Annotated in this window: 52 protein-coding genes and 1 pseudogene (1 of these 53 only partly in view); 30 read left to right on the top strand and 23 right to left on the bottom strand. The window is 66.7% G+C overall.

The annotated features are described in order from the left end of the window. On the bottom strand, positions 1–4 hold the start of the coding sequence (locus tag ACFZCE_RS24850) for a hypothetical protein (protein WP_390943200.1). The gene continues 410 nt to the left of window position 1, outside the view; only the first 4 of its 414 coding nucleotides appear in the window; it begins with the start codon at positions 2–4; its stop codon lies beyond the left edge, outside the window. A 186-nt stretch (positions 5–190) separates the two neighbouring features. Between ACFZCE_RS24850 and ACFZCE_RS24845 the strand changes: the two genes are divergently transcribed. The 6 genes from ACFZCE_RS24845 (at position 191) to ACFZCE_RS24820 (ending at position 9,578) form a co-directional block, all read left to right on the top strand. Then, a complete protein-coding gene (locus ACFZCE_RS24845; protein WP_390943199.1) occupies positions 191–3,415 on the top strand; it encodes an efflux RND transporter permease subunit in 3,225 nt (1,074 codons plus the stop codon). Continuing rightward, a complete protein-coding gene (locus tag ACFZCE_RS24840; RefSeq protein WP_390943198.1) occupies positions 3,405–4,556 on the top strand; it encodes an efflux RND transporter periplasmic adaptor subunit in 1,152 nt (383 codons plus the stop codon). The genes ACFZCE_RS24845 and ACFZCE_RS24840 overlap by 11 nt, the downstream gene beginning before the upstream one ends. Then, positions 4,549–5,940: an efflux transporter outer membrane subunit gene (locus tag ACFZCE_RS24835; RefSeq protein ID WP_390943197.1), complete on the top strand. Its 1,392-nt coding sequence runs from the start codon at positions 4,549–4,551 to the stop codon at positions 5,938–5,940. Before ACFZCE_RS24840 ends, ACFZCE_RS24835 begins: the two co-directional genes overlap by 8 nt. Positions 5,941–6,324: 384 nt before the next feature. Next, the gene (locus ACFZCE_RS24830; RefSeq protein ID WP_390943196.1) at positions 6,325–7,494 is read left to right on the top strand and encodes an alpha/beta fold hydrolase; all 1,170 of its coding nucleotides are present in this window, start codon (positions 6,325–6,327) and stop codon (positions 7,492–7,494) included. 68 nt (positions 7,495–7,562) lie between these two features. After that, positions 7,563–8,576, top strand: a complete 1,014-nt coding sequence (locus ACFZCE_RS24825; protein ID WP_390943195.1) for an aldo/keto reductase — start codon at positions 7,563–7,565, stop codon at positions 8,574–8,576. Positions 8,577–8,810: 234 nt separating this feature from the next. Beyond that, positions 8,811–9,578, top strand: coding sequence for an RHS repeat-associated core domain-containing protein (locus ACFZCE_RS24820; RefSeq protein WP_390943194.1), 768 nt, complete (start codon positions 8,811–8,813; stop codon positions 9,576–9,578). A 10-nt stretch (positions 9,579–9,588) separates the two neighbouring features. On the opposite strand, the gene ACFZCE_RS24815 is transcribed toward ACFZCE_RS24820, so the two are convergent. Next, positions 9,589–9,930, bottom strand: a complete 342-nt coding sequence (locus tag ACFZCE_RS24815) for an FKBP-type peptidyl-prolyl cis-trans isomerase (RefSeq protein ID WP_390943193.1) — start codon at positions 9,928–9,930, stop codon at positions 9,589–9,591. Positions 9,931–9,996: 66 nt separating this feature from the next. Continuing rightward, complete coding sequence (locus ACFZCE_RS24810; protein ID WP_390943192.1) at positions 9,997–11,310, bottom strand: MFS transporter; 1,314 nt, start codon at positions 11,308–11,310, stop codon at positions 9,997–9,999. A gap of 154 nt (positions 11,311–11,464) precedes the next feature. Here ACFZCE_RS24810 and ACFZCE_RS24805 point away from each other — a divergent pair, with 154 nt between their 5' ends. Together ACFZCE_RS24805 and ACFZCE_RS24800 are read left to right on the top strand one after the other, a co-directional pair. After that, positions 11,465–12,574 carry a sugar diacid recognition domain-containing protein gene (locus ACFZCE_RS24805; RefSeq protein WP_390943191.1) on the top strand — a complete coding sequence of 370 codons (1,110 nt, stop codon included), beginning with the start codon at positions 11,465–11,467 and terminating at the stop codon, positions 12,572–12,574. 88 nt (positions 12,575–12,662) lie between these two features. Next, on the top strand, positions 12,663–13,799 hold the full coding sequence (locus ACFZCE_RS24800; protein ID WP_390943190.1) for a glycerate kinase: 1,137 nt from the start codon (positions 12,663–12,665) through the stop codon (positions 13,797–13,799). Between the two features lie 210 nt (positions 13,800–14,009). Here ACFZCE_RS24800 and ACFZCE_RS24795 read toward each other — a convergent pair whose 3' ends face one another. The 4 genes from ACFZCE_RS24795 to ACFZCE_RS24780 all read right to left on the bottom strand — a co-directional run bounded on the left by ACFZCE_RS24795 (position 14,010) and on the right by ACFZCE_RS24780 (position 18,694). Next, complete coding sequence (locus tag ACFZCE_RS24795; RefSeq protein ID WP_390943189.1) at positions 14,010–14,507, bottom strand: DUF934 domain-containing protein; 498 nt, start codon at positions 14,505–14,507, stop codon at positions 14,010–14,012. After that, the gene (locus ACFZCE_RS24790; protein WP_390943188.1) at positions 14,491–16,149 is read right to left on the bottom strand and encodes a nitrite/sulfite reductase; all 1,659 of its coding nucleotides are present in this window, start codon (positions 16,147–16,149) and stop codon (positions 14,491–14,493) included. Before ACFZCE_RS24790 ends, ACFZCE_RS24795 begins: the two co-directional genes overlap by 17 nt. 352 nt (positions 16,150–16,501) lie before the next feature. After that, positions 16,502–17,707 (bottom strand): MFS transporter, encoded by a 1,206-nt coding sequence (locus ACFZCE_RS24785; protein ID WP_390943203.1) that lies wholly within the window; start codon positions 17,705–17,707, stop codon positions 16,502–16,504. A gap of 84 nt (positions 17,708–17,791) precedes the next feature. After that, complete coding sequence (locus tag ACFZCE_RS24780) at positions 17,792–18,694, bottom strand: bestrophin family ion channel (RefSeq protein ID WP_390943187.1); 903 nt, start codon at positions 18,692–18,694, stop codon at positions 17,792–17,794. Positions 18,695–18,802: 108 nt separating this feature from the next. Here ACFZCE_RS24780 and ACFZCE_RS24775 point away from each other — a divergent pair, with 108 nt between their 5' ends. From ACFZCE_RS24775 to ACFZCE_RS24735, 9 genes are all read left to right on the top strand, one after another. After that, on the top strand, positions 18,803–19,351 hold the full coding sequence (locus ACFZCE_RS24775) for a DUF924 family protein (protein WP_390943186.1): 549 nt from the start codon (positions 18,803–18,805) through the stop codon (positions 19,349–19,351). A 4-nt stretch (positions 19,352–19,355) separates the two neighbouring features. Continuing rightward, the gene (locus tag ACFZCE_RS24770; protein ID WP_390943185.1) at positions 19,356–20,024 is read left to right on the top strand and encodes an HAD-IA family hydrolase; all 669 of its coding nucleotides are present in this window, start codon (positions 19,356–19,358) and stop codon (positions 20,022–20,024) included. A gap of 326 nt (positions 20,025–20,350) precedes the next feature. Then, a complete protein-coding gene (locus ACFZCE_RS24765; protein ID WP_390943184.1) occupies positions 20,351–20,767 on the top strand; it encodes a hypothetical protein in 417 nt (138 codons plus the stop codon). A 167-nt stretch (positions 20,768–20,934) separates the two neighbouring features. Then, positions 20,935–23,304 (top strand): outer membrane protein assembly factor BamA, encoded by a 2,370-nt coding sequence (bamA, locus tag ACFZCE_RS24760; RefSeq protein WP_390943183.1) that lies wholly within the window; start codon positions 20,935–20,937, stop codon positions 23,302–23,304. A gap of 346 nt (positions 23,305–23,650) precedes the next feature. Next, the gene (locus ACFZCE_RS24755) at positions 23,651–24,316 is read left to right on the top strand and encodes an ABC transporter permease subunit (protein ID WP_390943182.1); all 666 of its coding nucleotides are present in this window, start codon (positions 23,651–23,653) and stop codon (positions 24,314–24,316) included. After that, positions 24,297–24,953: an ABC transporter permease subunit gene (locus ACFZCE_RS24750; RefSeq protein WP_390943181.1), complete on the top strand. Its 657-nt coding sequence runs from the start codon at positions 24,297–24,299 to the stop codon at positions 24,951–24,953. The genes ACFZCE_RS24755 and ACFZCE_RS24750 overlap by 20 nt, the downstream gene beginning before the upstream one ends. Beyond that, positions 24,953–25,714 carry an ATP-binding cassette domain-containing protein gene (locus ACFZCE_RS24745; RefSeq protein ID WP_390943180.1) on the top strand — a complete coding sequence of 254 codons (762 nt, stop codon included), beginning with the start codon at positions 24,953–24,955 and terminating at the stop codon, positions 25,712–25,714. Before ACFZCE_RS24750 ends, ACFZCE_RS24745 begins: the two co-directional genes overlap by 1 nt. After that, on the top strand, positions 25,711–26,598 hold the full coding sequence (locus ACFZCE_RS24740) for a transporter substrate-binding domain-containing protein (protein WP_390943179.1): 888 nt from the start codon (positions 25,711–25,713) through the stop codon (positions 26,596–26,598). The genes ACFZCE_RS24745 and ACFZCE_RS24740 overlap by 4 nt, the downstream gene beginning before the upstream one ends. A gap of 105 nt (positions 26,599–26,703) precedes the next feature. Further along, entirely contained in the window at positions 26,704–27,333 is a 630-nt protein-coding gene (locus ACFZCE_RS24735) for a DsbA family protein (RefSeq protein WP_390943178.1), read from the top strand. On the opposite strand, the gene ACFZCE_RS24730 is transcribed toward ACFZCE_RS24735, so the two are convergent. Next, positions 27,330–28,652 carry a solute carrier family 23 protein gene (locus ACFZCE_RS24730; protein ID WP_390943177.1) on the bottom strand — a complete coding sequence of 441 codons (1,323 nt, stop codon included), beginning with the start codon at positions 28,650–28,652 and terminating at the stop codon, positions 27,330–27,332. The two genes, ACFZCE_RS24735 and ACFZCE_RS24730, sit on opposite strands and share 4 nt — an antisense overlap. Positions 28,653–29,056: 404 nt before the next feature. Between ACFZCE_RS24730 and ACFZCE_RS24725 the strand changes: the two genes are divergently transcribed. Continuing rightward, positions 29,057–29,554, top strand: coding sequence for a hypothetical protein (locus ACFZCE_RS24725; RefSeq protein ID WP_390943176.1), 498 nt, complete (start codon positions 29,057–29,059; stop codon positions 29,552–29,554). Between the two features lie 34 nt (positions 29,555–29,588). Here the strand turns inward: ACFZCE_RS24725 and ACFZCE_RS24720 are convergent, their stop codons facing one another. The 3 genes from ACFZCE_RS24720 to ACFZCE_RS24710 all read right to left on the bottom strand — a co-directional run bounded on the left by ACFZCE_RS24720 (position 29,589) and on the right by ACFZCE_RS24710 (position 31,272). Continuing rightward, the gene (locus ACFZCE_RS24720) at positions 29,589–30,185 is read right to left on the bottom strand and encodes a helix-turn-helix domain-containing protein (RefSeq protein WP_390943202.1); all 597 of its coding nucleotides are present in this window, start codon (positions 30,183–30,185) and stop codon (positions 29,589–29,591) included. 17 nt (positions 30,186–30,202) lie between these two features. Next, a complete protein-coding gene (locus tag ACFZCE_RS24715; protein ID WP_390943175.1) occupies positions 30,203–30,367 on the bottom strand; it encodes a hypothetical protein in 165 nt (54 codons plus the stop codon). Between the two features lie 116 nt (positions 30,368–30,483). After that, positions 30,484–31,272, bottom strand: a complete 789-nt coding sequence (locus ACFZCE_RS24710) for a class I SAM-dependent methyltransferase (protein WP_390943174.1) — start codon at positions 31,270–31,272, stop codon at positions 30,484–30,486. Positions 31,273–31,484: 212 nt separating this feature from the next. On the opposite strand from ACFZCE_RS24710, the gene ACFZCE_RS24705 reads away from it, so the two are divergent. Beyond that, on the top strand, positions 31,485–32,312 hold the full coding sequence (locus tag ACFZCE_RS24705; protein ID WP_390943173.1) for a CmcJ/NvfI family oxidoreductase: 828 nt from the start codon (positions 31,485–31,487) through the stop codon (positions 32,310–32,312). Between the two features lie 127 nt (positions 32,313–32,439). Then, positions 32,440–34,908 carry a PAS domain-containing protein gene (locus tag ACFZCE_RS24700; protein WP_390943172.1) on the top strand — a complete coding sequence of 823 codons (2,469 nt, stop codon included), beginning with the start codon at positions 32,440–32,442 and terminating at the stop codon, positions 34,906–34,908. Here the strand turns inward: ACFZCE_RS24700 and ACFZCE_RS24695 are convergent. After that, on the bottom strand, positions 34,905–35,495 hold the full coding sequence (locus ACFZCE_RS24695; RefSeq protein WP_390943171.1) for a LysE family transporter: 591 nt from the start codon (positions 35,493–35,495) through the stop codon (positions 34,905–34,907). The genes ACFZCE_RS24700 and ACFZCE_RS24695 overlap by 4 nt on opposite strands. Before the next feature lie 101 nt (positions 35,496–35,596). Between ACFZCE_RS24695 and ACFZCE_RS24690 the strand changes: the two genes are divergently transcribed. Next, positions 35,597–36,442 carry a LysR substrate-binding domain-containing protein gene (locus ACFZCE_RS24690; RefSeq protein ID WP_390943170.1) on the top strand — a complete coding sequence of 282 codons (846 nt, stop codon included), beginning with the start codon at positions 35,597–35,599 and terminating at the stop codon, positions 36,440–36,442. Here ACFZCE_RS24690 and ACFZCE_RS24685 read toward each other — a convergent pair. Continuing rightward, entirely contained in the window at positions 36,439–37,647 is a 1,209-nt protein-coding gene (locus ACFZCE_RS24685; RefSeq protein WP_390943169.1) for an MFS transporter, read from the bottom strand. The two genes, ACFZCE_RS24690 and ACFZCE_RS24685, sit on opposite strands and share 4 nt — an antisense overlap. 290 nt (positions 37,648–37,937) lie before the next feature. Between ACFZCE_RS24685 and ACFZCE_RS24680 the strand changes: the two are divergent. The 3 genes and pseudogenes from ACFZCE_RS24680 (at position 37,938) to ACFZCE_RS24670 (ending at position 40,495) form a co-directional block, all read left to right on the top strand. Beyond that, positions 37,938–38,462 (top strand): annotated as a pseudogene (locus tag ACFZCE_RS24680) (cysteine hydrolase family protein). A gap of 17 nt (positions 38,463–38,479) precedes the next feature. Then, positions 38,480–39,547: a DUF1615 family protein gene (locus ACFZCE_RS24675; protein WP_390943201.1), complete on the top strand. Its 1,068-nt coding sequence runs from the start codon at positions 38,480–38,482 to the stop codon at positions 39,545–39,547. Positions 39,548–39,664: 117 nt separating this feature from the next. Beyond that, the gene (locus ACFZCE_RS24670) at positions 39,665–40,495 is read left to right on the top strand and encodes a hypothetical protein (RefSeq protein ID WP_390943168.1); all 831 of its coding nucleotides are present in this window, start codon (positions 39,665–39,667) and stop codon (positions 40,493–40,495) included. Positions 40,496–40,509: 14 nt separating this feature from the next. Here ACFZCE_RS24670 and ACFZCE_RS24665 read toward each other — a convergent pair whose 3' ends face one another. Further along, positions 40,510–41,676 carry an amidohydrolase gene (locus tag ACFZCE_RS24665; protein ID WP_390943167.1) on the bottom strand — a complete coding sequence of 389 codons (1,167 nt, stop codon included), beginning with the start codon at positions 41,674–41,676 and terminating at the stop codon, positions 40,510–40,512. Positions 41,677–41,764: 88 nt separating this feature from the next. Here ACFZCE_RS24665 and ACFZCE_RS24660 point away from each other — a divergent pair, with 88 nt between their 5' ends. Next, on the top strand, positions 41,765–42,709 hold the full coding sequence (locus ACFZCE_RS24660) for a LysR substrate-binding domain-containing protein (protein ID WP_390943166.1): 945 nt from the start codon (positions 41,765–41,767) through the stop codon (positions 42,707–42,709). Here the strand turns inward: ACFZCE_RS24660 and ACFZCE_RS24655 are convergent. The 3 genes from ACFZCE_RS24655 to ACFZCE_RS24645 all read right to left on the bottom strand — a co-directional run bounded on the left by ACFZCE_RS24655 (position 42,663) and on the right by ACFZCE_RS24645 (position 45,610). After that, entirely contained in the window at positions 42,663–43,457 is a 795-nt protein-coding gene (locus ACFZCE_RS24655) for a class II aldolase/adducin family protein (RefSeq protein ID WP_390943165.1), read from the bottom strand. The two genes, ACFZCE_RS24660 and ACFZCE_RS24655, sit on opposite strands and share 47 nt — an antisense overlap. Positions 43,458–43,488: 31 nt before the next feature. Next, complete coding sequence (locus ACFZCE_RS24650; RefSeq protein ID WP_390943164.1) at positions 43,489–44,814, bottom strand: MFS transporter; 1,326 nt, start codon at positions 44,812–44,814, stop codon at positions 43,489–43,491. Between the two features lie 193 nt (positions 44,815–45,007). After that, complete coding sequence (locus tag ACFZCE_RS24645) at positions 45,008–45,610, bottom strand: hypothetical protein (protein ID WP_390943163.1); 603 nt, start codon at positions 45,608–45,610, stop codon at positions 45,008–45,010. Positions 45,611–45,864: 254 nt separating this feature from the next. Between ACFZCE_RS24645 and ACFZCE_RS24640 the strand changes: the two genes are divergently transcribed. Beyond that, positions 45,865–46,263 carry a response regulator gene (locus ACFZCE_RS24640; protein WP_390943162.1) on the top strand — a complete coding sequence of 133 codons (399 nt, stop codon included), beginning with the start codon at positions 45,865–45,867 and terminating at the stop codon, positions 46,261–46,263. On the opposite strand, the gene ACFZCE_RS24635 is transcribed toward ACFZCE_RS24640, so the two are convergent. The 4 genes from ACFZCE_RS24635 to ACFZCE_RS24620 all read right to left on the bottom strand — a co-directional run bounded on the left by ACFZCE_RS24635 (position 46,260) and on the right by ACFZCE_RS24620 (position 47,948). Then, positions 46,260–46,592, bottom strand: a complete 333-nt coding sequence (locus tag ACFZCE_RS24635) for a hypothetical protein (protein ID WP_390943161.1) — start codon at positions 46,590–46,592, stop codon at positions 46,260–46,262. The genes ACFZCE_RS24640 and ACFZCE_RS24635 overlap by 4 nt on opposite strands. Beyond that, positions 46,573–46,845, bottom strand: coding sequence for a hypothetical protein (locus ACFZCE_RS24630; RefSeq protein WP_390943160.1), 273 nt, complete (start codon positions 46,843–46,845; stop codon positions 46,573–46,575). Before ACFZCE_RS24630 ends, ACFZCE_RS24635 begins: the two co-directional genes overlap by 20 nt. Positions 46,846–46,943: 98 nt before the next feature. Continuing rightward, positions 46,944–47,345, bottom strand: coding sequence for a response regulator (locus ACFZCE_RS24625; protein WP_390943159.1), 402 nt, complete (start codon positions 47,343–47,345; stop codon positions 46,944–46,946). A 135-nt stretch (positions 47,346–47,480) separates the two neighbouring features. Beyond that, positions 47,481–47,948, bottom strand: coding sequence for a hypothetical protein (locus tag ACFZCE_RS24620; RefSeq protein ID WP_390943158.1), 468 nt, complete (start codon positions 47,946–47,948; stop codon positions 47,481–47,483). 268 nt (positions 47,949–48,216) lie between these two features. Between ACFZCE_RS24620 and ACFZCE_RS24615 the strand changes: the two genes are divergently transcribed. Together ACFZCE_RS24615 and ACFZCE_RS24610 are read left to right on the top strand one after the other, a co-directional pair. After that, positions 48,217–48,645: a pilin gene (locus ACFZCE_RS24615; RefSeq protein ID WP_390943157.1), complete on the top strand. Its 429-nt coding sequence runs from the start codon at positions 48,217–48,219 to the stop codon at positions 48,643–48,645. A gap of 276 nt (positions 48,646–48,921) precedes the next feature. Further along, positions 48,922–49,596 (top strand): NAD(P)-binding domain-containing protein, encoded by a 675-nt coding sequence (locus ACFZCE_RS24610; protein WP_390943156.1) that lies wholly within the window; start codon positions 48,922–48,924, stop codon positions 49,594–49,596. A gap of 355 nt (positions 49,597–49,951) precedes the next feature. Here the strand turns inward: ACFZCE_RS24610 and ACFZCE_RS24605 are convergent, their stop codons facing one another. Beyond that, on the bottom strand, positions 49,952–51,289 hold the full coding sequence (locus ACFZCE_RS24605; protein ID WP_390943155.1) for an MFS transporter: 1,338 nt from the start codon (positions 51,287–51,289) through the stop codon (positions 49,952–49,954). A gap of 414 nt (positions 51,290–51,703) precedes the next feature. Beyond that, positions 51,704–52,600, bottom strand: coding sequence for a LysR substrate-binding domain-containing protein (locus tag ACFZCE_RS24600; protein ID WP_390943154.1), 897 nt, complete (start codon positions 52,598–52,600; stop codon positions 51,704–51,706). A 100-nt stretch (positions 52,601–52,700) separates the two neighbouring features. Here ACFZCE_RS24600 and ACFZCE_RS24595 point away from each other — a divergent pair, with 100 nt between their 5' ends. Both ACFZCE_RS24595 and ACFZCE_RS24590 read left to right on the top strand, forming a co-directional pair. Then, positions 52,701–53,759 carry a tartrate dehydrogenase gene (locus tag ACFZCE_RS24595; protein WP_390943153.1) on the top strand — a complete coding sequence of 353 codons (1,059 nt, stop codon included), beginning with the start codon at positions 52,701–52,703 and terminating at the stop codon, positions 53,757–53,759. 78 nt (positions 53,760–53,837) lie between these two features. Beyond that, a complete protein-coding gene (locus tag ACFZCE_RS24590; protein WP_390943152.1) occupies positions 53,838–55,133 on the top strand; it encodes a C4-dicarboxylate transporter DctA in 1,296 nt (431 codons plus the stop codon). The last annotated feature ends 187 nt before the right edge of the window (positions 55,134–55,320 follow it).

The following is a 55,320-nucleotide window of genomic DNA, read 5'->3' as shown; positions in this document are numbered from 1 at the left end:
TCATGGTGCGGGCCTCGAAAGTAAGCGAAGTGGACGTGGCGCTACGGTGCGCCGCCGGCCACCCCAGGCCAAGTGAAGCCGCCTGAAACCGCTTTCACCGTTTGCGTAAATGATCTTTCACCGCGCTGAAAGGTTCGTGTTAGAGCGCTTGGCGGATGCTGCGGGGCTTCGCATAAGGGAGCCTTTCGCCATGCTTGGTCTGGTCCGTACCGCCTTGCACAAACCCTATACCTTCGCCGTGTTGGCGCTGTTGATCTGCCTGGTCGGCCCACTGGCCGCGCTGCGTACCCCCACCGACGTGTACCCCGACATCGGCATCCCGGTGGTGGCCGTGGTGTGGCAGTACACCGGGCTGTCGCCCGAGCAGATGGCCGGGCGGGTGATCTACCCCTACGAGCGTGCGCTGAGCACCACGGTCAACGACATCGAACATGTGGAGTCGCAGTCGCTGCCGGGCATGGGCATCGTCAAGGTGTTCTTCCAGCCGAGCGTGGACATTCGCACCGCCAACGCCCAGGTCACGGCGATCTCGCAAACCGTGCTCAAGCAGATGCCTCCGGGCATCACCCCGCCGTTGATCCTCAACTACAGCGCCTCGACGGTGCCGATCCTGCAGATGGCGTTTTCCAGCCCGACGCTGTCGGAGGCGCGTATCCGCGACCTGGTGCAGAACGCCGTGCGCCTGCCGCTGACCGCCGTGCCGGGGCTGGCCATGCCTACGCCGATGGGTGGCAAGCAGCGGCAGATCACCCTCGACCTCGACCCCCAGGCGCTGGCCGCCAAGGGCTTGTCGGCGCAGGACGTGGGCAACGCCCTGGCCGCGCAAAACCAGATCGTACCGGTGGGGACCGCCAAGTTCGGCGGCGATGAGTACACCATTTTGCTCAACAACAGCCCCACGGCCATCGACGAGCTCAACAGCCTGCCGATCAAGACCGTCGACGGCGCAGTGGTGACCATCGGCCAGGTGGCCCACGTGCGTGACGGCTCGCCGCCGCAAACCAACATCGTGCGGGTCGATGGCCACCGCGCGGTGCTGATGCCGGCGCTGAAGAACGGCAACACCTCGACCCTGGCGGTGATCGGCGCCATACGCGGGATGTTCCCGCGCATCGACGAGGCGCTGCCGCCGGCACTGAAAACCTCGTTCCTCGGCGATGCCTCGGTGTCCGTCAAGGCGTCGGTGGGCAGCGTGGCCCGTGAGGGCATCATTGCCGCGTTGCTGACCAGCGCGATGATCCTGTTGTTTCTCGGCAGTTGGCGCTCCACGCTGATCATCGCCGCGTCCATTCCGCTGGCGGTGCTCTCGGCGCTCGGTTTGCTGGCGCTGAGCGGGCAAACCCTGAACGTGATGACCCTGGGTGGCCTGGCGCTGGCGGTGGGCATTCTGGTCGACGACGCCACGGTGACCATCGAGAACATCAACTGGCACCTGGAGCAGGGCAAGGGCGTGCGCGCGGCGATCCTTGACGGCGCCCGGCAGATCGTCGGCCCGGCGTTCGTCTCGCTGCTGTGCATCTGCATCGTGTTCGTGCCGATGTTCATGCTGCAGGGCATCGCCGGCTACCTGTTCCGGCCGATGGCGCTGGCGGTGATCTTCGCCATGGGCAGCTCGTTCCTGCTCTCGCGCACCCTGGTGCCGACCTTGGCCCAGGCGCTGCTCAAGCCCCATGTGACCGAAGGCGGCGCCGGCCACCACCCGGAAAACCGTTACCTCAACCACCACGAAGGCGACCGCCAGGGCCCGGCCCATGGCCGCCTGGCCAGCGCGCTGCTGGCCTTCCAGCAGGGTTTCGAGGCGCGCTTCTCGCGCCTGCGCGATGCCTACCACCGCCTGCTGGGCGTGGCCGTGGCGCGCCGCGCGGTGTTTTTGCCGGGCTTTTTGCTGGCGGTGCTGGCCTCGTTTGCCTTGCTGCCGAGCCTGGGCGAGGACTTTTTCCCGGCCGTGGACGCTGGGGCGATGGCGCTGCACGTGAGCCTGCCCGAGGGCACCCGCATCGAAGAGAGCGCGGCGGCCTTCGACCGGATCGAGGCGCGTATTCGCCAAGTGATCCCGCCGGCCGAACTGGGCGATGTAATCGACAACATCGGCATCCCGCTGTCGGGCATCGACGTGGCCTACAGCAACAGTGGCACCACCGGCCCGCAGGACGGCGACATCAGCCTCAGCCTGAACCCCGGCCACAGCCCGACTGCGGCCTGGATGCAGCGCCTGCGCGAGGTTTTGCCGCGCAGTTTCCCGGGCACCACGTTCTCGTTCCTGCCGGCCGACACCAGCAGCCAGATCCTCAACTTCGGCGCGCCGGCGCCGCTGGACGTGAAAATCGCCGGGCCCGATGACGCCGCCAACCGCGCCTACGCCGCCGCCTTGCAGCGCCGCCTGGCGGCAGTGCCAGGGCTGGTCGACCTGCACCTGCAGCAGCGCAACGGCTACCCGACCTTCAACGTCAACGTGAACCGCCAACTCGCCGACGGCCTGGGCATCACCGAAAAAGACGTGACCAACGCCATGGTCGCCTCGCTGGCTGGCAGCGGCCAGGTGGCGCCCACCTACTGGCTGAACCCGGCCAATGGCATCAGCTATTCGATCGTCGCCGCCACCCCGCAGTACCGCATGGGCAGCCTGGCCCAGCTCGAGGCGCTGCCGATCACCGGCAGCGACGGCCGCGCGGTGACCCTCGGCAGCATCGCGCGGATCGTGCGCAGCCAAAGCCCGGCGGTGGTCAGCCACTACAACATCCAGCCCACCCTGGACCTCTACGCCAACGTGCAGGGGCGCGACCTCGGTGCGGTGGCCAACGGCGTACAACAGGCCATCGATGCCATGGCCGGGCAACGGCCCAAGGGCGCCAGCGTGACCCTGCACGGGCAGATCAGCGCCTTGCATGAGGCCTTCAGCGGCCTCGGCCTGGGGCTGCTGGGGGCGGTGCTGCTGATTTACCTGCTGACCGTGGTGAACTTCCAGTCGTGGCTCGACCCGTTGGTGATCATCAGCGCCTTGCCGGCGGGCCTGGCCGGGATCACCTGGATGCTGTTTTTGTCGGGCACCCCGTTGTCGGTGCCGGCGTTGACCGGGGCGATCCTGTGCATGGGCGTGGCCACCGCCAACTCGATCCTGGTGGTGAGCTTTTGCCGCGAGCGCCTGGCCGCCCACGGCGATGCCTTCAAGGCCGCGCTGGAGGCCGGCTACACCCGGTTCCGCCCGGTCTGCATGACCGCCCTGGCGATGATCATCGGCATGCTGCCGCTGGCGCTGTCGGCCGAACAGAACGCCCCCCTGGGCCGCGCGGTGATCGGCGGCCTGCTGCTGGCCACGCTGGCCACGCTGTTGTTCGTGCCGGCGCTGTTCAGCCGGGTGCACGGCCGCCACCAACCCCATTCCCGTTCCGTTGGAGACACCGCCCATGCCCACTAACACCCTTTCTCGGCGCAGCCTGCTGTGGCTGGCCGGCGGCTTGAGCCTTGCCGCCGTGCTGGTCGCCAGCGGCCTGCATGCCCGCGCCGCCCAGGCCCAGGCGGTGGCCGCCTGGGGCGTGCGCCAGGCCACCCCGACGGTAAGCGTGATCCAGCCCAGCCAGGGCCAGGGCAGCGAGCCGCTGCAACTGCCCGCGCGCCTCGAAGCCTGGGCGCGGGCGCCGATCCATGCGCGGGTCAGTGGCTACCTGAAAAGCTGGAACACCGACATCGGCAGCACGGTCAGCGCCGGGCAGGTGCTGGCCACTATCGACAGCCCCGACCTCGACCAGCAACTGGCCCAGGCCCACGCGCGCTGGCTGCAAAGCCAGGCCACCGCGCGCCAGGCGCGGCTCACCGCGCAGCGCTGGGCGCATTTGCTCGATACCCACGCCGTGGCCCGCCAGGACGCCGACCAGAAGGCCGCCGACGCCAGCGCCGCCGAGGCCACCGAGCAGGCCGCCCGCGCCGACTGGCAACGCCTGCGGGACCTGGCCAACTACAAAACCCTGCGCGCGCCGTTCGCCGGCACCGTGACCGCGCGCAACACCGACGTTGGCCAGTTGATCCAGGCCGGCAACGACCAGGGCCCGGCGCTGTTCGAGGTGGCCGACACCCATAGCCTGCGCCTGTACGTGCCAGTGCCGCAAGCCGCCGCCGGGGCGCTGCACCCGGGCGTGCACGCCACCCTGCGGGTGCCGGAGCACCCCGGGCGCAGTTTCGACGCCGTGTTGCTCGGCGACTCCGCCCAGGTGGACGCGAAATCCGGCACGTTGCTGGCGCAGTTCGCCGCCGGCAACCCCGACGGCGCGCTGCTGCCGGGCGACTACGCCGAAGCCACGCTCAATGTGCCGCCCACCGGCGCCGGCCTGAGCATCCCGGCCAGTGCGTTGATCTTCCGCGGCGCCGGTACCCAGGTGGCGCTGCTCGACGGCCACCAGCGGGTGCACCTGCAACCGGTGCACATCGGCCAGGACCGCGGCGCCACGCTGTACATCGACCAGGGCTTGAAGCCCGGCGACCAGGTGATCGACAACCCGCCCGACGCCCTCGGCGAGCATGACCGCGTAGTGCCGGCAAAAGAGGAGGGCAGCCATGCTTAAGCCCCTGGCCTTGTTGATCAGCCTGGCCGCCCTCGGCGGCTGTTCGCTGGCGCCGGCTTACCAGGCGCCGCCCGTGGCCCTGCCGGCGCACTACAGCGCCGGCCCCTGGCAGCCGGCGCAACCGGCCGATGGCCTGCCCAGCCAGTGGTGGCAAGGCTTTGCCGACCCGCAGTTGGATGGCCTGGAGCAGCGCCTGCTGGCCGCCAACCCGACCCTCGCCGCCGCCGTGGCCCACAACGACGCCGCCCAGGCCTACGCCGCCGGCCTGCATGGCAGCCTCTGGCCGCAACTGGGCGCCGCCGGCAGCGCCGTGCGCCAGCGCCAGTCCGACCGCAAACCGCTGCGCGGCACTGCCCAGCCGGATGAATACAACACCGATACCGTGGGGCTGAACCTCAGCTTCGACCTTGATCTCTGGGGCCGCCTGCGCAACCAGGTGGCCGCCGGCGACGCCCAGGCCAACGCCTCGGCCGACGACCTCGCCGCCGCCCGCCTGGCCCTGCAGGCGCAACTGGCGCAGTTGTACTGGAATGCTCAGGGCTTGGCCCGGCAAGGCCAGGTGGTGGCCCAGGCACTCGCGGCCTACCGGCAGGCGCTGAAGCTGACCCAGCAGCGTTATCAGGGCCTGATCGCCAGCCAGTTGGACGTAGCCCGCGCGCAAACCCAATTGGCCGACGCCCAGGCCCAGGCCGCTGACCTCACCCGCCAGCAGGCCCTGGCGCGCAACGCCATCGCCGAACTGGTAGGCGCGCCGGCCAGTGGCTTCAGCCTGGGCCCGGCCAGCGCCAGTGCGCTGCCGCAGCTGCCGGCCAGCCTGCCGAGCCGCTTGCTGCAACGGCGGCCCGACATCGCCGCCGCCGAACGCCGTGTGTATGCCGCCAACGCCGGCATCGGCGTGGCGCGCGCGGCGTTCTACCCGGATTTCAGCCTGGGTGGGCTGGCCGGCGGGCAAACCGCTGGCAGCGGCAACCTGCTGGCGGCCGGCAACCGCATCTGGGCGCTGGGCCCGCAATTTACCTTGCCGCTGTTCGACGGTGGCGCGCGCAACGCCGCCGAGCGTGCTGCCCGCGCGGAATTCAGCGCCGCCAGCGCGCAGTACCGCGGCCAGGTGCTCAAGGCGGTGCGCGAGGTGGAAGATGCCCTGGCCAACCTGCGCGGCTGGCAACAGCAAGCCGAAGACGAACGCCACGCGGCGGCGGCCGGCCAGCAGGCCCTGGCCCTGGCCAACAGCAGTTACGCCGTGGGCACCGCCAGTGGCCTCGACGTGGTCACCGCGCAAACCGCGGCCCTGCAGGCCCAGCGGCAGTTGGAAGCGGCACGCAGCCAAGGCTTGCAGGCCAGCGTGCAGTTGATGGCGGCGCTGGGTGGGGGGTGGCGGCAGTAGCGCCTGGGAGGGCCCATCGCCCGGCACAGCCGGAGTGCCGGACCACGGCCTCCCACCAGTTTTGTGTAAGCCATTAATTTAATGGCAATACAGAACCCGTAGGAGGCCGGCTGTGCCGTAATGCTGTTCACTTAAGCAATCAGAGCGCTAAATCGGGTGTTAAAAAGCCCTGATTTCTTCAAATGGTTTTACTGAGCGCATGACCTGACTGGCCCCTCGCCCGGCACAGCCGGCCTCCCACGAGGTCTGTGTTGCGTCTGAAATCAATGGCTTACACAAATCTGGTGGGAGGCCGGCTGTGCCGGGCGAAGGGCCCTGCAGCCTTATGCAAAGCCCCGGCGCATCCACTACCCTTAACCCCCTGCCTACCCACCCGGTGCCGCCATGCCTATCCGCCCCTACACCCTGGCCATCCCCGACGCCGCCCTGGCCGACCTCGCCCAGCGCCTGGCCAACGCCCGCTGGGCCGACGCGCTGGACTCGGACAGTTGGGCCGACGGCACCAACCCGGCTTACCTGGCGCGGGTGATCAGCCATTGGCGCGAGCGCTTCGACTGGCGTGCCCAAGAGCAGCGCCTCAACCGCCTGCCGCAGTTCATCACCGAGGTCGACGGCCAGGGTATTCACTTCATCCACCAGCGTGGCCGGGGCCCGGCGCCGTTGCCGCTGGTGATCACCCACGGCTGGCCCGGCTCGTTCATCGAGATCGAGCCACTGCTGCCGCTGCTGGCCGACCCCGCCGCCCATGGCGGCGATGCCGCCGATGCCTTCGATGTGGTGGTGCCGTCGCTGCCCGGCTATGGCGCCTCGCCGGCGCCGCGCCAGGCGGGCACCGGCTCGCGGCGGATCGCCAGCCTGTGGCAGGGCCTGATGGCCCAGCTCGGTTACCCGCGCTTCGGCGCCCAGGGCGGCGACATCGGCGCCGGTGTCGGCCTGTGGCTGGCCCGCGAACATGCCGAGCAGGTGCTCGGGGTGCACCTGAACTACGTGCCGGCCAGCTTCCGCCCGCCGCTGGGCGAGGGCCAGCCGCCGCTAAGCAGTGAGGAGCAGGCCTACCTCGAGCGCCTGGCCGCGTTTGCCGCCAGCGAAGGCGCCTACGCCCTGCTGCAAGGCACCAAGCCGCAAACCCTGGCCTTCGCCCTGGCGGATTCGCCCCTGGGCCTGGCGGCGTGGATCATCGAGAAATTCCACGCCTGGAGCGACCACGGCGGCGACCTGGAACAGGTGCTGGACCTCGACACCGTACTCACCGACATCAGCCTGTACTGGTTCAGCGCCAGCCTGCAGGCGAGCCTGCGGCTGTACAAGGAAAACCGCCAGCAGCCGCTGGCCTTCTACCCCGGCGAGCGGCCCCAGGTGCCGTTGGGCGTGGCGTTGTTTCCCAAGGAGTTGCCCATGCCGCCGCGCAGTTGGCTGGCGCGCAGCTTCGACGTGCAGCGCTGGGCCTACCAGCGCAAGGGCGGGCACTTCGCCGCGCTGGAGCAACCACAACTGCTGGCTGAAGAAATCCGCGCGTTCTTCCGCCCATTGCGGTCTAGCCTTATAGCCGTTTGAACTAACCCTTCAGCGCGCCGGCCGGCTAGGGTAGCGGCCTGCCTGATGCCCCCAACAAGGAACCTGCCATGCACTACCGCACCCTCGGCCGCAGCGGCCTGAAAGTCTCGCCCCTGAACCTGGGCAGCATGATGTTCGGCGACCAAACCGACGAGCCCACCTCGCGGCGCATCATCGACAGCGCGCTGGCGCTGGGGGTGAACTTCATCGACACCGCCAACGTGTACAACAAGGGCGAGAGCGAGCGCATCGTCGGCCGCGCCATCGCCGCGCGCCGGCATGACTGGGTGCTCGCCACCAAGGCCGGCAGCCCCACTGGCCAAGCCTCGGCGCTGCCGCACCACGTCGGCTCCAGCCGCAAGCACTTGCTGCACAGCGCCGAGCAAAGCCTGCAACGGCTGGGCACGGACTACATCGACCTGTTCTACCTGCACCGCGAAGACCACGACACCCCCGTGGAAGAAAGCGTCGCCGCCCTCGGCGACCTGATCCGCCAGGGCAAGGTGCGCTACTGGGGGTTGTCCAACCACCGCGGCTGGAAAATCGCCGAGTTCGCCAGCGTCGCCAAACGCCTTGGGGTAGAGGCGCCGATCGCTGTGCAGCCGTTGTACAACATCGTCAACCGCCAAGCCGAGCAGGAAGTGTTCACCGCCGCCGCCCACTATGGGCTGGGCATCGTGCCCTACAGCCCGCTGGCGCGCGGCGTGCTCACCGGCAAGTACACCCCCGGCGAGGCGCCTGCCGCCGACAGCCGCGCCGGGCGCCAGGACAAACGCATCCAGGAAACCGAATGGCGCCCGGAATCCCTCGCCATCGCCCAGCAGGTCGCCGCCTACGCCCGTGACCGCGGCACCACGCCGACGGCCTTCGCCATCGCCTGGGTACTGAACAACCGCCTGGTGCCCTCGGCCATTGTCGGGCCGCGCACCGAAGCGCATTGGCAGGGCTACCTGCCGGCGCTGGACTACCGCGTGACCGCCGAAGACGAAGCTTTTATCGACAGCCTGGTGGTGCCGGGGCATGCGTCTACGCCCGGGTTCAATGACCCGGCACATTTTGTCAGCGGGCGGTCGCTGAAGTGACCTAGGCTATGTACGAAACCGCTTGAAACTTGCTTATGCGGCGTTGAAAACCGGCTCGAGCGCGAGCCCGGTCGGAATGCTCATTGACAACCAGTCAACTCCGCTTCCTCGCCGGTTTTCGCCTTGCCTAAACTGCGTTTCAATCAATTTCGTACACAGCCTAGTAGATCTACCAGTTACCGTACGCGGGCACTTGGGGTGTAATCGCGGCTCATGCACCCCGAGGGCCTTGTTATGGCGCCGTTCACGCAGGTTGTTCCGCTCGCCGTTGCCCCGGCCAACACCGTGCTGCGCCGGGGCGCGCGGGTGCCGGGTTTTACTCCGTTTGGCTACGGCTGCACTGAGCGCAGCGGTTTTACCGGGCAGTGGAGCGAGGGCGGGCGTTACCTGCTGGGCAATGGCTACCGCGCGTACTTCCCGGCGCTGGGGCGGTTTGGCGCGGCCGATGAGCTCAGCCCCTTTGGGCGCGGTGGGCTGAACGCCTATGCGTATTGTTGGGCGGAGCCGGTGAACCATCGCGACCCGAGCGGGAGGATGGGTAAGCTGATCATGAAGCTACTAGGCGTTGGCGCAGGCAAGGCCGACGATGTGGTGGCGGTGTCCATGCGCCGTTTGAGTGGTGAGTTTGTGCATCCCCAGGCCGTTACCACGCTTGAGTTCTCAGGCCGGGCCTACGACTTCATCAGCCCGTTGCGCGCGCCGTTAACCACCGAGCAGGCTACGTTGGCATACAACGCCACCGCTTCGTATCTCTCAATGAGCGCCTATACCGCAGGCGTCGATATCCGCCACGTACTGAGCGGCCCGTCGGTCAGGCGGGCGTTGGATGCGGCGCCTGCCATGGTCAAGCTCCCGGATGAGTTAGCCCCACTGACTTTTGGAGCAGGGCGGGCTAAGGGGGACCGGGCGTTGAGCCAGGCGATCAGAAGCCAGCTGTATTTCCAGCACTTCGCTGACCCCGCAGTGGTCGCCCGGCGCGGTGCCATCTCGCCTGCTTTTTGATGGCGGTTGTTCAATCATCCCGCGTCAACACCTCGAGCAACTCAACCTCAAAGGTCAAATCCGCCCCCGGCGGCACCCGGCTGCCCATCCCGCGCTCGGCGTAAGCCAGCGCCGCCGGTACCCGCAGCCGGCGCTTGCCGCCCACGCGCATGCCCATCAGGCCCTGGTCCCAGCCTTTGATCACGCGGCCGGTGCCGATCACGCACTGGAATGCCTTGCCGCGCTCCAGCAAGCTGTCAAACAGGCTGCCGTCGGCCAGCCAGCCCTGGTAGTGGGTGGTGATCAAGGCGCCTTTGACGGCGGCCTTGCCGGTGCCTTCGAGCAGGTCTTCGATGATCAGTGTGTCGCTCATGGCGGCCTCTGCGCGGGAAAAAGGGCAGCCATGATAGCCGGTTGCAGGGCCTTTCGCCCGCCAGCCTCAGGCCCGCGCCAAGGCCTGCCCCTTGCCCGGCGCGGCGACCTTCACGGCCACCACCGCGCCGACCACGATCAGCCCGGCCAGGCTGTACAGGGCCGCGTCGGTGGAGCCGGTCTGGTCTTTGATCCAGCCCACGATGTACGGGCTGACGAACCCGGCCATCTGCCCCAGCGAGTTGATGATCGCCAGGCCGCCGGCGGCCACCGCGGCGCTCAGGTAGGCGGTGGGCAGTGGCCAGAACATCGGCAGGCCGGTGAGCGCGCCCATGGTCGCCAGGGCCAGGCCGAGCAGGGCGACCACCGGCTGGCCGGCGAAGTTGACCGCGATCAGCAGCCCGGCGGCGCCCATCAGCATCGGTACCACCAAATGCCAGCGGCGCTCGCCGCGCAGGTCCGCGGAGCGGCCGCAGGCGAGCATGAACAGCCCGGCCAGCAGGTACGGGATGGCGCTCAGCCAGCCGATCACCAGCGGGTCATTGAAGCCCATGTTCTTGATGATCGACGGCAGCCAGAAGTTGATCGCGTACACACCGCTCTGGATGCAGAAGTAAATGAACCCCAGCACCCACACCAACGGCTGGGTAAACACCGCCCACAGGGACTCGCTGCTCTGCTGCGGGCGTTGGCGCGCGTCGGCGGCCAGCTCTGCCTCCAGTTGGCTGCGCTCGGCCGGGGCCAGCCAGCGCGCGCTGGCCACGTTGTCGCTGAGCAACACGAAGGCCAGCAGGCCCAGCACCACGGTGGGCACCCCTTGCAGCAGGAACATCCACTGCCAGGCGGCCAGGCCGCCCTGGCCGGTGGCGAAGTGGCCGAGGATCCACCCCGAGAACGGCCCGCCGACCAGCCCCGACACCGGGATCGCCGACATGAACAGCGCCATGATCCGCCCGCGGCGGCGGTCTGGGTACCACTGCGAGAGGTACAGCACGATGCCCGGGAAGAACCCGGCTTCCGCTGCGCCGGTCAGCAGGCGCACGGCGTAGAACTGCAGCGGCGTGCTCACCAGCAGCAGCGCGGTAGACAACGCGCCCCAGGTGACCATCATCACGCCGATCCAGCGCCGCGGGCCGACGCGCGCCAGCGCCAGGTTGCTCGGTACCCCGCAGAGCACGTAGCCAATGAAGAAAATGCCGGCACCGAGGCCGTACACGGTTTCACTCCAGTGCAGCGCGTCGAGCATCTGCAGCTTGGCAAAGCCGACGTTGACCCGGTCGATGTAGTTGAACAGGTAGCACACGAAGATGAACGGGATCAGGCGCAGGGTCACGCGGCGGTACAGCGCGGCGGCCGGGTCGCGGGTGAGGGTGTCGGTCATGCGGTTCTCACTTATTGTGCATTGTTCTTGGGCCCTACGGGCCAAGGCAGTGTCGTGGGGGTGGGGGCGGTTTGTCTTTGTGCCTGTGCACGATAATTGTTAACTGCTATTGTGCGCGCAAACCAAAGCTGGCCACCCAGGAGCCTGCCGCCCCATGTTCGAACTCGACCACAGCCTGGCGCAAGACATCGTCGACCGCGCCATGGCCATTCTGCCCCATAACGTCAACGTGATGGACAGCCAGGGGCTGATCCTCGGCAGTGGTGAGCCCGAGCGGGTGAACACCCGCCATGAAGGCGCGCAACTGGTATTGGCCAACGGCCGGGTGGTCGAGCTGGACGGCGAAGCGGCGCGCAGCCTGAAGAACGTGCAACCGGGGGTGAACCTGCCGTTGTTGCTCGACGGCCGGCTTATCGGCGTGCTCGGCATTACCGGCGCCCCGGCGCAGGTGCGCACTTATGCCGCGCTGGTGCGAATGACCGCCGAGATGCTGCTCGCCCAGCGCAGCCAACAGGCCCAGCAGCAGTGGCGGCGCCAACGCAGCGACGACCTAGTGGCGATGCTGCTGGCGGCGCCGGAGCCGAGCAGCCACCTGCTCGACGAGGCGCGCCAATTGGGCCTTAAACCTGACTTGGCACGCACCCCCTGTGCGCTGGAACTCGGCCCCGGGCAGCCGTTACAAGCGCTGGCCGACTGGTTGAGCGGGCGCTACCCAGACAGCTGGTGCAGCAGCCCGGCGCCGGGCCAGTTGCTCTGGTGCCGGCCAGCCAGCCAGGTGCTCGACGCCGAGCGTTGGCTCGGGCGCCTGGCCGGGCTGGGTTGGCCGGTGCTGCGCCTGGCCCTGGGCGAGCCCGCCAGCGGCCTGGCCGAGTTGCGCCAGGGCAGCGCCCAGGCCGCCGACGTGCTCGCCTACGGCCGCCAGGTGCTGCCCAGCGAGCAGCGCCTGGGCGTGGCCGCGTACCGCCTGCCGGCGTTGCTCTGGCGTTGGCGCGACGATCCGGCCCTGCGCCAGTGGCTGGCGCCGCTGGCGGCGCTGGCCGAGAAAGACAAAACCGCCATGCTGCTACCCACCCTGCGCGCCTGGTGCGCCCACAACGGCCAGGCCCAGGCCTGCGCCGACGCCCTGGGCCTGCACCGCAACAGCCTGCGCTACCGCCTCGAACGCATCGCCGAGCTCACCGGCCTGGACCCTAACCGCCTGGCCGACCTCACCACGCTTTACCTGGGCGTGCAGTTGTTGCCCGCCAGCGCCTTGTCGGCCTGAACAACCGCCGCCGGCCTGGCTTGTGCGCCGGCCCAGCGCGGCGCCGGCCGCGGCATGGCAGGATGGGCCCCTGCATAAGGAGAACCCCATGAAAATCGTGATCGCCCCGGATTCGTTCAAAGACAGCCTCAGCGCCGCCGCCGCCGCCGAGGCGATTGCCGCCGGGCTGGCCAGTGCGCTGCCGGGCGCGCAGTTGCTGCAGTGCCCGATGGCCGACGGCGGGGAGGGCACCCTGCAGGCGATTATCGCCGCCAGTGCCGGCGAGGTGCGGCGCGCTCGCGCCCACGGCCCGCTGAGCGGCACCGTCGAGGCCAGTTGGGGCTGGTTGCCGGCTAGCCGCACCGCGATCATCGAGATGGCCGAAGCCAGCGGCCTGCAACTGGTCGCCGTGGCGGCCCGCGATGCCTGCGCCAGCACCACCTTTGGCACCGGCGAGTTGATCCTCGAAGCGCTGGATGCCGGTGCCCAGCGCATCGTTCTGGCAATCGGCGGCAGCGCCACCAACGATGGCGGCAGCGGCATGCTCCGCGCCCTGGGCGCGGAATTCTACGATGCCGGCGGCCAGCGCCTGGCCTTTGGCGGCGCGGCCCTGGCCAGCCTGGCGCGGCTCGACCTCAGTGGGCTGGACCGGCGCCTGGCCGAGGTGACCGTGGAGGTGGCGGCGGATGTCGACAATCCGCTGTGCGGCCCCCACGGCGCCTCGCACATCTTCGGCCCGCAAAAAGGCGCCAGCCCCGAGCAGGTGCTCGCCCTGGACGCCGCCCTCGGCCACTTCGCCGACCACGCCGCCCGTGCGCTGGGCCATGACCTGCGCGACCAACCCGGTAGCGGCGCCGCCGGCGGCATGGGCTTTGCGGCCAAGGCGTTCCTGGGCGCGCAGTTCCGCCCGGGGGTCGAGGTGGTCGCGGAACTGGCCGGGCTGGCCGAGGCGGTGCAAGGCGCGGCACTGGTGATTACCGGCGAAGGCCGCTTCGATGCGCAAACCCTGCGCGGCAAGACCCCTTTCGGGGTGGCGCGCGTGGCCCAGGCGGCGGGTGTGCCGGTGGTGGTGTTGGCGGGTACGTTGGGCGAGGGTTACCAGGCGCTTTATGCGCATGGCATTCACGCGGCGTTTTCGCTGGCCAGCGGGCCGATGACCCTGGAGGCGGCGTGCCGCGACGCGGCGCGGTTGTTGCGGGAGCGGGCCGAGGATGTGGGGCGCTTGTGGGGCGTGGTTCGGCGGTAGGCTTGAGGGCCCTTCGCCCGGCACAGCCGGAGTGCCGGACCACGGCCTCCCACGGGTCTGTATTGACTCTTAAATCAAGAGTTTACACAAATCTGGTGGGAGGCCGTGGTCCGGCACTCCGGCTGTGCCGGGCGAAGGGCCCGGCGGGTCATGCGCTCGGTAAAACCACCTAGAAAAATCAGGGCTTTTACCCTTGGTTTAGCGCACTGATCAGCCGCGGCGGCGGAACAGCGGCAGCGGTTGGTCGGTGGCGGCCTGGTAGCTGACGGAGAAGTCCGCCAGGCTTTCCAGCGCCTCGTACGGGTCTTTGTCGGCGCGCAGGGCGAAGGCGTCGAAGCCGCAGCGCTGCAGGTAGAACAGTTGGTCGCGCAACACGTCGCCAATCGCCCGCAGCTCACCCTTGTAGCCGTAACGGTCACGCAGCAGGCGCGCGTTGGAGTAGTTGCGCCCGTCGGTGAAGGCCGGGAAGTTCAGCGCGATCACCGCGAAGTCCGCCACGTGCTCGCCGATTTCCTCGGCTTCTTCGTCGCTGTCGAGCCACACGCCCAGGCCACCGTCGCGGGCCTTCAGCGCGTGGGCGTGTTCACGCCACAGCGCCAGCGGCACCAGGTAGTCGTCGCAGTTGGTCAGTTGGTCGAAGGTGGCTTCCTTGGGCAGCAGGTGCCAGGTTTCGTCCACCACTGCGCCGTTCTTAATGATTCGCTGCATAGACGCGCTCCTTGAAGGGCTCGATACCGATACGCTGGTAGGTGTCGATGAAACGCTCATCTTCGGTACGGGTTTCGACGTAGACGTTGATCAGTTTCTCGATCACATCGGCCATTTGTTCCTGGGCGAACGAAGGCCCGAGGATCTTGCCCAGGCTGGCGTCACGGGCGGCGTTGCCACCGAGCGACACCTGGTAGAACTCCTCGCCCTTCTTGTCGACCCCGAGGATGCCGATGTGGCCGACGTGGTGGTGGCCGCACGCGTTCATGCAGCCGGAGATGTTCACGTCGACTTCGCCGATGTCGAACAGGTAGTCGAGGTCGTCGAAGCGGCGCTGGATCGATTCGGCGATCGGGATCGACTTGGCGTTGGCCAGCGAGCAGAAGTCGCCGCCCGGGCAGCAGATGATGTCGGTCAACAGGCCGATGTTCGGCGTGGCGAAGCCGTGTTCACGGGCTTCGAGCCACAGCGCGTGCAGTTGGCGCTGCTCGACGTCGGCGAGGATGATGTTCTGCTCGTGGGAGGTGCGCAGTTCAGCGAAGCTGTAACGCTCGGCGAAATCGGCCACAGCCTCAAGCTGCTTGTCGGTCAAATCGCCAGGGGCGACACCGGTGGGCTTGAGCGACAGGGTCACCGAGGCATAGCCCGGGCGCTTGTGGGCGTGCACGTTGCGCGAGCGCCAGCGGGCGAAGCCCGGGTGCTCGGCGTCGAGCGCGGCGAGTTCGGCGGCCTGGTCGGCCAGCTCGAGGTAGGCCGGGTCGACGAAGTGTTGCGCCACGCGCTGGACTTCCGCGTCGGTCAGGGTGGTCGCGCCGCCGCGCAGGTGGGCCATTTCGGCCTCGACCTTCTCGGCGAACACTTCCGGGGTCAGGGCCTTGACCAGGATCTTGATCCGCGCCTTGTACTTGTTGTCACGGCGGCCGTAACGGTTGTACACGCGCAGGATCGCGTCGAGGTAGCTGAGCAGGTCTTGCCAGGGCAGGAACTCATTGATGAAGGCGCCGACCACTGGAGTACGGCCCAGGCCGCCACCGACCAGCACGCGGAAGCCCAGCTCGCCGGCGGCGTTGCGCACCGGCTCCAGGCCGATGTCGTGCACTTCGATGGCCGCGCGGTCGCTGGCCGAGCCGTTCACGGCAATCTTGAACTTGCGCGGCAGGTAGGCGAACTCTGGGTGGAAGGTGGTCCACTGGCGCACGATCTCGCACCACGGGCGCGGGTCGACCAGCTCATCGGCGGCCACCCCGGCGAACTGGTCGGTGGTCACGTTGCGCAGGCAGTTGCCGCTGGTCTGGATGGCGTGCATCTGCACGGTGGCCAGCTCCGCGAGAATCTCGGGGATGTCTTCGAGGGCGGGCCAGTTGTACTGCACGTTCTGCCGGGTACTGATGTGCGCGTAACCCTTGTCGTAGTCACGGGCGATCTTCGCCAGCATCCGCGTCTGCCGCGCGGTGAGCTGGCCGTAAGGCACGGCCACGCGCAGCATCGGCGCGAAACGCTGAATGTACAGGCCGTTCTGCAAGCGCAGAGGGCGGAATTCTTCTTCGCTCAGGTCACCGGCCAAATAGCGGCGGGTCTGGTCACGGAACTGCTTGACGCGGTCCTCGATGATCCGTTGGTCGTACTCGTCGTAAACGTACATAAAGGTCCTGTCTTTCAGGCTGATTCTGCGCGCACGGCCGCGCACTCTCCGCAGAGCCGCGGGAAGATACCCTTTTTTGCATATTCGATAAAGTGGCGCTTGGGTATATGGGTATAGCTCGGAGTAATAAGTGGGTTAGCTGCAAGTTTTATGTGCAACTTGTGTTGCGGGGCAAGCTGGCCTTAACTGGAACGAGCGTTCCATCCACAACAATAACAATGTGAGATCCACCATGAGCCATCCCGTGAAGCCTCGCAAGCCCACTCATCACGTCGATGCTTGGGCCACCGCCTTCTTGTTGGTCGTTGTCGCGGCCGCTGCCATCTTCTGGGCCAGCCATGCCTGGGCTTAGCTAAGCCATCCGTGGCCGGCCGAACCGGCACAGCACGGCATTGAGCGCCAGCAGCAGCGCGGTGAGCACGAACACCGCGCGCATGCCTACGTGCCCGCCCAGGTAGCCCCCGGCCAGGGGGCCGAGCACCTGGCCCACGTACTGCGCCGAGGTGCTGTAGCCCAACACGCGCCCGGCCACGCTGCTCGGCACGCTGTGGCGCAGAATCGCAGCGATGCACGGCAGCAACCCGCCCAGCGCCAGCCCGCTGGCAAAGCGCAAGGCAATCAGTTGCCAGCCGTTCTGCACCCAGGCCTGGGGCAGTACGCATAGCGCGGCCAGCGCCAGGCTCGCCGCGACCACCTTCCAGTGGCCCACCCGGTCGGCCAGCTTGCCCAGCCGCGGCGCGCTGAGGATGCTGCCCAGCGCCGTGGCGCTCATCGCCAGGCCCGCCATCAGTGTGACCGGCTCGGCGTTGAGCACCTGCAAGTACACGGTGATGATCGGCTCGATGCTCAGGGTGGCGAACATCAGCAGGCAGGCGGCGGCGTACATCAACAGCACCGGCCGCCGCTGTTCCAGTTCAGCCCAGCGCAGCGCCGGCTTGGCGCCGGGCTCGGCTTTCGGCCGTGGGCTTTCCTTGAGCAACAGCGCCGTGGCGAGAAAGGCGACGAAGATCACCGCGCCGGCCAGGAAAAACGTGTTGCGGATGCCCACCAGCGGCGGCAACAACCCGCCGATCAAGGGCCCGGCCAGGTTACCGGCCATGATCCCAGAGGCCAGCACCCCAAGCGCCCAGGCCGAGCGCGCCTTGGGCGTTTGCGTGGCGACCAGGATGGTCGAGCCCGAGGCATAACCGCCCAGCAACCCGGCGAGCAGGCGCAGCGCCACCAATTGGTACACATCCTGGGCCAGGCCGATCAGCGACATCGCCAGCGCCATGCCGAGGCTGGCGCGGATGAGCATCAGTTTGCGCCCGTAGCGGTCGCCAAGCCGGCCCCACAGCGGCGCGGTCAACGCGGCGCTGAAAAACGTAGCGGCGAACGCCACCCCCGACCACTGCACGATCGCGGCGGGGTCGTTCACGCCCAGGCTTTGCACGTACAGCGGCAGGAACGGCAGCAGCAGGGTCATCGCCACGATGGTGGTGAAGGCGCCGAATACGCAGACCGCGAGGTTGCGTTGCCAGTGCTGCTCATAGGGTTCGGGGGGCATAGCAGGCTCCATGTCAGTCATGGGCGTACCCTAGCCGCTCGGCTGCCATAAGAGAAATTCATGTTTCGCATGCACTGCATGCCTGGCCGGAATAGCTCAGAGCAGGATGTTGTTCACCGGTTGCAGCGGCTCTGGCGCCGCCTGCCCGAGCAGTTCGCACACGCTGATCTCCAGGTTGCGGCACATTGCATCCAGCGGCAGGTCGTTGGGCTGGGTGTCGAACGGGTCGGCGATCTGCTCGCCGAGGGCGTCCAGGCCAAAGAAGGTATAGGCCAGCACGCACACCGCCACCGGGGTGAACCAGCCCAGGCTGCCCACCAGGCAGAACGGCAGCAAAAAGCAGTACACGTGCACCACCCGGTGCAGCATCAGGATGTACGGGTAGGGAATAGGCGTGCCGCGGATCCGCTCGCAGCCACCGAGCACGCCACCCAGGTGGTTCAACGATTGGTCCAGCGCCACCCGTACCACCTCGCCAGCGCCGGCCTGGCGCGCGGCTTCGCTGATCTGCCGGCCAAGCCAACCGAGCAGCACCCCGGGCTTGCCGCGGGCGCCTTCTACCACCGCACCGGCCTCGCCCAGCAGGCGCCGGGCGTCGGCGCTGGCCGGCACCTCGCGCAACTGGTCGCGCAGCAGGTAGGCGAACGCCAGCAGCGGCCCGGCCAGCGCGGTGGCGCCGCCGGGTACCAGGGTGTGCAACTGGCGCACCAGGTTGCGCGTGGTGATGGTCAGCTCGCCCCACAGCGTGCGCGCCTCCCAGTACCGCTGGTAGGCCACGGTGTTACGAAACCCCAGGAAGATCGCCAGCGTCAGCCCCCACAGGGTGAACGGCGTGGCGGTGAGCGAGAACCTGAACTGGAACAGCGTGCCATGGCACGCCGCTACCGCCGAACTCAGCAACACGGTGTACAGCACCTTGCGCCAGATCGCCGGCACGATCGAGCCGCGCACGGCGAACAGCACGGTCATCAAAGACGGGCGATGGGGGCGAACGATCATGGCGATGCCTCTGGCTCGGGGTGTGAACTCTAGGCCCGGTGATTGTCACTGGCAAGCCGGGGGTGGTTGATACAAACTGCCTACATATCGCATTCAGGAGTCGCGAAGATGGTACAGGCGCACGAAACGCCCCAGGCAGTGATCGAATTCTGGGAAGCGGCGGGCCCGCAACGCTGGTTCAGCAAGGACGCCGCCTTCGATGGCGCCTTCCGTAGCCGTTTTTTCGACCTGCACCTGCAAGCCGCCCGGCGCGAGCTCGAGCCCTGGCTCGACAGCCCCGAGGGCGCGCTGGCGCTGTTGATCCTGCTGGACCAGTACCCGCGCAACGCCTTCCGCGGCACCGGGCATATGTTCGCCACTGACCCGCTGGCCTGCGAGTACGCCCGCCAGGCGGTCGACGCCAAGCTCGACGAGGGCGTGGCCGAGGCGCTGCGGCAGTTCTTCTACCTGCCGTTCGAACACTCCGAGCGCAGCGAAGACCAGAACCTGTCGGTGGCCTTCAACCGCGGCCTGGGTGAGGAGCCGCTGCGCTGGGCGCTGGTGCACGCCGAGATCATCGAGCGCTTTGGCCGCTTCCCGCACCGCAACGCGCTGCTGGGGCGCGAGACCACCAGCGAGGAGGCGGCGTTTCTCGACAGCGGCGGCTTCGCCGGTTGAAGCCATGAATGAGGGGAGGGCGCCAGTGCGCATCAAGGGTGTGATTTTCGATTCCGACGGCACGCTGGTCGACAGCGAGAACCTGGCGGCGCGGCTGCTCCAGCAGTTGCTCGCCGAGCGTGGCATTGCCTGGAGCGTGCAGCAGGTGCTGGGTGAGTTTCGCGGGGTGCAGTTTGCCGTGTTCGTTGGCCAGTTGTGCGAGCAGTACCCGCAGTTGGAGGCCGAGGCCTTCATGCACGAATTCCGCGCCCGCAGCCTTGAGCTGTTCCGCCGCGAGCTGGCGCCCATGCCCGGCGCGGTGGCATTTGTGCGGGGCCTGGCGCTGGCCAGCAGCGTCGCCTCCAATGGCCCGCTGGACAAACTCCACACCTGCCTGGGCCAGGTCGGGCTGCTGGAGCATTTTGCCGGGCGCATCGTCAGTGCCTACCAGGTGCAAAGCTGGAAGCCCGCGCCAGGGTTGATCGTCGAGGCCGCGCGGGTGATCGGCCTGGCGCCGCAGCAGTGCGTGCTGATCGACGACAGCCACAGCGGCGTGCGGGCCGGGCTGGCGGCCGGCAGCCAGGTGATCGGCTATGGCGAGCATGATTTCAGCCCCTTCGAGGGCTTGCCGAATTTTTATCGGGCGGTGGATTACCAGGCGGTCGAAATGACCGTGGCGCGGCTGGCGGGTTGATTGCTCAAGGGCCCTTCGCCCGGCACAGCCGGAGTGCCGGACCACGGCCTCCCACGGGTTCTGTGTTGCCAAGTAAATCAAATACTTACACCAAACTGGTGGGAGGCCGGCTGTGCCGGGCGAAGGGCCCTCAAGCGCGTGCACAACATCAACAGCGCTCACAGATTAATCCCCTCGATGAAGCCGTAAAATGCCTCAAGTGAACAGCCTTCAATAAAGAAGTTCATGTAAACCCCCGCTTACCCAGCCGATGCCAACTGGATGCACGGCGACACGTTCGGCATGTTCTGATCTGGCCGCATCAATGCCAGCCACGAGTGCCGAACATGTTCAAGGTTCATAAACAAGGGTATATCCCCAACAGCCCGCTGACGGGCGGGCTGCTGCCCTACGACTTCTTCTGCGAAGACCAGCCCTCGCTCAACCTGTTCGTGTTCACCCATGCCGGCCTGGGGGTTGAACAAACGCTGTGGGGCTTCTCCCGGCTGGAGCGCTTCGAGGCCATGGTCGCGACCTTCAAGGCCTCCGGGCAGGTGTGGAAAAGCCACGTCAACGTGCTCACCGGCCCCAGCCGCAACGGCACCGACGGCGTGCGCTTCGAGGAGGTCGCGCAGGTATGGCGGCTGGCCCCGGCGGCCGGCGAGCGCCCGGCCTACGCCGTGCACAGCCGCGCCGGCGAGGTGTACTACACCCACCCGGGCGAACAACAGGGCGCCGCGGAACTTATTTACCAAGCTGAATGAACGGTAACAAAACACCCTCGCGTGTACCTTTTCAGACAACTTAAGCGGAACTTTTAAGTTCTTCTTTGTTTGTATCCCGCCGCACACTTCAGCGCACAATGCCGACAAGGTTAGTTGCAGTGTTTGCATTAGGCTGCGCGGGGTCATTCGCACTTGCCAGGATATTCATGAAACGGGTTTTGAAGCTTGCGTTGTATTCGGCGGTGTTGCTGGCCAGTGCCGCCCGGGCCGAGTCTTTTACGATTTCCGACATCCGCGTGAACGGCCTGCAGCGGGTCTCTGCCGGCAGCGTATTCGGTGCGCTGCCGATGAACGTGGGCGACACCGTGGATGACGCACGCCTGGTGGATTCGACCCGGGCGCTGTTCAAAACCGGTTTCTTCCAGGACATCCAGTTGGGCCGAGACGGCAACGTGCTGGTGATCAACGTGGTCGAACGCCCCTCGATTGCCAGTATCGAGATCGAGGGCAACAAGGCCATCGCCACCGACGACCTGCTCAAGGGCCTGCGCCAATCGGGCCTGAGCGAAGGTGAGATCTTCCAGCGCGCCACCCTCGAAGGGGTGCGTAACGAGCTGCAACGCCAATACGTGGCCCAGGGCCGCTACTCGGCCACGGTCGACACCGAAGTGGTCACCGAACCGCGCAACCGCGTTGGCCTGAAGATCAAGATCAACGAAGGGGTGGTGGCGGCCATCCAGCACATCAACGTGGTCGGCAATACGGTGTTCCCCGAGGATGAACTCAAGGCGCTGTTCGAGCTGAAAACCACGAATTGGCTGTCGTTCTTCAAGAACGACGACAAGTACGCCCGCGAGAAACTCTCCGGTGACCTCGAGCGCCTGCGTTCCTACTACCTGGACCGCGGCTACATCAACATGGACATCGCCTCTACCCAGGTGTCCATCACGCCGGATAAAAAACACGTCTACATCACCGTGAACATCAACGAAGGCGCCAAGTACTCGGTGCGCGACGTGAAGCTCAGCGGTGACCTGAAAGTCCCGGAAAGCCAAGTCAAGGCCTTGTTGCTGGTGCAAAAGGGCCAGGTGTTCTCGCGTAAAGTGATGACCGACACCTCCGAGCTGATCACCCGCCGCCTGGGTAACGAGGGCTACACCTTCGCCAGCGTCAACGGCATGCCGCAGCCCCACGATGACGACCACACGGTGGACATCACCTTCGTGGTAGACCCCGGCAAGCGCGCGTACGTAGACCGCATCAACTTCCGCGGCAACACCAAAACCGACGACCAGGTACTGCGCCGCGAAATGCGCCAGATGGAAGGCGGCTGGGCCTCGACCTACCTGATCGACCAGTCCAAAACCCGCCTCAACCGGCTGGGGTTTTTCAAGGAAGTGAACGTCGACACCCCGGCGGTACCTGGGGTAGACGACCAGGTCGACGTGAACTGGGCCGTGGAGGAGCAAGCCTCCGGCTCGATCACCGCCAGCGTCGGCTTTGCCCAGAGCGCGGGGTTGATCCTCGGCGGCTCGATCACCCAGAACAACTTTCTCGGCAGTGGTAATCGGGTCAGCGTGGGCCTGACCCGCTCCGAGTACCAGAGCAACTACAACTTCAGCTACACCAACCCGTACTTCACCCCCGACGGGGTCAGCCTGGGTTACAACGTGTTCTACAAGAGCACCGACTACAGCAAACTGTATGACGATGACGAGGTCTCGTACTACGCGATCAACAGCATTGGTACGGGCATCACCCTGGGCTACCCGATCAGCGAAACCTCGCGCTTGAGCTACGGCCTGAGCGTGCAGCACGACGCGATCGACCTGGGCACCTACAGCGCCGATGAAATCTACGACTTCGCCCAGCGCGAGGGCACCGAGTTCACCAACTTCAAGGCCACCCTGGGCTGGAGCCAGTCCACCCTCGATCGCGGCCAGTTGCCCACCCGCGGTTATTCGCAAAGCCTGAGCCTGATGACCACCGTCCCCGGCAGCGACCTGACCTTCTACAAGTTCGACTACAACGGCCAGTTGTTCACGCCGATTGGCGAGCGCAACGCGCTGCGCTTTCACACCGAACTCGGCTACGGCAACGGCTATGGTTCCACCAGCGGCCTGCCGTTCTACGAGAACTACTTCGCGGGTGGTTTCAACTCGGTGCGTGGCTTCAAGGACAGCAGCCTCGGCGCGCGCACCACGCCGTCGACCGGGGCCTACGCGAGCATGGGCCAGGCCTACAACAGCGACCGCGACACCGAAACCCTGGGCGGCAACGTGCTGGTCACCGGCGGGGTGGAGTACCTGTTCGCGCCACCGTTCGTGAAAGACACCAAAGCCGTGCGCACCTCGTTGTTCTGGGACGTAGGTTCGGCGTTCAGCAGCCAGTGCTACCTGGCCACCACCGAGAACTGCGGCAAGCTGGACTTCTCCAGCATGGGCAGCTCGCTGGGGGTGGGCGCCACCTGGTACTCGCCGCTGGGGCCGCTGAGCTTCAGCCTGGCGTACCCGATCAAAAAGCCCGAAGGCGCCGAAACCCAGGTGTTCCAGTTCTCCCTCGGGCAAACCTTCTGACGCAGCCCACAGGCGCTATAGCCAAAGGCTTACAGAAGGTCGCAGCGAAGGCTTATTTCGCCGGCGCGGGGCAGGCCGTAATCTACACCCATCCAAACGGTGCCACGGAATAGGCACCGGTGATCACGGACGATCGACCATAGGCCTCGGAGGCCGCCGGCAGGACGCTGGATGGTCTGGAACGAAGAACCCGCCTCGGCGGGTTTTTTATTTTCCCCGCCACAGGCCCCGCGGCCGCTATATCCATATCCCCAAACAGTCTTAAGAAAACACTTTTAAATTCAATAAGGTATCGGCAAGGCGCCGGCCATGAGCGCTAATCCCTCACCTTGTTGATGACCTGCCCATGCCCTTCGACTGGCCGTTTCTGCTGTCTACCTTGCCCGCGTTCGGCCGTGCCGTGCTGGTGACCCTTCAAGTGGGGGCGCTGGCGATTGCTGGCGGGCTGCTGGTGGCGTTGCTGGCCAATGGGTTGCTGGCGTTCAAGTGCCGGCCGCTGACCTTCGCCGTGCGCGCCTACGTAGAGCTGGCGCGCAACACGCCGCTGTTGATCCAACTGTTCTTCATTTACTTCGCCTTGCCCAGCCTAGGCGTGCAAGTCAGCGGTTTCGCCTCGGCGATCATCGCCATGACCTTCCTCGGTGGTGCTTACCTCACCGAGGTGCTGCGCGCCGGGATCGAAGCAGTCCCGGCGCAGCAGCTCGAAGCCGCGCGGGCCATCGGCCTGAGCCCTGGCCAATTGCTGCGCCATGTGGTGCTGCCGCAAGCCGGGCTGTTCAGCCTGCCGGCGCTGTTCGCCAATGTGATCTTCCTGCTCAAGGAAACCACCGTGGTGTCGGCGGTGGCGGTGCCGGAACTGCTCTACACCACCAAGAACTACATCGCCCTCTACTACAAAACCTACGAAATGCTCGCGGTGCTCAGCGGCCTGTGCGTGCTGCTGTTCCTGCCGCTTTCGTTGTTGCTGGGCTTACTGGAACGGAGGCTGCAACGTGGCCACTTCGGGTTTTGAACTGCTCTGGCAAACCGCGCCGCAATTGGCCGCCGGCGCGGCGCGCACGCTGGCCATCAGCGCCAGCGGGATTGCCCTGGCCACGCTGCTGGGCCTGGCCTACGGGATTGGCCGCAGCCTGGGCGCCGGGTGGCTCGAGCGCAGCCTGAAGGTGTACCTGGAGGCCTGGCGGGCGATCCCGGTGCTGGTGTGGTTGTACCTGTTCTTTTTTGGCTTGCCGATGTTCTTTGGGCTGACCGTGCCGGCGTTCAGTTGCGCGGTGCTGGTGCTGGGCCTGTGGGGCGCCAGCGAGGTCGGTGAGGTGGTGCGCGGGGCCTTGCGTTCGCTGCCCGCTGCCCAGCGCGAGGCAGCACTGGCGATCGGCCTGGGGCGCTACCAGGTGTACACCTGGGTACTGTTGCCGCAAGCGCTCAAGCGCATGACCCCAGGGGTGATCAACGTCTACACCCGGCTGATCAAAACCAGCTCGCTGGCAGTGCTGATCGGCGTGGCCGACGTGACCAAGATGGCCCAGCAGATCATCGAGCGCACCTATGCCTCGGTCACCCTCTACAGCTTTTTGTTCGTGTTCTTTTTCCTCGCCTGCTACCCGCTGTCGGTGGTGTCGCGGCGCCTGGAACAACGGTGGAATCATTGATGAGTGCCTTGATCGAGCTTCGCAACTTCAGCAAGCGCTTTGCCGAGCAGGCCGTGCTCAGCGAGGTCAACCTGGCCCTGAACGAAGGCGAGGTGGTGGTGATCCTTGGCCCCAGCGGCTGCGGCAAAAGCACTTTGCTGCGCTGCTTGAACGGCCTGGAGGCCGGCAGCGGCGGTGAATTGTTGCTCGGCGGGCAACTGCTCACCGCCAGCAGCGACTGGCAGGCGGTGCGCCAGCGGGTGGGCATGGTGTTCCAAAGCTACCAGTTGTTCCCGCACCTGCGGGTGATCGACAACATCCTGCTCGGCCCGCTGCGGGTGCAAAAGCGCGCCCCGGCCGAGGCCCGCGCGCAGGCACTGAGCCTGCTCGAACGGGTGGGCCTGGCGCACAAGGCCGATGCCTGGCCGCGCGAACTCTCTGGCGGCCAGCAGCAGCGCATCGCGATCGTCCGCGCGCTGTGCATGAACCCGCAGGTGATGCTGTTCGACGAAGTTACCGCGGCGTTGGACCCGGAAATGGTCAAGGAAGTGCTCGAGGTGATCCTCGCGCTCGCCGAAGGCGGCATGACCTTGCTCATCGTGACCCATGAAATGGCCTTTGCCCGCGCGGTGGCCGACCGCATCGTGTTCATGGACGCTGGGCGGATCGCCGAGCAGAACACCCCGGGGGAATTTTTCAGCAACCCGCACAGCGCACGCGCGCAGCAGTTTCTGGAGCGTTTCGCCTCTGTTGAAAACCTGCCGAAAAGGAAAGCATCGTGAGCTTCAAAACTGCCCTGTTGTTCCCCTTGGTCGCCGCCTGCCTGCTGGCCGGCTGCGACAAACCCGAGGCGCCGAAAAGCGCCGCGGCGCCCGCGCCGAAGCCTGCCGCGGCGAGCTACCTCGATACGATCAAAGCCCGTGGCAAGCTCACCGTAGGGGTGTTCAGCGATAAACCGCCGTTTGGTTTCGTCGATGAAAAAGGTGCCTACGTGGGCTTTGACACCGACCTCGCCAAGCGTTTTGGCAAAGACCTGCTCGGCGATGAGAGCAAGGTCGAGTTCGTGGTGGTCGAGCCGGCCAGCCGGATACCGTTCTTGCAGAGCGACAAGGTCGACCTGATCCTCGCCAACATGACCGTGACCCCCGAGCGCGAGCAGGTGGTGGATTTCACCCATCCCAATCTGCGCGTTGCGGTGCAGGCCCTGGTGGCCGACGGCAGCCCGGTGCAGCACCTGGATGAGCTCAAGGACAAAACCATTATCGTCACCACCGGCACCACCGCTGATGTATGGCTGACCCAGCACCACCCAGACTGGAAACTGCTGAAGTTCGAGAAGAACTCCGAGTCGCTGCAAGCCTTGGCCAACCACCGTGGCGATGCCTACGCGCAAGACAACCTGGTGCTGTTCGGCTGGGCCAAGCAAAACCCCGGCTACCGCCTGCTGCCCGAAACCCTCGGCGCCGAAGCGCCGATCGCCCCCGCAGTGAAAAAGGGCAACACCGAGTTGCGTGACTGGGTGAACCAGGAGCTGGCGCGCCTGGGCCAGGAGAAATACCTGCTCAAGCTGTATGACCAGTACGTGCGCGACCAACTGGCGCCGGGCACCGACCCGAACGCGGTGATCGTCGAAGGCGGTAGCTGGAAGGCCGCCGGCGGCGCTTGAGCCAACCCCGCACACTGCCGCTGTGCCCCGCGCGGGTGCCCTAGGGCTACATAGCCTAAGGCGCTGGCGCGGGGCAGGCCTTCTAACCCACCTGCGGACGCCGCCATGCCCTCGCAAGCTCCCGTGATCGAGTACTACTTCAGTTTCATTTCCCTGTGGTCTTACGTTGGCAGCCTGGAGTTCCAGGCCGTCACCGCGCGCACCGGCGCCCAAGTGGTGTACAAACCGGTCGACCTGCTCGCGGTATTCGCCGCGGGCGGTGGCAAGCCGGTCAAGCAGCGCCCGCCGCAACGCCAGGCCTACCGGCTGGTTGAAATGCAGCGCTGGCGGCAGTGGCGCAACATTCCGTTGGTACTGCACCCCAAGCATTACCCCGCAGACCCTTCGCTCGGCCACCGCCTGCTGCTGGCGGCGATCGCGGAGGGCGCCGAGGTGAGTGGGTTTGTGCACGCCGCGCTGAGGGCGGTATGGGCCGATGAACTGGACATCGCCGCGCCCGCCACGCTGGTGCGCCTGGCCAACGCCAACGGGCTCGACGGCGAGCGCCTGTTGGCGCGGGCGGGCGAGGCGGGGCTGGCCGAGCGGGAGGCTGCGCTGACCGCCGAGGCGGTGCACGGGCAACTGTTCGGCGCGCCGTTCTACTTCTACAACGGCGAACCGTTCTGGGGCCAGGACCGCCTCGACATGCTCGAGGCGGCGATCACCGCAGGGCGCCCGGCGATCCCCTTCGCCTAAGGGGTGCCTCGCTGCGGGCTGCGCAACAACAGGTTGAGCAGCACTGCGACGATGGCGGTCAGCAGGATCGGGTCTTTCACCAGTGGCTGCAGCATTGCCGGCACGCTGGCGAAAAAGCCCGGCTGCACGATCGGCACCAGGCCGATGCCCAGCGCCACCGCCACCAGCAGAGCGTTGCGGTTACCCGCGCCGTCGAAGCTGACCTGCGCGAGAATCCGCACGCCGGTGGCGGCGACCATGCCGAACATCACCAGCGACGCGCCCCCCAGCACCACCTGCGGGATCGACGCGGCGATGAACGCCACCTTGGGGATCAACCCCAGGACCAGCATGATCACCCCGGCGGCGGCGCACACCCAGCGGCTGTGCACGCCGGTCAGGCCGACCAGGCCGACGTTTTGCGAATACGACAGGTACGGGAAGGTGTTGAACACGCCGCCGATCACCGTGCCCAGCGCGTCGGCGCGCAGCCCGCGCTTCACGTCTTCAGGGGCGATCGGCCGGCCGGTCATCACGCCCAGGGCGAAAAACATCCCCGTGGCCTCGACGAACACAACGGTCATCACCAGGCACATCATCAGGCAGGGCAGCAGGTCAAACGTTGGCAAGCCGAACGCCAATGGCGTGACCAGCCGCACCCAGGGTTCATCGGCCAGCCCCTGCAGGCTGGTCCAGCCCAGTGCGCTGCTGATCGCGTAGCCCACGGCGATGCCCAGCAGTACGGCAATGTTGCCGAACAGGCCGCGGCCGAAGCGGGCGAACAGCAGCACCGCCAGCAGCACGGCGGCCGCCACCGCCAGGCTGGCCGGCGCGCCAAAGCCCGGGGTGCCGGCGCCACCGCCCGCCCAGCCGAGCGCCACGCGGATCAGCGCGATGCCGATCATGGTGAGAATGGTGCCGGTCACCACCGGCGGGAAGAAACGGATCAGCCGCGGCACCCACGGCGCAACCAGCAGGCCGTAGAGGCCGCCGGCGATCACCGCGCCGTACAGCCCGGTGATGCCCACCCCAGGCATGGCCGCGATCGACAGCAGTGGCTGGATGGCGATGGCCGTCACCCCCATGATCACCGGCAAGCGAATACCAAAAGGGCCCAGGCCCACGCTCTGGATCAGCGTGGCGATGCCGCAGGCAAACAGGTCGGCGTTGATCAAAAAGGCGATCTGTTCTTTGGGCAGGTGCAGGGCAGCGCCGATGATCAGCGGCAGCGCCACGGCGTTGGCGTACATCACCAGTACGTGTTGTAGCCCAAGCAGCGCAAGGCGAGGATAGCTGAGCAGGGTGTCGACCTGGTCAGTGGCAGGTGGCAGGGTGTTCATGGGGGCTCTCTGCAGGCTGGAAGGAGGGTGGCTGGCTAAACGCCACCGGCCATCCTAATGAGCGGGCCAAGCCCTGCCATAGAGCCTTTGCGCATAGCCTTGAAGCTAAAAAGCAGGTGCGCGCCGCACTAAACCCTGCTGGGTTAGACCGTTTATGCATCAACGTTCTATGCATAGGCCGGTAACGCATATCGATAACCGCTGAATGGCCCGTACAGCGCTCGCGTTAGCTGCTGTGGCGGCTATTTCCATGTCTTGGCAGGCGATCACGCTTTGATAGGCCCGGTTTCACCGTTTCGGTCCGCAGCCGCTGGCGCCGCGCCGCCACCTTGCCGGGCGGCGGTGGATCCCTAGAATCGCCCCCCAGCAGTCTCAACCACCGATTCGATACGGAGTTTCGAACCATGATGAACGCGATGCAGATGCCGATGAACACCGCCATGCCGATGATGCCGATGATGGGCATGCCGATGATGATGGCCACCATGCACTGCCAGATGATGGACACCGGCATGCTGTGCACCCTGAAGCCGGCCGCCGGCATGGACATGGCCATGTTCCGCAACAGCGCGGAAATGATGGCCATGATGATGACCTGCGGCATGCCGATGATGATGCAGTGCGGCCCTATGGCCATGATGTGCATGAGCGAAGAAAGCATGGCCATGATGAACATGATGCCGATGGCCAACATGCCCATGATGAACATGCCGATGATGCGCTGCATGATGACCTGCACCGTCGAGGCCGACTGCATGAAGTGCATGATGATGCCAATGGCCGGCATGTCGATGGCGATGATGAGCAACTGCTGCCAGTTGCTCGACAAGATGATGACCGCCTGCAGCCTGCCGATGATGATGAGCTGCAACGGCATGCCGATGATGTGCTGCACCTGCTAAGGGGCTAACGCCTCGCCCCGGGCGCTGGCCGCGGTCAGGCCACCCCCTCTGGGTGGGTCACCACCAAGTACGCCAGCGCTTCGCTGTCCGCCGGGTTGCGGTAGCGGTGGGGTTGGTCGGCGTAGAACAGCAGGGCATCCCCCGGTGAGAGCAGGTAACGCGCCTCGTTGATGCTGACCTCCAGCACCCCGTGGGCGACTACCAGGTTTTCTTGCACCCCGGGGCGATGGCCGGCGGAGGCTTCTTCGGCCAGCCCGGCCAGGCGTATTTCATAGAATTCGGCCTGGCGCGGCTGATCGAAGGGGAACAGCGCACGGCTGACGAAGCCGCCGCTGGCGCTGACCAGGCGCTTGCTGTGCTGCGCCGGCAGCAGTTGCACCCCTTCGAAGGCGTGCTGTTCGAGGAACGCCGCCACCGACACCTTCAGTGCCTTGGCCACCTTGCACAGGGTTTTGATCGACGGCACGCTGCGGCCGGACTCGATCTGCGCCAGCATCGCCCGGCTCACCCCTGATAACCGCGCCAAACCGTCGATAGAAAGGTACCGCTTGCTGCGCAGGCGTTGCAGGTTCAGCGCCACCCATTCGGCGCTGTCGTCGTCTTCCACGGGTTCGGGGCTGCTGCCGGGCAGGGCGCCCGGCACGCCGCTCACGGGCGCACCTTGCCGGGTGCCTGCGGCGCAAACTGGCTGCTGGTGAAGTGCGCCAGCCCGGCCTGGGCGGCGTACATGGCCCACATCAATTTCGCGTTTTGCTGGGCCTGGCGGCGCTGGCGGTAACGAACGAAATCGATGATCTGGGCAGTGGCGTGCATGGCAGGCGCTCTTGGCGTGTGGTAATGGCCCCAAGGTAGCGGGATTGCCTTAGCGCTAAAAATACTGAATTTTTATGTATTAATAGCTCAATGGCATTAGCGCGGGCCGGCCGCCCTCAGCGCTTCACGAACCTCAGGGTAAAGCGGTCAGACTCGCCAATGGCCGCGTATTTGGCCCGGTCCTGCTCGCCAAGCTTATAGGTGGGTGGCAGCGCCCACACGCCGGCGGGGTAGTCTTTGGTGTCCTTGGGGTTGGCGTTCACCTCGCTTTGCCCCTCCAGGGTGAAGCCGGCCGCCTCGGCCAGGTGGATCACGTACTCGCTGGGCAGGTAGCCGCTTTGCTCGATGGCCGCGTCGGGTTCGCCGGGTGGGCCGCGGTGGTCGACCACGCCCAACACGCCGCCGGGCTTGAGCACTGCGTAAAACGCCGCGAAGTAGGCCGGGGCGTTGTTTGCCATCACCCAGTTGTGCACGTTGCGAAAGGTCAGCACCCGGTCCACCGAGGCCGGCGCGCCGAACACCGGTGCGCTGGGATCGAAGCGCAGTAGGCGGGCGTTGCCAAAGCGCGCGGGGTCATCCTTGAAGCGTTGCGCCAGGCCGCCGGGGGCGCTGACCGCGGCGATGTACTGGCCGTGGTCGTGCAGCAGTGGCGCCAGTAATTCGCTGTACCAGCCGTTGCCGGGCGTGATTTCCAGCACCGCCTGGTCAGCCTGCAGGCCAAAGAAGCTGAGGGTTTGCTGGGGGTGGCGGTAAACGTCACGGGCGGCGTTGGCCGGCGCGCGCCAAGGGCCGGCCAGCACCTGGGCGTAATCCGCCTCGGTAATGGGGGTGGCGGCCAGGGCCGGCGGCAGTAGGCTGGTGAGTACCAGGGCAAGCAGGGTGTAGCGGCCGAGCAGGCGAGGCATGGGTAGGCTCCTTGTTGATCAAAACCGTTGGGTGTACCCGCCGGCGCGCTGCGTGTCACCGCGCTTTACGGCATAGGCTTAGGCACTTTTGCACGGTGCCGCGCGGCCGGCGCGGTTCACAGCTAACCATAGCGCCCGATGTTCTTATCCTTTGCGCCCGCGCTGCCGGTAGATTCAACAGCACCCCCTAATCGGCTTCGGAGGCCTGACCCATGGGCAACCTCAACAGCGCAGCGCCGTTCGTGCGGGCAACGGTCAACTACCTGCGCGACACCGGCCAACGGCCAGTGACCTACGCCAGCGCCGCCGCCGCGCCCGCCGGCGCGACCCCTCATGAGCGCGACCCGCACCCGGTGCAGGTGGCGGTGCACGACGCGCGCCTGCTGGCCAGCCCAGCGCGGCTCGACGTGCAAGGCTTCGAGCGGCTCGACTGGCCCAGCGAGGTGGCCAACCTCGAAGACCCGGCCCAGGTGATCGAGCAGTACTACCCGGAAACCGAAAACCTGCTCAAGGCGGTGACCGGCGCGGCCAAGGTGGTGATCTTCGACCACACCGTGCGCATTGACGAACCCGGCCGTGAGGCCAAAGGCCTGCGCGAGCCGGTGCGCTACGTGCACAACGACCAGACCCCGCGCTCGGCCCTGCGCCGGGTGTTCGACCACCTGCCGGCGCAGGAGGCCGAACACCGCGCGGGGCAGCGTTTCGCGATCATCAATGTGTGGCGGCCGATCGGCGCGCCGGTGTACAGCACGCCGCTGGCGCTGTGCGATGCACAAACCGTGCGGCCTGAAGACCTCGTCGCCAGCGACCTGGTGTACCCGGACAAGGTCGGCGAAACCTTTTCGTTCAGGGCCAACCCGGCGCACCGCTGGTACTACTACCCCCGGCTGCGGCCCGAGGAGGTGCTGTTGCTGAAGATTCACGACAGCCACGAAGGCGGCGCGCGGTTGACCGCCCACACCGCCTTCGATGACCCGGCCACCCCTGCCAGCGCGCCACCGCGGCGTAGTATTGAAGTGCGGGCGCTGGTGTTTTATTGAGGCATGGGTGGCCTTCCGCCATGGCAGGCCGGCTGCGCCGGGCGAGGGGCCACCGATACACGGCGATGGCTTCCCACCCCGCCGCTCGTCTAGACTCGCCACTGCCCGACCGCCAGCGAGCCCCCCCGTGCCTGCAGAAACACCCCTCCCGCCCACCCCCGACTACAACCTGCTGCAAGGTGAACACGCCCTTCAGGCGTTGATCGACCGCGAACGCCGCGTGCTCGGGCAGATCGCCGCCGGTGTGCCGCTGGCCGAGGTGCTCAGGGACCTGGTGCTGGCGGTGGAAGCGCAAAGCACCAGCATGCGGGCGTCGGTGCTGTTCATCAGCGAGGCTGGCGGGCACATGCTGCACGGCGCCGCGCCAAGCTTGCCAGAGGCCTACAACCAGGCCATTCACGGCATCGCCATTGGCGAAGGGATTGGCTCGTGCGGCACCGCGGCGGCGCGTGGCACGCCGGTGTTCGTAGACGACATCGCCCATGACCCACTCTGGCGCGACTACGCCGCCTTGGCTCTGGAACACGGCCTGCGCGCCTGCTGGTCGATGCCGATCAAGGCCGCCGACGGCGTGGTGCTGGGCACTTTCGCGGTGTACTACAGCGAACCGCGGGCACCGACCCCGCGTGATGTCGAGGCCATCGCCGTGCTTGCGCAAACCGCCGCGCTGGCCATCGAGCGGCACCGTTCGGAGCAGAAGCTGCGGCGCAGCAAGGATGAACTGCACGCCCTGAACCTGGAGCTGGAGCGCAAGGTCTACGAGCGCGCCACCGAGCGCAGCCGCACCTGGCTGCTCAGCCCCGACCTGCTCTCGGTGATCAACGCCCAGGGCATGATCGAAACCTCCAACCCGGCCTGGCGCACCACCCTGGGCTGGGCCCCCGAGGAACTGCAGGCGACCTTCCTGTCGTTCGTGCACCCCGACGACCTCGCCGCCAGCGAGGCCGTGTTCGCCCAGGCGGCCCAGGGCCGGCCGATCGTCAGCTTCGAAAACCGCTGCCAGCACCGCGACGGCAGCTACCGCTGGCTGGCCTGGGTGGCGGTGCTGGAGGAGGGCAAAATCTACTGCAGCGCGCGCGACATCAGCGGCGACAAAGCCCGCGAAGAAAGCCTCGCCACGCGCACCCGCGAACGCGACCAGGCCTGGGCGATGTCGCAAGAGCTGCTGGTGATCGCCTCGCCCCAGGGCACCCTCGATGAAATCAACGCCCGCTGGACCGAGCAACTGGGCTGGAGCGAGGCCGAACTGCTCGGCCGGCCGTTCAGCGACTTCACCCACCCCGAAGACGTGGCCGCGACCCTGGCCGCGTTCGAGGGGATCTTCAGCGCGCCGCTGACCAACCCCTTCGAATACCGCCTGCGGCACAAAGACGGCAGCTACAAATGGTTCAGCTGGACCGGCAGCTTCCAGGACGGCCGGGTGTACGCCGCCGGCCGCCACGTGACGGTCGAGCGCGAGCAGGCCGAGGCCCTGCGCCAGTCGCAAAAAATGGAAGCGGTCGGGCAGCTCACCGGTGGCGTGGCCCACGACTTCAACAACCTGCTGACGGTGATCCGTTCCTCCACCGACCTGTTGCTGCGCCCCAACCTCAGCGAGGAGCGCCGCGAGCGCTACGTGCGGGCGATCTCCGACACGGTTGACCGCGCCGCCAAGCTGACCGGCCAGTTGCTCGCCTTCGCCCGCCGCCAGGCGCTCAAGCCGGCGGTGTTCAACGCCTCGAGCAGCGTGACGGCGATGAGCACGATGATGGGCACGCTCACCGGTTCGCGGATTACCACCGTGACCGAACTGCCGCAACAGCCGTGCCTGGTCAACGCCGACCCGAGCCAGTTCGACACCGCGCTGGTGAACATGGTCGCCAACGCCCGCGACGCCATGAAAGGCGAAGGCCACCTGGCCATCCGTGTGCGCGCGGTGGAGCAGATGCCCGCGGTGCGCACCCACCCGGCCGTGACCGGGCCGTTCGTGGCGGTGGCGATCAGCGACACCGGCAGCGGTATCCCGGCGCAGTTGCTAGAGCGCATCTTCGAGCCGTTCTACACCACCAAGGGCGTAGGCCAGGGCACGGGCCTGGGGCTGAGCCAGGTGTTTGGTTTCGCCAAGCAGTCGGGCGGCGAAGTGACCGTGGCCAGCGAAGTTGGCGCCGGTACTACCTTCACCCTGTACCTGCCACGGGTTGCCGGTGAGGTGGAGCCCGCGCCCGCGGCGCCGGCCGACGTGCCGCTGGAAGAGGGCCACGGCACCTGTGTGCTGGTGGTCGAAGACAACCCCGAGGTCGGCGCCTTTGCCATCCAGGCCCTGGCCGAGCTGGGCTACACCCCGGTGCTGGCCGGCAGCGCGCGGGAGGCGCTGGCGGTGCTGGGCGAAGGCGCGGATGGCTTCGACGTGGTCTTCTCCGACGTGGTCATGCCCGGCACCAGCGGCATCGAACTGGCCCATGCGCTGCGCCAGTTGTACCCGGCGCTGCCGGTGGTGCTCACCTCCGGCTACAGCCATGTGCTGGCCGAAAGCGGCACCGACGGCTTCGAGTTGCTGCACAAGCCGTACTCGGTGGAGCAACTGTCGCGGGTGTTGCGCAAGGCGGTGCGCGGCTAGCGCCACATCGGGATGATCGACACCACCAGCAGCGCCGCCATCAAGCCATTGAACAGCCGCCACTGCCAGGCGCTGCGCAGGCGCCGGGCGAGCAGCACACCCAGCGCGCACCACAGCCCCAGCGACACACAAGCCGCCAGCGCAAACGCCGCGCCGAGCAGCAGCGCCAGGTGGTAGGGGCTGCTGGCCAACGGCGAAAACGCCGCCGCCGCGCTCACCGTCATCGCCCAGCTCTTGGGGTTGGCCAGCAGCAACAGCATCGCCTTGCCCAGCCCCAGTGGCCTGGCCACCGCCGCGCCGGAGGCTGGCGCGCCGCTGCGGGCGATCAACCAGGCCAGCCATAACAGGTACAGGCTGCCCACCAGCTTCAACGCCCATTGCAGCGCCGGCCGTTGCCCCACCAGTTCGCCCAGGCCCAGCCCGGCCAGGGCCGCCAGCAGCCACAACGCCGCGGCGATGCCGAGAATCAACGGCAGCGAGCGGGCCAGCCCGAAGCGTGCCCCCGAGGCCGTGGCCAGGGCGGTGGCGCCGCCGGGTGAGAAGGTGGCCGCGGCCACGAACAGCAACAGCGGGAGCAGGTTGGGCACAGGGGTCATCCGTGGGTAAGAGTGGCGTTACGCTACTGCTCGCCTAGGGATTAGAAAACCGAATATATTTGATGCCCCACATTACGCCGTGTAATCCCAGCATGAGCCGCACGCTTGATCTTGCCTTGGTCCGCACCTTCGTTGCGGTGGCCGAGCACCGGAGCATGACCATCGCCGCCAACCTGCTGTTCATGACCCAGGGCGCGGTGAGCCAGCAGGTCAAGCGCCTGGAAGCGGCGCTGGCGTGCCCGTTGCTGGTGCGCAAGCCCCGGCAATTGGAGCTCTCTGCCCAGGGCGAGGCGTTTCTGCCGAAGGCGCGGCAATTGCTGGAACTGAACGACCAGATCTGGGCCAGTACCGCTGGCGGCCCATTGCGTGGCCAGTTGCGGGTGGGTGCGCCACCAGACCTGATCAGCGCCCTGGCGCCGGCGATGAAGGCCTTCAGCGACCTGCACCCACAGGTTGAGGTGGCCATGCACTGCGCGCCGTCCACCGCGCTGGATGACGCGATAAAGGCCGGCGAGCTCGACGTGGCGCTGGTCGAGTACCTGGCCGGCAATGCCCAGGGCGAGGTGCTGCGCAGCGAAGCGCTGGTGTGGGTGGGCAGCCCCGCCCATCACGCCTGGGCGGCGCGGCCGCTGCCGTTGTCGCTGGTCGATGAGCGCTGCGCCTTCCGCCCGTTGCTGCTCGGCGCGTTGGCCCGAGAGGGCATCGCCTGGCGCACGCTGTTCGAGAACGGCAGCCTGGAGGCCACCGCCAGCACCGTGCGCGTGGGCCTGGCGGTGACGGCCATGCTCGCCTCCACGGTGCCTGCCGGCTTGGTCGCGCTCGGCGCGGGCGCCGGCCTGCCGGCGTTGCCAGCGTTCGCCGTGTGCCTGCGGCTGGCGGCCGGCGCGCAGCCTGGGGTGGCGGATTTCCGCCGTTGCCTGCTGGCGGTGATGGGCTAAGCGCCCTTGGGCGCGGTGGCCAGGCCGAAGCCGTAGGTGACCGCGATCGCCACCCCGAGCAGGGCCGTGACCCCCCACCAGGCAAAGTGCGCCCAGGCGAACCCACCGGCCCAACCGAGCACCGCGCCGCCCAGGTAGAACGAGGCGAAGTACAGCGTCGAGGCCTGGGATTTACCCACCTTGGCATGCCGCGCCACCGAGCCGCTGGCCACCGCATGGGTGGCGAAATAGCCCACCGTGAACAGCACCAGCCCGACCACGATAAACACCACCTGCGGCACCACCATCAACAGCGCACCGGCCGCGCATAACCCGAGCGAGCCGAGGGTCACCGGCCGGGTGCCGAAGCGGTCGGCCAGGCGGCCCGCGCGGGTGGAGGCATAGATGCCGGCCAGGTAGGTGAGGAACAACGAGCCGGTGACCGTTTGGCTGAGGTTGAACGGCGCGGCGGTGAGGCGAAAGCCAAGGAAGTTGTAGACCATCACCAGGATGCCCATCATGCAGAAGCCGCTGATGTACGCCCGCTGCAAGGGCCGCTGGCCGAGGTGATGGCGGTAGTGGCCAAGCACTTCGGGCAGGTTCGAGCGCTGCGCGATGAAGTGCCGCGAACGCGGCAGCAGCCAGGTGAACAACAGCGCCGAGAGCGCCCCGACCACGCCGATGAACACCAGGCTGGCGCGCCAGCCCCAGGCGTCGGCGACGAACCCGGCGATCACCCGCCCGGCCATTCCGCCCAGCGCCGCGCCGCTGACGTACACCCCGGCGGCATAGCCGGAATCCGACGCGGCAATTTCCTCGGCGATGTAGGCCATGGCAATGGCCGGCACGCCACTGAAGGCCGCGCCCTGCAGGGCGCGGTAGATCAAGAAGGTGTTCCAGCTGTCGGCGCTGGCCGAGGCGATGCAGATCACCCCGGAGCTGATCAGCGAGGTGACCAGCACCGGCTTGCGGCCCACCCGCTCGGACACCAGGCTGGCGAACGGCATCAGCAGGGCGAGTACGCCGATGTTCACCGACAGCGACAGGCTGGCCTGGGCCGGGCTGATGCTGAAGGCCTGGGTGAACAGCGGCATCAACGGCTGCACGCAGTTCATCAGGGCGAAGGTGGCAAGGCCGGCGAGGGTCATGCACAGCGCAATGGCGCGAAACGCCGAGGTGCCGCGGGTGATTTTCTCGGGGGCGTGGGGCGGGTGCTCGGCGGTCATGCTGGGCGCGGGGCTCTGGCGGCAACGGGGACGCACAGCATACTGGACTGCGCCCGCTCTGGCATGTGGCCCTTAACCGCCCGCCGCGCTTGCCAGCCGCCCACCGTTACGGTTAAGGTCAAGCCATGAACAGTGCCCGCCACACCACGCCCACTACCACCACCACCGCCCAGGGCGGCGCGTGCGAGGTGTCGTGAGCCGGTAGCGAACGTACTTCAAAGGCCCGCCAGCGATGGAACGGGCCTTTTTTATGCCCGTGTATCGCCGGCTCATTGCAAGGAGATGCACCCATGTACGCGTTGTTGATTCTCGATGTGCAAGTTGGCCTGGTTCATGGCCCAGACCCGCTGTGGCGCGGCGAGGCCCTGCTGGCGACCCTCAACGGGCTGCTGGGCTAGGCCCGCGCCGCCGGTGCGCCGGTGTACATCGCCCGCCACCTGGGCCCGGTAGGTTCGCCGATCGAGCCGGGCAGCCCACTCACTGAGCTCGCCCCCGAGCTAGCCCTGCGCGGTGATGAGGTGGTGTTCGACAAGCGCCGGCCCAACGCTTTCACGGGCACCGGCCTGGCCGAGCAATTGCGCGCCCGCGGCGTGACGGGGGTGGTGCTGGCGGGGCTGAAAACCCAGTATTGCGTCGACAGCACCTGCCGCGCCCTGCGCGATGAAGGCTTTGCCGCGGTGTTGATCGCCGACGGCCATTCCTGCGCCAACACCCCACAACTGGCGGCCGAGGCGATCATCGCCCACCACAACGCGACCCTCGCCGGGCCGTTCTGCCAGGTGGTCGAAGCGGCGCGCTGGAGCTTCCAGGGGTGAGCCGCGCCTGGCCTGCCATGCTGGCGCTGGCCTTGCTCTGGTTGGCCGGCTGTAGCCGCCAGCCGCAACCGGCCGCGCCCAGCCCCGAGCAGGTGCGCAGCCAGGTTGAGCGCCTGCTGCCGCGCAGCGCCAGCGACCGCGCCGGCTGGGCGGTAGACATCCAGGCCGCGTTCGAGGCCCAGGGGCTTAACCCCAGCGTCGAGAACCTGTGTTCGGTGATTGCCGTCATCGAGCAGGAATCCAACTTCCAGGCCGACCCCCAGGTGCCCGGGCTGGGCCGCATCGCCCGCGAAGAAATCAACCGCCGCGCCGCGCGCTTGCACGTGCCGGCGTTTGTCGTCAGCGCGGCGCTCAGCTTGCCGTCCAGCCACGGCAGCAGCTACGCCCAGCGCATTGCGCGGGTGCGCTCGGAGCGCGAACTGAGCGAGCTGTTCGACGACTTCATCGGCCAGGTGCCGCTGGGCCAGCAACTGTTTGGCCGGCTCAACCCGGTGCACACCGGCGGGCCGATGCAGGTGGCGGTGGCGTTCGCCGAACAGCACAGCGGCGGTTACCCGTACCCGCGGGCCGGCAGTGTGCGCCAGGAGGTATTCAGCCGCCGCGGCGGGGTGTACTTCGGCACCGCGCACCTGCTCGGTTACCCGGCCAATTACCCCAAGGCGCTGTACCGTTTCGCCGATTACAACGCCGGCCATTACGCCAGCCGCAACGCCGCGTTCCAGGCCGCGCTGAACCGCTTGGTCAAGGCGCGGCTGGTGCTCGATGGCGACCTGATCAACTACGCCTCGGCCAGCCCTGGGCAAACCGAACTGGCGGTGCGCTCGCTGGGCAGCCGGCTGAACATGAGCGACGCGGCCATTCGCACCGCCCTGGAGCAGGGCAGCGAAGCGGGTTTCGAGGGCACCGGGCTGTACCGCCGGGTGTTCGAACTGGCCGACCAGGTGGCCGGGCAAACGCTGCCGCGGGCGGTGCTGCCGGGCATCACCCTGCAAAGCCCGAAGATCACCCGGCAACTGACCACCGCCTGGTTCGCCCAGCGCGTAGACGAACGCCGCGCGCGCTGCATGGCGCGGGCTGGGGGCTGAGCTACACTGGGTTCGGCGCCGCCGCTGGCGCTACCGTTGCACTGACGTCGTCTCGCGTTGCCGGCGTGCCCGGCGAGGGTCAGGCCACCTTTGCCTTCCCATCCGCGAGGCCGAGCCATGTTCACGCCCACCCACCCCTTGCCCCTGGGCCATTGCTGCCTGGGGGTGCTGTTCGTGATGCTCATCCTGCTCACACCCGCCGCCGCCGAGGCCGATTGTTATTGCAGCGGCGACTTTGCCCAGCAGCAAATGTGCCTGAGCACGTGCGAGAACAACGCGCGCCTGAACGCCTCGCGTGAGGCCCTGCAGGCACGCATGCCCGAAGACCTCAAAACCGTGGTGCCCGAGTACCTGCAGGCCCGGGAAACACTGCGCCAAACCCCCAGCAATGCACCAGACCTGCCGGCGGTGTTCGCCCGCTACCAGCAGGCCCGCGAACGCCGCGACACGGCCCTGCTCGGGCAGTACACCGCGCAGGTGTCGATCGCTTCGGCGCTGAGCAACGGCCAGGCGTTCAAGCAGCTCGACGACCTCTACGCCATGCCGGAATTCATCCGCCCGACGTTTCATGCCTATGCGATGAAAATGGCCAACGCGCTGCTCGATATGGCGCAGAACAACGGCCAGGTACGGGTGGATTCACGCTACCCGCAGTTGCTCGACGAAACCGAGCTGCAAGCCTGGGCCAAGGCCCACGGTGGGCCCAAGCCGCAGTTGGTGTTCGGCCGGGTAGTGCTGCCCAAGCCGGGCGAGGGCAAACCCCTCGATGAGCTGAGCGCCGAGGACCGGCAAGTGGTTGCCAGTTGCCGGATCGAGACCGAGCAGGCCTTTCCCACCGCGGCGCGGGTGCGGCGCGACCGCACCATCACCGATAAAACCGTGGCCAACCAGGCCCAGGCACATTACCTGGCGTGCATGAAAGCGCGGTGCAAGGCCTGTGACTATTGACGTTGGGCCCGGCGCTACAGCTGATAACTGCCCACCACCCCACACAATAGCCGCACCCCCAGCCCGATCAGCTCGTCGTTGAAGTCATACGCCGGGTGGTGCAGTGGCCTGGAGGCCTCGGCGCCGTCGGCGCCGAGCCAGAAGTACGCCCCTGGGCAGGCCTGCAGCAGGTAGGCGAAATCCTCCGAGGCCATCGAGGCGTTGCCGGCCCACTGCACGTTGTGCTCGCTCAGCAGCGCGGTGGCCACCTCACGTACCCGCGCGGCGCAGGCTGGGTCGTTCAGGGTGACTGGGTAGCCTTCGCGGTAGTGCACCGTGGCGCGCGCGGCAAAGGCCTGGGGCAGGGTTTCGCCCAGGGTGGTGACCATCTCCCGCATGCGCTCGCGCACCGCCGGCGCCAGGCAGCGCACGGTGCCGCGCAGGGTGGCGGTATGCGGGATGATGTTGTAGGCGGTGCCGGCCTCGATCATGGTCACACTCAGCACCGCTGCGTCCAGTGGCGATACCCGGCGCGACACCAGCGTGTGCAAGGAGCTGACCATCTGCGTGGCGACCACCACCGGGTCGTTGCCGCGTTCGGGCATCGCCGCGTGGGCACCGGAACCCTCGATCACGATCTCGAAGGTGTCTTGCGAGGCCATCATCGCCCCCGGGTTGACCGCCACCTGGCCCTGGGGCAACCCTGGCCAGTTGTGCAGGCCATACACCGCCTGCATCGGGAAGCGCTCGAACAGCCCGTCTTCGATCATCCGCCGGGCGCCGGCGCCGGTTTCTTCGGCGGGCTGGAAAATAAAATGCACCTGGCCGCTGAAGTCGCTGGCCTGGCTCAGGTGCTGGGCGGTGGCCAGCAGGATCGCGCTGTGGCCGTCGTGGCCACAGGCGTGCATGCAGCCAGGGTGGGTCGAGGCGTGCGCGGCGTTGCCGGTTTCCTGCACGGGCAAAGCGTCGATGTCGGCGCGCAGGCCGATCGCCGGGCCGGCGCCGCGGGTGAGGGTGGCAACCACCCCGGTGCCGCCGAGGCCGCGGGTCACGCTCAAGCCAAAACCTTCGAGCAGCGCGGCGATCGCCGCGCTGGTGCGGTGCTCCTGGTAGCCGAGTTCCGGGTGGGCGTGCAGGTCGTGGCGCCATTGGCGGGCCAGCGCGGCCTGCTCAAGGCTCAAGGGGTCAAGGTACGAGGGCATGCCGGTTCCTCAATAGGGCAGGGAGCTGCCACTGGCATGCTCCTTGCGTAGCGATACAACAGAAAACCCCGTGAAAAGAGGCGATTAGGTGCGAAACGGTATTCCCAGCCTGGGGGCGCTGCAGGCCTTCGAAGCCGCCGCCCGGCACGAGAGCTTCGCCAAGGCGGCGCAAGAACTGGCGCTGAGCAGCGGGGCGATCAGCCGCAGCATCAACGAACTCGAGGCCCTGTTCGCCGTCACGTTGTTTCGCCGCGAGCGCCAGCGGGTGTACCTCACCGACCCCGGCGCGCGCTATGCCGCGCGGGTGCGCATCCACCTTGAGCACCTGCGCCGTGACACCGTGCAACTGGTGCGGCAAAGCCGCGAAATCAGCCTCGATATCGCGATTGGCGTGACCTTCAGCGCGCAGTGGCTGATCCCCCGGCTGAAGGGCTTTTACGCGCGCTACCCGCATATTCGCCTGCACCTGCTGGGCCGCGACCAGCCGCTGTTCTTCAATGATTCGAATTTCGACGCGGCGTTGTATTTCGGCCGCGCGGTGTGGCCGGGCATGCAGGGCCGTTGCCTGCTCAACGACGACGAACTGCTGCTGGTGTGCGCCCCCGCGGTGATGGCCGGGCAGGGCCGCCTGCCCTTGGAAGCCATCGCCCGGCTGCCGCGCATCAGCCTGCGCGACATCCCCAACGCCTGGCGCGACTGGGGCCTGAGCGCCGGCCTGGCCGCGGAGGATGACGGTATCGACCACCGCTTCGAGATGTACGTGATGGCCATCAACGCCGCCCTCGAGGGCTTGGGCGTGGCGTTGCTGCCGCGGTCGTTGATCTGGCGTGAGTTGCGCCAGGGGCGGCTGTGCCAGGCACACCCGGTGACCCTGCCCAACCCGGACTTCATCTATTGCGTGTACCCCGACCACACCGCCCTCAACGAAGCCTTCAGGCTGTTCGAGGCCTGGTTGCTGGAGGCGGTGCAGGCCTACCAGCAGGAGGTCAACGCGCAACGCCAGGGGCCCCGCCTTCCAGGTGCGCGGCCATGAGGCCACGAAAGCCCAACCAGGCAACGTAGTCGGAGCCGATCTGTGCCTTCACCTGCCGTGCTTCCTCCGCGGGCAGGGCTTCGACCGGGCCGGCGGCCTGGGCCAGCAGTTGGATCTGGCAGCAGCGCTCCATGGCGATGAACCGGTAGGCGGCGGCTTCCACCGAGCTGCCCACGGTCAGCAGGCCGTGGTTGAGCAGGATCGCGCTTTTGCACTGGCCCAGGGCATGGCCGAGGCGCTCACCTTCATCACCCGACAGCACGACGACATCGCCGCGGAACAGCACCTGGTTCTCGAAATACACGCAGGCCTCCTGGTTCAGCGGCAACAGCGGTTGGTTCAGCGCCGAAAAGGCCCGGCCGTATACTGAATGGGTGTGCACGGCCGCCACCACCCCAGGCTGGGTGCGGTGGATGCCGCAGTGGATCGCCACCGCCGCGGCGTTGACTGGGCCGCTGCCATGGACCACCTCGCCGGCCTCGCTGATGCAGATCAGGTCATCCGGCTGGACCTGCGAAAAGTGCACCGCGTAGGGGTTGACCCACAAGTGCTCGGCGAACTCCGGGTCGCGCACGGTGATGTGCCCGGCGATGCCTTCGGCCAGGCCGAGCTTGCCGAACACCCGGAATGCCGCGGCCAGGCTGGCCTTGCGCTGGGCCCGGGCCTGGGCCATGTCGGTGAACACCTCCGGGGCGGGCAGGGCGCCGCCGAGAGGGGTAGGGATGTAGAAGTCTGCGGGGTTGTTCATGGCTGTGCTCAACTGCGGGTTAAAGGGGCGCTCAACCGTTGCTCGGCGCCAGATGGGCGCGGCGCTGGCCTTCGAGGTACAGCACCAGAATGGCGCTGAGGGTCATGAAGCCGGCGATCACCAGCATTGCCAGGTTGAACGAGCCGGTGGCGTCTTTTACCGCGCCGATGAACCAGCCCACGAACAGCCCGGAGGCCACGCCGATCGAGGTGATCAACGCGATGCCGGCGGCCGCGGCGCGGTCGGCCAGCAGCCGCGGCGGCAATTGCCAGAAGGTGCTGATGCTGCAGAAACAGCCCGTGGCGCCCACGGAGAAAGCAATCAGGGTTTGCACCGGGGTGTTCAGGTACAGCGCGCTGGCCAGGGCCACGGCGCTGATGATCATCGGCGCGGCCACGAATGCCACGCTGAAGTTGCGCTTGCGCACGTACTGCCCGTACAGCGCCATGGCGATGATCGCCGCGGTGAACGGTATGGCCGTGAGCTGGCCAACCTGGAACACGCTGTACTTCACATTGAACGTCGCCTCAAAGCCCTTGACCACCTGCGGCAGGAAGTACAACAGGCTGATGATCGTGGCGTTGATGCCGAAGTACACCAGGCCCAATGCCCACACTCGTGGGTTGCGCAGTACACGGCTGGCGCTGGTTTCCATCGGGTTGTGCAGGCGCCGGGCGTCGGCGGCCAGGGCCTGTTCGATCTCGTTGCGTTCGGCCGCGCTCAACCAGCCGCAGCGCTGCGGGCTGTCGGGCAGCCAGAACAACACCGCCACGCCCATCAGGGTGGCCGGCAGCGCTTCGAGCAGCAGCATGCTGCGCCAGCCGCTCATGCCGAACAGCGAAGCCTCTTGCATCAGCCAGGTCGACACCGGCGCACCGAGCATGCCAGTCAGCGGGATCGCCATGATGAACAGCGACATCAGCCAGACCCGATCCCGGGTGGGCAGCCATAGCGTGAGGAAATACACCACCCCGGGGAAGAACCCGGCTTCGGCCACGCCCAGGGCGAAGCGCGCGGTGTACAGCCAACTGGCGTTGCTGATCAGGCACGAGGCGGCGCTGATCAACCCCCAGGTGATCATGATCCGCGCCATCCACACCCGCGCGCCGAAGCGATGCAGGCACAGATTGCTGGGGATCTCGAAGAGGATATAGCCGAGGAAGAACAGGCTGGTGCCCAGGCCGTACTGGGCCAGGGTAATGCCGATGTCCTGGTTCATGGTCAGCGAGGCGTAGCCCACGTTGGCCCGGTCGAGCTGGTTGAACATGTACATCAGCACCAGCAACGGTGCCAGGCGCCAGATGATCTTGCGGGCAAGTTCCGGGCGTAGCCCCGGAGACACGACAGGTGCGGTCATGGCGAAGGTTTCCTGATCCAGAGGGGTGGCCAGGGCATTTCAGCACCGCCCGCGCGGCAGCGGCAAACCATGGTTTCGCAGGGGGTGTTGAGCTTTGCTCAACAACTGCCGGGGGTTCCCCAGGCTGGTGCGCGGGTGCGCCATGGGTGGGCACCGCGCGCGGGTTTTAGGGCTTGCGCTGAATCAGCAGCGCTCAGGAATCGAGCTGGCCACCGACCGGGTAGAAGCTGCCTCCCAGCGGCGCGCTGATCACCCATTCGCCGGTGTGCGGGCGCAGCATCACGTTACGCGTGCTGAGGTCGACATCGGCGCCAAACTCCACGCCAAAGCGCGCGGCGTGCCCCCAGGCGCTGAGCAGCCCACGAAACTCCGGGGTGCTCAGGCCCTTGAGGTGGCAGCGCTGGATCAACGCCGGCAGGTCACTGAACAGCACCCAGTGGGCACGGTCGGCGATGCTGTCCAGCGCGGCCTGCAAGCGGCTGACGCGGGCGTCGGCCGGGTCCAGTTCGACCAGCCGCTCGACCTCCGCCAACCAGTAGAACTCGCCGGCACCTTCGTCCGACGGCGCCACCGCGCCGTAGTCGTAGATCACCCGGGCCACGTGTGGCACCCGCCGCTCCGAGGCAGCCACCAGAAACTGGTGGCCACAGCCTTCACGGGTCAAGCGGTAGATGCGCCCGGCTTTTTCGAACAGCATCGTGCAGGTGCCGTAATTGAAGAACGTCGCGCCCAGCAGTGGTTCCTGGGCCAGCACGCGATCAAAAAAAGGTCCTTCGAACAGCACGCCCTCGGCCATGTGTACTCCTGTGTGTGAATGCCAGTGCCTGAGTGACTGTAGCCACCCTCTCACGGCTTTGCCTCCCCGCTAGGGCAATCAATGCAATGACCGTTGATCGGCACGCCGCGAGTGGGCAAGATCGGCGCTGCCCGGCACGCGTTACCGTGGTATCGTTTGGCGGCGTACCGTTTCGGTATCCATGGCCAGGTTCTCCTGCGTAATACACCGGCTGGGCCCTGTTGGCCTCATACGGACATGAGCGAAGTCATCACGTGATCATCCCTATTCAGGTTGCCCTGGTCGAAGACGACCCCCTGCTCAGGCGGGTGTTGGCCGGCCTTATCGAAGAACTCGGCACCGAATGCCTGGATTTCGGCTCGGCCGACGACGCCCTGATCGCCCTGCTGCAGCGCGCGGCGCCGATTGACCTGCTGATCACCGACCGGGTGGTGCCCGGCCAGCTCGACGGCCTGGCGCTGGTCAAGCTGGTGCGGCAGAAGTGGCCCGCGGTGCAGGCCTTGGTGATGAGCGGCTACGAGCAGGACGACAAACTCAACCTGCCCGCCGGTGTGCAGTACATCCAGAAGCCGCTGCAGCTTAACGAGTTGCTGGCGGTGGTGGCCCAGGTGCAACACCAACGCAACGCCGAGCGCCCTGCCAGCAGCGCTTAATATCCCGGTAGCCTGCGGCTTTGCCGCCAAGCCTCGTGGGCTTGGCGCAGGCGGCCCTGGGCCTCACCGTGCTGGCTGTCGTCGATCAACCCACAATTGAGCAGGCAGGCCAGGTAACCTTCGGCGCGGTTGAGGTTGTCGGCGCATTCTTTGTGGCAGAGCGCCTGGGCCATGGCGGCCAGGTAGCGCTCAACGCTGTCGCGGTGCACCGAGCGGCCGTCAGCCAGCAGCATGTTGCGCGCCATCCGGTCGGCGCGCGAAGGGGCCGGCCCGGCGGCGTCGGCACGCCCGGCAGGGGCGGTGGTGGGCCTAGCGTTGCTCCCAGTCAAGGGTTTTATCCTCGTTTTGGCGCATGAACACCAACGGCGCGTGGGACCCTAACCCACGGATTTCATTGATCGCGTGCAGCACCTTCAGATAAAACACTTCGGGGTTCTGATACTCCTGGGGCTTGAGCACACGGCTGACCACAGCCTTGGCGCCCGGGTCGATCAACTGCAGGTGCATCACCTGCTCTTCGAACGTGACCCGGTGCTTCAAAGGTGGGTCCAGCTGCGCAAGGGCGACCTCTAGAGTTTCCACAGCCTGTTCCTGATCAGCAGAGTACGCCGTTGAGTGGAGCAGCGTTTCGCCGGTAAAGACAGCCGCCCGGGCCACGCGCCGATGGGTGGTCACGCCGCCTAGCTGATGCCGATGCCCTTGATCGACGGTTGTTGCGCGCCCTTGAGCACCACGTCGACCAACTCTTCGATGTTCCAGGGTTTTTTCAGCACCCCGACCCCGTGCAGCGCGGTGATGTCATCGGGCAGGGCGAACGCGGTGCTGATGATGATCGGGATCTGTGGCCAGTTCTCGTGGGCGAACCGCGTGAGCGCCACGCCGTCGGCTTGGCCGGGGGTTTTCACGTCGGTGATGATCAGCATCACCTCGTCGGCATGGGCGCGCAGGTAGGCAATGCCGTCGTCGGCCCGTTCGAAGGCCTCGGTTTGTATGCCTTCATCCTTGATGGCTACCTGGATCAGTTCCGCGATGATCTGTTCGTCTTCGACGACTAGGATCTTGGTCTTGGGTTGGGTAGGCATCGTTTGTCCTTTGGCAAAGTGACTGCGTGGTTGAGCAGGCGTACAACCCGTAACGCGCTAGGCAGGCGGCGCGCGGCAAGCGCACCGGTGGATCACTGAGTGGACCACGCCGCCGCACGGGGGGTTCAGCGCAATTCACCGCCGCAATGCCTGCCACAGCCCGCGCAACTGCGCGCACGCCAGCGGGTGCCCGGCCTCGGCGGCGCGCGCCAGCCACACCAGGGCGCGGCTGCCCTCTGGGCTGCGGCGGTCGCGCAGGTACAGCATGCCCAATTGCTGCATGGCGTCGGCATGGTCGCGGCGCGCCGCCGCCAGCCACAGTTGTTCGGCCACCGCCCAGTGGGCGGCCTGGGCGAACAATTGCGCCAATTCGTTCAGGGCCTGCGCATCGCCGCGGTCGGCGGCGTGCACCAGCGCGGTGTCTGCCGCGGCCAGGCGCAGCGGCAGCAGCGGCAATACCGCGGCCAGTGGCAACAGCGTGCGGCCACGGGCATCGCTGCCGGCTACGCGCTGCACGCGGCCTTGCTGCAAGCGCCGCCACCAGGTGCGCCGGCTGCAGCCGGTGAGTAGCTCGGCCATTTCCAGGCTGATGCCTTGCTCCATCGTTGACCTGCCTGAGGGGTAGAAAAAGGGCCCGCACTCTGCCAAAAGCGCGCTGGGCCTGGCCAGCAGGGAAATGCTTCAAGACACTACCGCCGCGGCTGGCGCGGCATGGCGGCTGCCAGAGTAGGGCGTGGCACGGCGCCGGGCACTGGCGCTGGCCTGGCTCAGGGCAGCGTTACCCCGTGAAACCGAGGGAAAGGGCGGTTGGCATCGCCCTTGCCAGAGCTTTGGCGCAGCGCTTTTGCTGCGCGTCCAGGGAGTGGGCAAGATGAAACACAGCAACAGCGGCTTCAGCCTGATCGAATTGATGGTGGTGGTGGCAATCATCGGGGTGTTGGCTTCAATCGCCTTGCCGGCTTACAGCGCCTACCAGGCGCGTGGCAAGCTCGCCGCCGGTTTGGCTGAGGTCGCGGCGCTGCGCAGCGTGGCGGAAACCCACCTCAACGATGGCCGCCGCCTCGGCGGTATCGATGATTTACCCGGGGCGCGGCCGTTAACGGCGCATTGCGCGCTCACGGCGGCCTTCGATGACACTGGCGCCGGCACCCTGACCTGCGAGGTGCAAAACGCACCGCCGGCGGTGCGCGGCGCGCGCTTGGCCTGGGAGCGTAGCGAGGAGGGCGCGTGGGCGTGCAGCGTGGCGAGCCTGAGCGACCCCTCGCTGGCTCCCGGCGGTTGCGTGGCCACGGCCCCCTGAGCGGAGAACCACGGCGGCAATGGCCGGTCCAAGCGCCATTGCCGCGTTGCATACACCTCTGCAACGCAATGTTACAATGCTATCGGCCAATTGGACGGCTCCCTGCCACAAGGATCGTGATGCCCCGTTATCTGCTGCCGCTATTGCTGGTCGTGTTCGTTGCCGACCTGCTGCTGATCGCCTGGTCGTTGTTCACCCAAACCCCGCCCAACTGGTTACCGGGCTGAGCCTTGGCTACGGTGAAGGAATGTATTCCTTCAGCCAGGAGCCTTCCCCATGCGCAAAATCCTCTTGCTGGCCTTCGCCGCGCTCGCCCTGTGGGCCAGCCAGGCCGTGGCCGACCCCCTGAAGATCGGCGTGGTCGGCGCGGGTAATGTGGGCGGCACCCTGGGCACCCTGTGGGCCCAGGCCGGGCACCCGGTGATGTTTTCCTCGCGCCACCCCGAACAGCTCGCCAGCCTGGCCAAGGCTGCCGGGCCCAATGCCCGCGCCGGCTCGGTGGCCGATGCCGTCGCCTGGGCCGACGTGCTGGTACTGGCGGTGCCCTATGGCGCCATGCCAGCGATCAGCGAGCAGCTCAAGGGCAAGCTGCAGGGCAAGGTGGTGTTCAGCGCCAGCAACCCCTTCAGCGGCCGCGATGGCGAAGTCGGCAGCCAGGCGCTGGCCGAAGGCGTGGCCCAGGCAGACCAACGCTACCTGCCCGGCGCGGCGCTGGTGCGCGGGTTCAATGCCATCGGTTATGGGGCGATGAAAAGCCAGGCCCAGCGGAATGTAGCGATCCCCACCTTCGCCGACGATGCCCGGGCGCGGCAGGTGGGCGCCCAATTGGTGCGCGACGCCGGTTTCGTGCCGGTGCTGGTGCCGCTGGCGCGGGCCAACGAGGGGCTGCCGGGCGGGCCGCTCGGGGGGGCCAACAGCGAGGCGCAGTTGAGGGAGAAGCTAGGGCTTTAGGGTAATGCTGTTCACTCAAGCGATCAGAGCGCCAAATCGGGGGTGAAACGCCCTAATGGCTTCAGGTGGTTTTACTGAGCGCATGAGCTGCCTGCCCATCGCCCGGCACAGCCGGAGTGCCGGACCACGGCCTCCCACCAGATTTGTGTAAACCATTGATTTACGCAGCAAAAAACAACCCGTGGGAGGCCGGCTGTGCCGGGCGATAGGCCCTGAAGCTCATGCACAAAACCAGCAGAGCTCCTCGCTAAATGACCAGGGAAAAATCGCCACAATATGCATCTGATCAGGCGCTCGCCCGGCGGTGCCGAACGAAGGGCCAGCCCGCTATTTTCATGCGGCCCACGCCCAAGCCTCAGGCCAACCGCTGCTCCCCCGGCTGCGCCTCATCCGCCTCGCCATGCAGCGAAATACGGTAGGTTTCCGGCAGCGCCAGGCCGCCCGCCATCGCCAGCAGGGCGATCAGCACCAGGTAGAAGGCCGGCGCCAGGTTGCTGCCGGTCAGGTCGATCAGCCAGGTGGCCATCAGCGGCGCGGTGCCGCCGAAGATCGTGTAGGCCACGTTGTAGGTGATTGCCGACGCGGTGTAGCGGGTGCGGGTGGGGAAGGTTTCAGACAACAGCGCCGCGGTCACCACGCCGCACAGCAAGGCGCCGATGGCCAGCAGGATGACCCCGAAAATCGCCGCGCCGATATTCCCCGAACTGGCCAGCCAGTACGCTGGGAACACCGTCAGCATCAGCCACAGGCAGGTAAAGCCCACGGTTTTGCGCCGGCCCACGCGGTCGGAGAAGGCCCCGGCCAGTGGGCAGGCCGCGGCGGCGAACAGCAGCGCCACGGTAGAGACCAGCAGCGACTGCGGGCGGGTCAGTTGGCCGACCAGTTGCAGGTAGGTGGCGAAGTAAGTGGTGAACATGTAGAACGACAGCGCCGTGAGCGAAATGAACGCGCCCAGGCAGATCATCGCGCCACCATGGTTGCGCAGGGTTTCCTTGAGCGGCGAGTGCTCGACCACGTCGTCTTCGGCCTGGGCGGCCTGGAACGCCGGGGTTTCTTCCATGCGCCAGCGCAGGTAAAGGCCGACGATGCCCAGCGGCGCAGCCACCAGGAACGGCACGCGCCAGCCCCAACTGGCCATCGCCTCGGGCGACAGGCTGGCGTCTAGCGCATAGGCCAGCACTGCGGCGCAGGCAAAGGCGGAGAACGTCGACACCGGCACGAAACTGCCATACCAGGCGCGCTTGTTCCGCGGTGCGTGCTCCATCAGGTAGGCACAGGCACCGGCGTATTCGCCCCCGGCGGAAAACCCTTGCACGCAGCGGGTGAGGGTGAGCAGGATCGGCGCCAGTACGCCGATGCTGGCGTAGGTTGGCAGCAGGCCGATGATGGTGGTGGCGCTGGCCATCAGCAGTATGGTCAACGAGAGGATCCGCTTGCGCCCCAGGCGGTCGCCCAGCGCGCCAAAGAAAATCCCCCCCAGCGGGCGCAGGGCAAAGGCCACGGCGAACACCGCGAAGGTTTTCAACAGCGCGACGCCGGTGGCTTCACCGGCAAAGAACAGCTTGGCGAGCAGGGTGGCGAGAAAACCGTAAACGGCAAAGTCGAACCACTCGACGAAGTTACCGATCGCCGCGGCGGCGATCACCTTGCGTAGCGTGGCGGGCGAAACGGGCCCGTGTGCAGGGGTGGCCATGCGCGTACTCCAGACAATTAATGTAACGATTATCGGCAGTCGGCCATGGCGGCCTGTTCGAAAAGCGCCACTGGCGTAGTCAGGAGCGCAAAGGGCGCGCTCTGTGGCGCGTATGGTTGGGCTAGGGGCTGTTCCCGTTTCATCACGACCGCGCCGAGGCCCGCTTTGCCGCCTTTCTACGTCAGCAATTTGAGCGTTGCATGCGGCAAAACAGGCACGGCCCTACGGGTTACGCGTCAAATCGTGCCAGCCTGCGTTGAAGGACTTGAAAAGGGAGTAACCATTTTCTACGTCCTTCGCCTTGGCTGACACGATTTGCCGCAGTAACGCGGTTCGCGCTGAAACGGCAACAGCCCCTAGGGTAAGCAGATTTCGTGCCGGATGATCAGGCGGGGCAGTTTGCCGGGGCGCTGCTCACCCCAAGCTATCCACCCGCGCAAACCGCTCCACCAGAAAATCAATGAAATGCCGCACCTTCGCCGACAGGTGATGCTGCTCGGCATACACCGCGAACACATCCGCCGGCAGCGGTTGGGCGTCGGGCAGGATCAGCCGCAGCCGGCCGCTGCGCACGTAGCGGGCGATGTCCCACTCGGCCCGGAGCAAGATGCCGCGGCCTTCGAGTGCCCAGTTCAGGGCCACTTCGCCGTCGTTGCAGCTCAGGTTGCTGCGCACCTTGATGCTGCGAGTGCGGCTGCCTTCGGCGAAATCCCACACGCCGTGAATACTGTCGTTCTGCCAAAGGTAGATGCAATTGTGCTGGCCCAGTTCGCTGAGGCGCTGGGGCGTGCCGTGGCGTTCGAGGTACAGCGGCGAGGCGCATAGCAGCCGGCGGTTACTGGCGATGCGCCGGGCGTGGTAGCCGGCATCGGGCAGGGTGCCGAAGCGGATGCCCAGGTCCAGCCCATGGGCGGCCAATTCCAGTGGGTGGTCGCTGAGCAACAGTTGGGTTTCGACTTCCGGGAACTGGTCAATGAACGCCGCCAGCGCCGGGCCGATGTAGCGCCGGCCAAAGCCCAGCGAGGCGTTCACCCGCAACAGCCCCTTGGGCTGGCCTCGGCTGCTGGTGACCTGCGCCTCCAGCGCTTCGATGTCGCCCAGAATGCGCCCGGCATTGCGGAAGTACAGTTCGCCCTCCGGGGTCAGCCCCAGGCTGCGGGTGGTGCGGTTGACCAAGCGCACACCTAGGCGTTGCTCCAGTGCGGCCAAGCGTTTGCTCACAGCCGGTGGGGTAATGCCCAGTTCGCGGGCGGTGGCGGCCAGGTTGCCGTGGCGGGCCAGCAGGTTGAAGAAGGCGAGGTCTTGGCTCATTAGTAACTTCAATTCACTAAAGTTGTTATTTGCGGTGAATCATAGCCTTGTTTTCACCACTTACACTGCGGCCACCTCCAACAACAACAGGGCTTACCCCATGAAAACCTATCAATTGGCCGCGGTACCCGGTGACGGCATCGGCGTGGAAGTGATCGCCGCCGGGTTGCAGGTGCTCGAGGCCTTGAGCCAGCATTTGGGCGGCTTTGCCTTCGAGGTGACCCACTACCCCTGGGACTCGGCCTATTACCTCAAGCACGGGCACTACATCCCCGAGGGCGGCCTGGCCCAGCTGAAGCAGGCCGACGCGATTTTCTTCGGCGCGGTCGGCAGCCAGCAGGTGCCGGACCACATCTCCCTGTGGGGCTTGCGCTTGCCGATTTGCCAGGGCTTCGACCAGTACGCCAACGTGCGCCCGGCCCGGGTGCTACCGGGGGTCAAGAGCCCACTGCACAACGGTGAGGCAATCGACTGGGTGATCGTGCGGGAAAACTCCGAAGGCGAATACTCCGGCAGCGGCGGGCGGGTGCACCAGGGCCTGCCGATCGAGGTGGCCACCGAGGTGTCGACCTTCACCCGGGTGGGCGTGGAGCGCATCCATCGTTTTGCCTTCGAGTTGGCGCGCAGCCGCCCAGCCAAGCACCTCACCCTGGTGACCAAATCCAACGCCCAGCGCCACGGCATGGTGCTTTGGGACGAAGTATTCGCCGAAGTGGCCAAGGATTACCCCGACGTGCGCACCACCCGCGAGCTGGTCGACGCGGTGACCACCACCATGGTGCTCAAGCCGGCGCAGTTGGACGTGATCGTGGCCACCAACCTGCACGCGGATATTTTGTCTGACCTGGCCGCGGCGCTGTCGGGCAGCCTGGGCATCGCGCCCACCGCCAACCTCAACCCGGAGCGCAGCTTCCCGTCGATGTTCGAGCCGATCCACGGTTCGGCCTTCGACATCACCGGCAAGGGCGTGGCCAACCCCATCGCGACCTTCTGGACCGCCGCGCTGATGCTCGAACACCTCGGCGAGCCGGCCGCCGCCCGCCACCTGATGCAGGCCATCGAAGCGGTGACCGCCAGCGGCCTGCACACCCCTGATCTGGGCGGCACGGCGACCACCGCGCAGGTCACCGACGCGGTGATCGAACTGCTGCGGCGCTGACCGCGCACCCACCTGCGCCAGCCCTCGCGCGGCTGGCCAGGGCGTGTTTCCGACCACAATAACAAGAGCGGAACCCCCATGAAGCGTGTATTGAGCAAACTTTACGTGCAGGTGCTGTTGGCGGTGATCCTGGGTGCCATCCTCGGCGTGCTGTACCCAGACTTCGCCACAACCCTCAAACCGATCGGCGACAGTTTCATCAAACTGATCAAAATGCTGCTGGCGCCGGTGATTTTTCTCACCGTGGTGACCGGCATCGCCAAGATGAATAACATGAAGGAGCTGGGCCGGGTGGGCCTGCGCGCGTTCATCTATTTTGAAGTGGTCTCGACCCTGGCACTGGTGATCGGCCTGGTGGTGGTCGACACGGTCAAGCCTGGCGCCGGCATGAACGTCGACGTGGCCACTCTGGATGCGTCATCGATCAAGACCTATACCGAAGCGGCGCGGCACGACTCGTTCATCAGCTTCATGCTGCAGATCATCCCCGACACCCTGGGCGATGCCTTCACCAAGGGCAACATCCTGCAGATCTTGCTGTTTTCGATCCTGCTCGGCGTGGCCCTTGCCCGTTGCGGCGAAAAAGGCAAGCTGATCACCGACACCCTCACCAGCTTGATGAACGGCATGTTCGGCATCGTCAACATGGTGATGCGCCTGGCCCCGCTGGGGGCGTTTGGCGCCATTGCCTTCACCATCGGCAAGTACGGCTTTGGCTCGTTGTTCTCGCTGGGCAAGCTGATGGCGTGCTTTTACCTCACCTGCGTGTTGTTCGTGGCGCTGATTCTCGGGCCGATCTGCCGTGCCTGCGGGTTCAGCCTGTGGAAGCTGCTCAAGTACCTGAAGGAGGAACTGTTCACCGTACTGGGGACGAGCTCGAGTGAGTCGGTACTGCCGCAGATGATCCGCAAAATGGAGAACGCCGGGTGCTCCAAGCCAGTGGCCGGCATGGTGATCCCGGCCGGGCTGACCTTCAACCCCGACGGCCAAGCGATTTACTACACCGCCGCGGCGACCTTCATCGCCCAGGCGACCAACACGCCGCTGGGGCTGAGCGACCAGTTGATCATCATGGCGGTGCTGATGCTCACCTCCAAGGGCAGCGCGGGGGTGACCGGGTCGGGGTTCATCACCCTGGCGGCCACGCTGGCCAGCCTGGGCACCATTCCAGTGGCGGGTATCGTGCTGTTGCTGGGGGTCGACCGGTTCATGTCCGAAGCGCGGGCGATTACCAACACCATCGGCAACGGCGTGGCCACTTTGGCGATCGCCCGCTGGGTCGGCGCGCTGGACCGCACCCGGCTGGCGCAGGTGCTCGACGGGCGCAAGGTGGCGCCACGGGTAGAGCCGGAAGGAGTGGCGAAAGCACTGTAACCCTATATGGATTATTATAGAGGTTACATGATCATAGGGCTGGAGAATAATTGGCCCTATATCGTAATACTGTTCACTTAAGCAATCAGAGCGCTAGATTGAGGGTGAAAAGCCCCGGTTTCTCCCGATGGTTTTACCGAGCGCATGACCTGACTGGCCCATCGCCCGGCACAGCCGGCCGCCCCCG

The organism is Pseudomonas sp. NPDC007930 (assembly GCF_042958985.1).
GTDB lineage: Bacteria > Pseudomonadota > Gammaproteobacteria > Pseudomonadales > Pseudomonadaceae > Aquipseudomonas.
The sequence above is the reverse complement of the archived record's forward strand: the minus strand, read 5'-3'. Positions and strand labels throughout refer to the sequence as shown.

What these genes read in the sequence shown, in the direction of transcription:
- ACFZCE_RS24845 (WP_390943199.1), top strand. Translation starts at nt 191, where the DNA reads ATGCTTGGTCTGGTCCGTACCGCCTTGCACAAACCCTATACCTTCGCC.
- ACFZCE_RS24840 (WP_390943198.1), top strand. Translation starts at nt 3,405, where the DNA reads ATGCCCACTAACACCCTTTCTCGGCGCAGCCTGCTGTGGCTGGCCGGC.
- ACFZCE_RS24835 (WP_390943197.1), top strand. Translation starts at nt 4,549, where the DNA reads ATGCTTAAGCCCCTGGCCTTGTTGATCAGCCTGGCCGCCCTCGGCGGC.
- ACFZCE_RS24830 (WP_390943196.1), top strand. Translation starts at nt 6,325, where the DNA reads ATGCCTATCCGCCCCTACACCCTGGCCATCCCCGACGCCGCCCTGGCC.
- ACFZCE_RS24825 (WP_390943195.1), top strand. Translation starts at nt 7,563, where the DNA reads ATGCACTACCGCACCCTCGGCCGCAGCGGCCTGAAAGTCTCGCCCCTG.
- ACFZCE_RS24820 (WP_390943194.1), top strand. Translation starts at nt 8,811, where the DNA reads ATGGCGCCGTTCACGCAGGTTGTTCCGCTCGCCGTTGCCCCGGCCAAC.
- ACFZCE_RS24815 (WP_390943193.1), bottom strand. Translation starts at nt 9,930, where the DNA reads ATGAGCGACACACTGATCATCGAAGACCTGCTCGAAGGCACCGGCAAG.
- ACFZCE_RS24810 (WP_390943192.1), bottom strand. Translation starts at nt 11,310, where the DNA reads ATGACCGACACCCTCACCCGCGACCCGGCCGCCGCGCTGTACCGCCGC.
- ACFZCE_RS24805 (WP_390943191.1), top strand. Translation starts at nt 11,465, where the DNA reads ATGTTCGAACTCGACCACAGCCTGGCGCAAGACATCGTCGACCGCGCC.
- ACFZCE_RS24800 (WP_390943190.1), top strand. Translation starts at nt 12,663, where the DNA reads ATGAAAATCGTGATCGCCCCGGATTCGTTCAAAGACAGCCTCAGCGCC.
- ACFZCE_RS24795 (WP_390943189.1), bottom strand. Translation starts at nt 14,507, where the DNA reads ATGCAGCGAATCATTAAGAACGGCGCAGTGGTGGACGAAACCTGGCAC.
- ACFZCE_RS24790 (WP_390943188.1), bottom strand. Translation starts at nt 16,149, where the DNA reads ATGTACGTTTACGACGAGTACGACCAACGGATCATCGAGGACCGCGTC.
- ACFZCE_RS24785 (WP_390943203.1), bottom strand. Translation starts at nt 17,707, where the DNA reads ATGGAGCCTGCTATGCCCCCCGAACCCTATGAGCAGCACTGGCAACGC.
- ACFZCE_RS24780 (WP_390943187.1), bottom strand. Translation starts at nt 18,694, where the DNA reads ATGATCGTTCGCCCCCATCGCCCGTCTTTGATGACCGTGCTGTTCGCC.
- ACFZCE_RS24775 (WP_390943186.1), top strand. Translation starts at nt 18,803, where the DNA reads ATGGTACAGGCGCACGAAACGCCCCAGGCAGTGATCGAATTCTGGGAA.
- ACFZCE_RS24770 (WP_390943185.1), top strand. Translation starts at nt 19,356, where the DNA reads ATGAATGAGGGGAGGGCGCCAGTGCGCATCAAGGGTGTGATTTTCGAT.
- ACFZCE_RS24765 (WP_390943184.1), top strand. Translation starts at nt 20,351, where the DNA reads ATGTTCAAGGTTCATAAACAAGGGTATATCCCCAACAGCCCGCTGACG.
- bamA (WP_390943183.1), top strand. Translation starts at nt 20,935, where the DNA reads ATGAAACGGGTTTTGAAGCTTGCGTTGTATTCGGCGGTGTTGCTGGCC.
- ACFZCE_RS24755 (WP_390943182.1), top strand. Translation starts at nt 23,651, where the DNA reads ATGCCCTTCGACTGGCCGTTTCTGCTGTCTACCTTGCCCGCGTTCGGC.
- ACFZCE_RS24745 (WP_390943180.1), top strand. Translation starts at nt 24,953, where the DNA reads ATGAGTGCCTTGATCGAGCTTCGCAACTTCAGCAAGCGCTTTGCCGAG.
- ACFZCE_RS24735 (WP_390943178.1), top strand. Translation starts at nt 26,704, where the DNA reads ATGCCCTCGCAAGCTCCCGTGATCGAGTACTACTTCAGTTTCATTTCC.
- ACFZCE_RS24730 (WP_390943177.1), bottom strand. Translation starts at nt 28,652, where the DNA reads ATGAACACCCTGCCACCTGCCACTGACCAGGTCGACACCCTGCTCAGC.
- ACFZCE_RS24725 (WP_390943176.1), top strand. Translation starts at nt 29,057, where the DNA reads ATGATGAACGCGATGCAGATGCCGATGAACACCGCCATGCCGATGATG.
- ACFZCE_RS24715 (WP_390943175.1), bottom strand. Translation starts at nt 30,367, where the DNA reads ATGCACGCCACTGCCCAGATCATCGATTTCGTTCGTTACCGCCAGCGC.
- ACFZCE_RS24710 (WP_390943174.1), bottom strand. Translation starts at nt 31,272, where the DNA reads ATGCCTCGCCTGCTCGGCCGCTACACCCTGCTTGCCCTGGTACTCACC.
- ACFZCE_RS24705 (WP_390943173.1), top strand. Translation starts at nt 31,485, where the DNA reads ATGGGCAACCTCAACAGCGCAGCGCCGTTCGTGCGGGCAACGGTCAAC.
- ACFZCE_RS24690 (WP_390943170.1), top strand. Translation starts at nt 35,597, where the DNA reads ATGAGCCGCACGCTTGATCTTGCCTTGGTCCGCACCTTCGTTGCGGTG.
- ACFZCE_RS24685 (WP_390943169.1), bottom strand. Translation starts at nt 37,647, where the DNA reads ATGACCGCCGAGCACCCGCCCCACGCCCCCGAGAAAATCACCCGCGGC.
- ACFZCE_RS24675 (WP_390943201.1), top strand. Translation starts at nt 38,480, where the DNA reads ATGCTGGCGCTGGCCTTGCTCTGGTTGGCCGGCTGTAGCCGCCAGCCG.
- ACFZCE_RS24670 (WP_390943168.1), top strand. Translation starts at nt 39,665, where the DNA reads ATGTTCACGCCCACCCACCCCTTGCCCCTGGGCCATTGCTGCCTGGGG.
- ACFZCE_RS24665 (WP_390943167.1), bottom strand. Translation starts at nt 41,676, where the DNA reads ATGCCCTCGTACCTTGACCCCTTGAGCCTTGAGCAGGCCGCGCTGGCC.
- ACFZCE_RS24655 (WP_390943165.1), bottom strand. Translation starts at nt 43,457, where the DNA reads ATGAACAACCCCGCAGACTTCTACATCCCTACCCCTCTCGGCGGCGCC.
- ACFZCE_RS24650 (WP_390943164.1), bottom strand. Translation starts at nt 44,814, where the DNA reads ATGACCGCACCTGTCGTGTCTCCGGGGCTACGCCCGGAACTTGCCCGC.
- ACFZCE_RS24645 (WP_390943163.1), bottom strand. Translation starts at nt 45,610, where the DNA reads ATGGCCGAGGGCGTGCTGTTCGAAGGACCTTTTTTTGATCGCGTGCTG.
- ACFZCE_RS24625 (WP_390943159.1), bottom strand. Translation starts at nt 47,345, where the DNA reads ATGCCTACCCAACCCAAGACCAAGATCCTAGTCGTCGAAGACGAACAG.
- ACFZCE_RS24620 (WP_390943158.1), bottom strand. Translation starts at nt 47,948, where the DNA reads ATGGAGCAAGGCATCAGCCTGGAAATGGCCGAGCTACTCACCGGCTGC.
- ACFZCE_RS24615 (WP_390943157.1), top strand. Translation starts at nt 48,217, where the DNA reads ATGAAACACAGCAACAGCGGCTTCAGCCTGATCGAATTGATGGTGGTG.
- ACFZCE_RS24610 (WP_390943156.1), top strand. Translation starts at nt 48,922, where the DNA reads ATGCGCAAAATCCTCTTGCTGGCCTTCGCCGCGCTCGCCCTGTGGGCC.
- ACFZCE_RS24605 (WP_390943155.1), bottom strand. Translation starts at nt 51,289, where the DNA reads ATGGCCACCCCTGCACACGGGCCCGTTTCGCCCGCCACGCTACGCAAG.
- ACFZCE_RS24600 (WP_390943154.1), bottom strand. Translation starts at nt 52,600, where the DNA reads ATGAGCCAAGACCTCGCCTTCTTCAACCTGCTGGCCCGCCACGGCAAC.
- ACFZCE_RS24595 (WP_390943153.1), top strand. Translation starts at nt 52,701, where the DNA reads ATGAAAACCTATCAATTGGCCGCGGTACCCGGTGACGGCATCGGCGTG.
- ACFZCE_RS24590 (WP_390943152.1), top strand. Translation starts at nt 53,838, where the DNA reads ATGAAGCGTGTATTGAGCAAACTTTACGTGCAGGTGCTGTTGGCGGTG.